The sequence below is a fragment of the Flavobacterium sp. CBA20B-1 genome, assembly GCF_028473145.1.
Taxonomy (GTDB): domain Bacteria; phylum Bacteroidota; class Bacteroidia; order Flavobacteriales; family Flavobacteriaceae; genus Flavobacterium.
This window is the reverse complement of record NZ_CP092370.1, coordinates 403,700-461,370: the sequence shown is the minus strand read 5'-3', so window position 1 is coordinate 461,370 and position 57,671 is coordinate 403,700. Positions and strand designations below refer to the sequence as shown.

Annotated in this window: 63 protein-coding genes (2 of these 63 running past the window's edge); 39 read left to right on the top strand and 24 right to left on the bottom strand. The window is 33.5% G+C overall.

The features are described from left to right. The 3 genes from MG290_RS02360 to MG290_RS02350 all read right to left on the bottom strand — a co-directional run. On the bottom strand, positions 1-488 hold the 5' portion of the coding sequence (locus tag MG290_RS02360; protein ID WP_264562317.1) for a transposase. The gene continues 52 nt to the left of window position 1, outside the view; only the first 488 of its 540 coding nucleotides appear in the window; its start codon is at positions 486-488; the stop codon falls past the left edge of the window. Between the two features lie 86 nt (positions 489-574). Continuing rightward, positions 575-1,729, bottom strand: a complete 1,155-nt coding sequence (locus MG290_RS02355) for a restriction endonuclease (RefSeq protein WP_264562316.1) — start codon at positions 1,727-1,729, stop codon at positions 575-577. A gap of 141 nt (positions 1,730-1,870) precedes the next feature. After that, a complete protein-coding gene (locus MG290_RS02350) occupies positions 1,871-3,706 on the bottom strand; it encodes a DEAD/DEAH box helicase family protein (RefSeq protein ID WP_264562315.1) in 1,836 nt (611 codons plus the stop codon). 195 nt (positions 3,707-3,901) lie between these two features. On the opposite strand from MG290_RS02350, the gene MG290_RS02345 reads away from it, so the two are divergent. Both MG290_RS02345 and rlmD read left to right on the top strand, forming a co-directional pair. Beyond that, positions 3,902-4,867: a thioredoxin family protein gene (locus tag MG290_RS02345; protein ID WP_264562314.1), complete on the top strand. Its 966-nt coding sequence runs from the start codon at positions 3,902-3,904 to the stop codon at positions 4,865-4,867. A 144-nt stretch (positions 4,868-5,011) separates the two neighbouring features. Further along, positions 5,012-6,427, top strand: a complete 1,416-nt coding sequence (gene rlmD / locus MG290_RS02340) for a 23S rRNA (uracil(1939)-C(5))-methyltransferase RlmD (protein WP_264562313.1) — start codon at positions 5,012-5,014, stop codon at positions 6,425-6,427. 27 nt (positions 6,428-6,454) lie between these two features. On the opposite strand, the gene MG290_RS02335 is transcribed toward rlmD, so the two are convergent. From MG290_RS02335 to MG290_RS02295, 9 genes are all read right to left on the bottom strand, one after another. Continuing rightward, positions 6,455-9,121, bottom strand: a complete 2,667-nt coding sequence (locus MG290_RS02335; RefSeq protein WP_264562312.1) for a TonB-dependent receptor — start codon at positions 9,119-9,121, stop codon at positions 6,455-6,457. An 8-nt stretch (positions 9,122-9,129) separates the two neighbouring features. After that, positions 9,130-9,870 (bottom strand): GLPGLI family protein, encoded by a 741-nt coding sequence (locus MG290_RS02330; protein WP_264562311.1) that lies wholly within the window; start codon positions 9,868-9,870, stop codon positions 9,130-9,132. Positions 9,871-9,919: 49 nt separating this feature from the next. Then, positions 9,920-10,201 carry a hypothetical protein gene (locus MG290_RS02325; RefSeq protein ID WP_264562310.1) on the bottom strand — a complete coding sequence of 94 codons (282 nt, stop codon included), beginning with the start codon at positions 10,199-10,201 and terminating at the stop codon, positions 9,920-9,922. A 197-nt stretch (positions 10,202-10,398) separates the two neighbouring features. Beyond that, entirely contained in the window at positions 10,399-11,178 is a 780-nt protein-coding gene (locus MG290_RS02320) for a GLPGLI family protein (protein WP_264562309.1), read from the bottom strand. A gap of 122 nt (positions 11,179-11,300) precedes the next feature. Beyond that, positions 11,301-12,089, bottom strand: a complete 789-nt coding sequence (locus tag MG290_RS02315) for a GLPGLI family protein (RefSeq protein ID WP_264562308.1) — start codon at positions 12,087-12,089, stop codon at positions 11,301-11,303. A 67-nt stretch (positions 12,090-12,156) separates the two neighbouring features. Then, positions 12,157-12,474 carry a hypothetical protein gene (locus tag MG290_RS02310; protein ID WP_264562307.1) on the bottom strand — a complete coding sequence of 106 codons (318 nt, stop codon included), beginning with the start codon at positions 12,472-12,474 and terminating at the stop codon, positions 12,157-12,159. Between the two features lie 85 nt (positions 12,475-12,559). After that, on the bottom strand, positions 12,560-13,303 hold the full coding sequence (locus MG290_RS02305; protein ID WP_264562306.1) for a GLPGLI family protein: 744 nt from the start codon (positions 13,301-13,303) through the stop codon (positions 12,560-12,562). 171 nt (positions 13,304-13,474) lie between these two features. Continuing rightward, positions 13,475-14,242, bottom strand: coding sequence for a GLPGLI family protein (locus MG290_RS02300; protein ID WP_264562305.1), 768 nt, complete (start codon positions 14,240-14,242; stop codon positions 13,475-13,477). A 425-nt stretch (positions 14,243-14,667) separates the two neighbouring features. Then, entirely contained in the window at positions 14,668-15,447 is a 780-nt protein-coding gene (locus MG290_RS02295; protein ID WP_264562304.1) for a GLPGLI family protein, read from the bottom strand. Between the two features lie 225 nt (positions 15,448-15,672). Here MG290_RS02295 and MG290_RS02290 point away from each other — a divergent pair, with 225 nt between their 5' ends. Both MG290_RS02290 and MG290_RS02285 read left to right on the top strand, forming a co-directional pair. Continuing rightward, on the top strand, positions 15,673-16,167 hold the full coding sequence (locus MG290_RS02290; RefSeq protein WP_264562303.1) for a DUF6452 family protein: 495 nt from the start codon (positions 15,673-15,675) through the stop codon (positions 16,165-16,167). Next, positions 16,142-16,834 carry a DUF6048 family protein gene (locus MG290_RS02285; RefSeq protein WP_264562302.1) on the top strand — a complete coding sequence of 231 codons (693 nt, stop codon included), beginning with the start codon at positions 16,142-16,144 and terminating at the stop codon, positions 16,832-16,834. Before MG290_RS02290 ends, MG290_RS02285 begins: the two co-directional genes overlap by 26 nt. A 22-nt stretch (positions 16,835-16,856) precedes the next feature. On the opposite strand, the gene MG290_RS02280 is transcribed toward MG290_RS02285, so the two are convergent. After that, positions 16,857-18,416, bottom strand: coding sequence for a DnaJ domain-containing protein (locus tag MG290_RS02280; RefSeq protein ID WP_272586003.1), 1,560 nt, complete (start codon positions 18,414-18,416; stop codon positions 16,857-16,859). Between the two features lie 102 nt (positions 18,417-18,518). On the opposite strand from MG290_RS02280, the gene nhaA reads away from it, so the two are divergent. The 5 genes from nhaA (at position 18,519) to MG290_RS02255 (ending at position 24,016) form a co-directional block, all read left to right on the top strand. Then, positions 18,519-19,850 carry a Na+/H+ antiporter NhaA gene (gene nhaA / locus MG290_RS02275; RefSeq protein WP_264562300.1) on the top strand — a complete coding sequence of 444 codons (1,332 nt, stop codon included), beginning with the start codon at positions 18,519-18,521 and terminating at the stop codon, positions 19,848-19,850. A gap of 11 nt (positions 19,851-19,861) precedes the next feature. Next, a complete protein-coding gene (locus MG290_RS02270) occupies positions 19,862-21,172 on the top strand; it encodes a DUF389 domain-containing protein (RefSeq protein ID WP_264562299.1) in 1,311 nt (436 codons plus the stop codon). A gap of 11 nt (positions 21,173-21,183) precedes the next feature. After that, on the top strand, positions 21,184-22,923 hold the full coding sequence (locus MG290_RS02265) for a TrkH family potassium uptake protein (RefSeq protein ID WP_264562298.1): 1,740 nt from the start codon (positions 21,184-21,186) through the stop codon (positions 22,921-22,923). Between the two features lie 11 nt (positions 22,924-22,934). Continuing rightward, positions 22,935-23,621 carry a potassium channel family protein gene (locus MG290_RS02260; RefSeq protein ID WP_264562297.1) on the top strand — a complete coding sequence of 229 codons (687 nt, stop codon included), beginning with the start codon at positions 22,935-22,937 and terminating at the stop codon, positions 23,619-23,621. A gap of 131 nt (positions 23,622-23,752) precedes the next feature. Next, positions 23,753-24,016 (top strand): PorT family protein, encoded by a 264-nt coding sequence (locus MG290_RS02255; RefSeq protein ID WP_264563171.1) that lies wholly within the window; start codon positions 23,753-23,755, stop codon positions 24,014-24,016. 211 nt (positions 24,017-24,227) lie between these two features. Here the strand turns inward: MG290_RS02255 and MG290_RS02250 are convergent, their stop codons facing one another. Genes MG290_RS02250 through MG290_RS02235 form a run of 4 tightly spaced genes read right to left on the bottom strand, consistent with a single transcriptional unit; the run spans position 24,228 to position 25,901 of the window. Next, positions 24,228-24,584 carry an MmcQ/YjbR family DNA-binding protein gene (locus tag MG290_RS02250; RefSeq protein WP_264562296.1) on the bottom strand — a complete coding sequence of 119 codons (357 nt, stop codon included), beginning with the start codon at positions 24,582-24,584 and terminating at the stop codon, positions 24,228-24,230. Beyond that, on the bottom strand, positions 24,581-24,946 hold the full coding sequence (locus tag MG290_RS02245) for a hypothetical protein (RefSeq protein ID WP_264562295.1): 366 nt from the start codon (positions 24,944-24,946) through the stop codon (positions 24,581-24,583). Before MG290_RS02245 ends, MG290_RS02250 begins: the two co-directional genes overlap by 4 nt. Before the next feature lie 6 nt (positions 24,947-24,952). Further along, the gene (locus tag MG290_RS02240; protein WP_264562294.1) at positions 24,953-25,237 is read right to left on the bottom strand and encodes a DUF3307 domain-containing protein; all 285 of its coding nucleotides are present in this window, start codon (positions 25,235-25,237) and stop codon (positions 24,953-24,955) included. A gap of 49 nt (positions 25,238-25,286) precedes the next feature. Beyond that, entirely contained in the window at positions 25,287-25,901 is a 615-nt protein-coding gene (locus MG290_RS02235) for a SatD family protein (protein ID WP_264562293.1), read from the bottom strand. A gap of 214 nt (positions 25,902-26,115) precedes the next feature. Here MG290_RS02235 and MG290_RS02230 point away from each other — a divergent pair, with 214 nt between their 5' ends. The 9 genes from MG290_RS02230 to smpB all read left to right on the top strand — a co-directional run bounded on the left by MG290_RS02230 (position 26,116) and on the right by smpB (position 36,573). Continuing rightward, positions 26,116-26,541, top strand: a complete 426-nt coding sequence (locus MG290_RS02230) for an NUDIX domain-containing protein (protein WP_264562292.1) — start codon at positions 26,116-26,118, stop codon at positions 26,539-26,541. A 10-nt stretch (positions 26,542-26,551) separates the two neighbouring features. After that, positions 26,552-26,941 carry a hypothetical protein gene (locus MG290_RS02225; RefSeq protein WP_257498886.1) on the top strand — a complete coding sequence of 130 codons (390 nt, stop codon included), beginning with the start codon at positions 26,552-26,554 and terminating at the stop codon, positions 26,939-26,941. Positions 26,942-26,963: 22 nt separating this feature from the next. Then, entirely contained in the window at positions 26,964-28,028 is a 1,065-nt protein-coding gene (locus MG290_RS02220; protein WP_264562291.1) for a glycosyltransferase family 9 protein, read from the top strand. A 65-nt stretch (positions 28,029-28,093) separates the two neighbouring features. Then, positions 28,094-29,482: an AAA family ATPase gene (locus MG290_RS02215; protein ID WP_264562290.1), complete on the top strand. Its 1,389-nt coding sequence runs from the start codon at positions 28,094-28,096 to the stop codon at positions 29,480-29,482. Positions 29,483-29,579: 97 nt separating this feature from the next. Then, complete coding sequence (gene sucC / locus MG290_RS02210) at positions 29,580-30,773, top strand: ADP-forming succinate--CoA ligase subunit beta (RefSeq protein WP_264562289.1); 1,194 nt, start codon at positions 29,580-29,582, stop codon at positions 30,771-30,773. Between the two features lie 131 nt (positions 30,774-30,904). Continuing rightward, positions 30,905-31,669 (top strand): hypothetical protein, encoded by a 765-nt coding sequence (locus tag MG290_RS02205; RefSeq protein WP_264562288.1) that lies wholly within the window; start codon positions 30,905-30,907, stop codon positions 31,667-31,669. A gap of 142 nt (positions 31,670-31,811) precedes the next feature. Further along, a complete protein-coding gene (locus tag MG290_RS02200; RefSeq protein WP_264562287.1) occupies positions 31,812-34,355 on the top strand; it encodes an ATP-dependent Clp protease ATP-binding subunit in 2,544 nt (847 codons plus the stop codon). 74 nt (positions 34,356-34,429) lie between these two features. Continuing rightward, positions 34,430-36,085, top strand: coding sequence for an ABC1 kinase family protein (locus tag MG290_RS02195; RefSeq protein ID WP_264562286.1), 1,656 nt, complete (start codon positions 34,430-34,432; stop codon positions 36,083-36,085). 35 nt (positions 36,086-36,120) lie between these two features. After that, positions 36,121-36,573, top strand: a complete 453-nt coding sequence (gene smpB / locus MG290_RS02190) for an SsrA-binding protein SmpB (RefSeq protein ID WP_264562285.1) — start codon at positions 36,121-36,123, stop codon at positions 36,571-36,573. Positions 36,574-36,615: 42 nt separating this feature from the next. Here the strand turns inward: smpB and MG290_RS02185 are convergent, their stop codons facing one another. Then, the gene (locus tag MG290_RS02185; protein WP_264562284.1) at positions 36,616-37,152 is read right to left on the bottom strand and encodes a hypothetical protein; all 537 of its coding nucleotides are present in this window, start codon (positions 37,150-37,152) and stop codon (positions 36,616-36,618) included. Positions 37,153-37,226: 74 nt separating this feature from the next. On the opposite strand from MG290_RS02185, the gene MG290_RS02180 reads away from it, so the two are divergent. Both MG290_RS02180 and MG290_RS02175 read left to right on the top strand, forming a co-directional pair. Then, positions 37,227-37,892 carry a hypothetical protein gene (locus tag MG290_RS02180; RefSeq protein ID WP_264562283.1) on the top strand — a complete coding sequence of 222 codons (666 nt, stop codon included), beginning with the start codon at positions 37,227-37,229 and terminating at the stop codon, positions 37,890-37,892. Between the two features lie 12 nt (positions 37,893-37,904). Next, on the top strand, positions 37,905-38,330 hold the full coding sequence (locus MG290_RS02175; RefSeq protein ID WP_264562282.1) for a hypothetical protein: 426 nt from the start codon (positions 37,905-37,907) through the stop codon (positions 38,328-38,330). Between the two features lies 1 nt (position 38,331). Here MG290_RS02175 and MG290_RS02170 read toward each other — a convergent pair whose 3' ends face one another. Next, complete coding sequence (locus tag MG290_RS02170; protein WP_264562281.1) at positions 38,332-38,976, bottom strand: protein-L-isoaspartate(D-aspartate) O-methyltransferase; 645 nt, start codon at positions 38,974-38,976, stop codon at positions 38,332-38,334. Positions 38,977-39,129: 153 nt separating this feature from the next. Here MG290_RS02170 and MG290_RS02165 point away from each other — a divergent pair, with 153 nt between their 5' ends. The 18 genes from MG290_RS02165 (at position 39,130) to MG290_RS02080 (ending at position 52,484) form a co-directional block, all read left to right on the top strand. After that, positions 39,130-40,095, top strand: a complete 966-nt coding sequence (locus tag MG290_RS02165) for a Gfo/Idh/MocA family protein (RefSeq protein WP_264562280.1) — start codon at positions 39,130-39,132, stop codon at positions 40,093-40,095. Between the two features lie 3 nt (positions 40,096-40,098). Next, the gene (locus tag MG290_RS02160; protein WP_264562279.1) at positions 40,099-40,389 is read left to right on the top strand and encodes a hypothetical protein; all 291 of its coding nucleotides are present in this window, start codon (positions 40,099-40,101) and stop codon (positions 40,387-40,389) included. An 85-nt stretch (positions 40,390-40,474) separates the two neighbouring features. Then, positions 40,475-41,362, top strand: coding sequence for a 3-hydroxyacyl-CoA dehydrogenase family protein (locus MG290_RS02155; RefSeq protein WP_264562278.1), 888 nt, complete (start codon positions 40,475-40,477; stop codon positions 41,360-41,362). Positions 41,363-41,602: 240 nt separating this feature from the next. After that, entirely contained in the window at positions 41,603-42,817 is a 1,215-nt protein-coding gene (locus tag MG290_RS02150) for a DUF1015 domain-containing protein (protein WP_264562277.1), read from the top strand. A gap of 46 nt (positions 42,818-42,863) precedes the next feature. Continuing rightward, a complete protein-coding gene (locus MG290_RS02145; RefSeq protein ID WP_264562276.1) occupies positions 42,864-43,244 on the top strand; it encodes a GxxExxY protein in 381 nt (126 codons plus the stop codon). Between the two features lie 37 nt (positions 43,245-43,281). Continuing rightward, positions 43,282-43,941 carry a YggS family pyridoxal phosphate-dependent enzyme gene (locus MG290_RS02140; protein ID WP_264562275.1) on the top strand — a complete coding sequence of 220 codons (660 nt, stop codon included), beginning with the start codon at positions 43,282-43,284 and terminating at the stop codon, positions 43,939-43,941. Positions 43,942-43,957: 16 nt separating this feature from the next. Then, positions 43,958-44,326 (top strand): hypothetical protein, encoded by a 369-nt coding sequence (locus MG290_RS02135; RefSeq protein WP_264562274.1) that lies wholly within the window; start codon positions 43,958-43,960, stop codon positions 44,324-44,326. Positions 44,327-44,455: 129 nt separating this feature from the next. Then, positions 44,456-44,824 carry a four helix bundle protein gene (locus MG290_RS02130; RefSeq protein WP_264562273.1) on the top strand — a complete coding sequence of 123 codons (369 nt, stop codon included), beginning with the start codon at positions 44,456-44,458 and terminating at the stop codon, positions 44,822-44,824. A 269-nt stretch (positions 44,825-45,093) separates the two neighbouring features. Beyond that, on the top strand, positions 45,094-46,413 hold the full coding sequence (locus MG290_RS02125; protein ID WP_264562272.1) for an exonuclease domain-containing protein: 1,320 nt from the start codon (positions 45,094-45,096) through the stop codon (positions 46,411-46,413). A 2-nt stretch (positions 46,414-46,415) separates the two neighbouring features. Further along, entirely contained in the window at positions 46,416-47,264 is an 849-nt protein-coding gene (locus tag MG290_RS02120; protein WP_264562271.1) for an ion transporter, read from the top strand. Beyond that, positions 47,239-48,180, top strand: a complete 942-nt coding sequence (gene miaA / locus MG290_RS02115; RefSeq protein WP_264562270.1) for a tRNA (adenosine(37)-N6)-dimethylallyltransferase MiaA — start codon at positions 47,239-47,241, stop codon at positions 48,178-48,180. The genes MG290_RS02120 and miaA overlap by 26 nt, the downstream gene beginning before the upstream one ends. Next, positions 48,164-48,556, top strand: a complete 393-nt coding sequence (locus MG290_RS02110) for an acyl-ACP thioesterase domain-containing protein (protein WP_272585988.1) — start codon at positions 48,164-48,166, stop codon at positions 48,554-48,556. Before miaA ends, MG290_RS02110 begins: the two co-directional genes overlap by 17 nt. Then, positions 48,519-48,914 (top strand): hypothetical protein, encoded by a 396-nt coding sequence (locus MG290_RS02105; protein ID WP_336297993.1) that lies wholly within the window; start codon positions 48,519-48,521, stop codon positions 48,912-48,914. The genes MG290_RS02110 and MG290_RS02105 overlap by 38 nt, the downstream gene beginning before the upstream one ends. Continuing rightward, positions 48,911-49,318: a hypothetical protein gene (locus MG290_RS02100; protein ID WP_264562268.1), complete on the top strand. Its 408-nt coding sequence runs from the start codon at positions 48,911-48,913 to the stop codon at positions 49,316-49,318. Before MG290_RS02105 ends, MG290_RS02100 begins: the two co-directional genes overlap by 4 nt. Then, positions 49,315-49,920: a hypothetical protein gene (locus MG290_RS02095; protein ID WP_264562267.1), complete on the top strand. Its 606-nt coding sequence runs from the start codon at positions 49,315-49,317 to the stop codon at positions 49,918-49,920. The genes MG290_RS02100 and MG290_RS02095 overlap by 4 nt, the downstream gene beginning before the upstream one ends. Positions 49,921-49,988: 68 nt before the next feature. Continuing rightward, on the top strand, positions 49,989-50,672 hold the full coding sequence (locus MG290_RS02090) for a cell division ATP-binding protein FtsE (protein ID WP_264562266.1): 684 nt from the start codon (positions 49,989-49,991) through the stop codon (positions 50,670-50,672). After that, positions 50,672-51,565, top strand: a complete 894-nt coding sequence (locus tag MG290_RS02085) for a glycosyltransferase family 2 protein (RefSeq protein ID WP_264562265.1) — start codon at positions 50,672-50,674, stop codon at positions 51,563-51,565. The genes MG290_RS02090 and MG290_RS02085 overlap by 1 nt, the downstream gene beginning before the upstream one ends. Beyond that, a complete protein-coding gene (locus tag MG290_RS02080; RefSeq protein WP_264562264.1) occupies positions 51,558-52,484 on the top strand; it encodes a glycosyltransferase family 2 protein in 927 nt (308 codons plus the stop codon). The genes MG290_RS02085 and MG290_RS02080 overlap by 8 nt, the downstream gene beginning before the upstream one ends. Here the strand turns inward: MG290_RS02080 and MG290_RS02075 are convergent. After that, entirely contained in the window at positions 52,476-53,516 is a 1,041-nt protein-coding gene (locus MG290_RS02075; protein WP_264562263.1) for a glycosyltransferase, read from the bottom strand. The two genes, MG290_RS02080 and MG290_RS02075, sit on opposite strands and share 9 nt — an antisense overlap. Positions 53,517-53,556: 40 nt before the next feature. Between MG290_RS02075 and MG290_RS02070 the strand changes: the two genes are divergently transcribed. After that, positions 53,557-54,444, top strand: a complete 888-nt coding sequence (locus MG290_RS02070) for a glycosyltransferase (protein ID WP_264562262.1) — start codon at positions 53,557-53,559, stop codon at positions 54,442-54,444. Here MG290_RS02070 and MG290_RS02065 read toward each other — a convergent pair. From MG290_RS02065 to MG290_RS02050, 4 genes are all read right to left on the bottom strand, one after another. After that, complete coding sequence (locus MG290_RS02065) at positions 54,429-54,821, bottom strand: sugar 3,4-ketoisomerase (protein ID WP_264562261.1); 393 nt, start codon at positions 54,819-54,821, stop codon at positions 54,429-54,431. The genes MG290_RS02070 and MG290_RS02065 overlap by 16 nt on opposite strands. 1 nt (position 54,822) lies before the next feature. Then, a complete protein-coding gene (locus MG290_RS02060) occupies positions 54,823-55,467 on the bottom strand; it encodes a hypothetical protein (RefSeq protein ID WP_264562260.1) in 645 nt (214 codons plus the stop codon). 71 nt (positions 55,468-55,538) lie between these two features. After that, the gene (locus MG290_RS02055; protein ID WP_264562259.1) at positions 55,539-57,011 is read right to left on the bottom strand and encodes a lipid II flippase MurJ; all 1,473 of its coding nucleotides are present in this window, start codon (positions 57,009-57,011) and stop codon (positions 55,539-55,541) included. Beyond that, positions 57,011-57,671, bottom strand: the 3' portion of a protein-coding gene (locus MG290_RS02050; RefSeq protein WP_264562258.1) for a glycosyltransferase family 2 protein. Its footprint extends 323 nt past the window's final position; 661 of the gene's 984 nt are visible here — the last part of the coding sequence; its start codon lies beyond the right edge, outside the window — the gene reads right to left on this strand; its stop codon occupies positions 57,011-57,013. The genes MG290_RS02055 and MG290_RS02050 overlap by 1 nt, the downstream gene beginning before the upstream one ends.

Below are 57,671 nucleotides of genomic sequence, written 5' to 3'. Positions count from 1 at the left end.
TTAATACGTTGGTATTCTGCATCATTGCGAATAATATGGTCGTGAAATCTGGTTTGCCAGCCAAATTCTAATCCTAATCTATTGGCGTGTTTGGTAACGGCAGATTTGTATCCGCCAATAATGGATGATGCGGTATTTTTTCCGGGATTTCGGAATCGTTTTTGGGATTCGGATTGGGGATCGATTGCGGAATCATTATCAATCACCAAATTATTATCACCATTTAAAATCAAAATGCCGTGGATATGATTGGGCATTACCACAAATGCGCCTAATTCTATATTGGTGGTGTGGTTTTTAATTTCGTGCCAAAATACATCTGCCAATAGTCCGCAATGAGATAATGTCATTTTCTTATTTTCAATATGCCCAAAATAATGTTTTCTACCTTTGGTACATATTGTAATAAAATAGGCACCTGCCCAACCGTAATTCCACCAAGTGGCGCGGGCAGAAGGGATTCTGTATTTATTTTGATATTTATCCAAATTAATTGTTTTTATTCATCCTTAGTTTGTTGTTGTTGACAGAGGTATAAGGCGTGCCTTGTATCTACCCAAGGCGTGCCTTGCAACTACCGCAATTGTGCAATATCCAATAATTTACTGTACGTGGTTATCACATCAAATTTTACTTCGCCATTACTAATGCTTTTAAAATGTTCTTTGGCACAATGTATTTTTAGTTTTTCTACGCCCCGTAAATCATTCTCATTTTCAGAACCTTTGGTTTCGGCTATAAAGTAAATGTGTTTTACTTTTTCATTGTCTAAAACGATCGCCCAATCGGGACTGTAATTGGCAACAGGTGTGGCTATGTAAAAGCCTTTGGGCAATTTGGCATAGACGATCACTTCGGTAGCCTGTTCCAGATTTTTGGTAAATTCTTTCTCTATTGTAGAATCGGTTTCCAAATAGTCGTAAATATGTTTTTGAAGCAGTTCTTGGGTACGCAATACATTTTTTCCGTTGGTAAAAACGGTTTTGGCATCAAAATATTCTTCTGTTTTTTGATAGGCAATATTATTGATGATGAGCGAAGCCTTGGTTTCATTGATGAGCCTTGCAGATTTGGCGATAAATTCTTCGGGGTTTTTGCGCAAAAAAGCAAAAGTGTTGGGTTTTATTTTCTTGAGAATTTGTACAATCGTACTTCGCTTTAAGTTGGTTAATGCTTCTATTTCGCCCACGATGTCATAAGCCACATCGTTGTAGAGGTCGGCAGAAAGTTTTTTAGCATCTGTCTTGGTTACATTAATGGCAGTTCCTTCTTTCAAATCTTCTTTAGAAACCTCCTTCATTTCACCCGTCTTGATTTCGTATTTTCTTTCAGAGATATGCAGGTCTGCATCAATGCGTATTCTGCTTTCGTCTATTAAGGTATCTGTATCAAATTTCACTTCATAAACGGTTTTCAGACTGATCTTTTTCCAAAGCTCCTGAAATTCTTTTTTGGCAAAATTTTTATTGATGGTGAGCGGAACGGTTTCGCTGGCATTTTCAGGTTTGATGCCTTCGCCATTGTACACGGTTTGCAACAGTTGACTGATGGCAGTAGCGTAAACGGTTAAGTGTTCGGGAACAGGAACTTCGTTTTTCTCGATCAGTTCTTTTCCTTCGGGGGTAATTTTATCATCATCATCCAGAATATCGTGTTTGTAGAGAAACTTATTGAGTTTTTTAGCATCTTCATCGGTAAGGCGCAAGGTTTCGCCGTGTTCATTGGTCAATATTTTACCCAGAAAGAATTTGGTATCTGCTTTTACAGGACGTTCTTTGAGAGATTTTGCGATTTCGTTTTGCAGGCCTTAGGCAAATTCTTCATAACTTTCAGAGGCAATTACGGTCAATATATTGAGGTCGTGTACCTGTTATCCCACGAGTTCAAAATCCTGGCGGACCCCATTTTTATCCACCGCCAAACGCATTCCACGCCCCACTTCCTGCCGTCTTCTGGTTTGGCTTGCGCTGTCCACATTTTTCAATGCACAGATTTGAAATACATTTGGATTGTCCCAACCTTCCTTCAAAGCCGAATGCGAAAAGATGAAACGCGTGGGTTCTTCAAAACTCAACAAGCGTTCTTTATCTTTCATTATCAAATCATAGGCAGAAACGTCATCCGAATCTTCACTTCCTCTTTTGATAGTCGGGTCTACAGGTTTGCCTTTTTTATCGATGGAAAAATAACCGTTATGCACGCGGTCTGCATCATCACGTTGCAGATAATCTAAATAATTTCCCGGTGCATAGACTTTTGAGGTTTTGTTGATGTCGGTTTCAATCACATAATCGGTATAATCCTGACGGAATAAATCGATAAACTGGTTGATGGCATTTCTGTATTCTTCTTCAAAGATCTGCGCATATTCACCCAAAACTTCTTCGCCCATTTCATCATACTTCCGGTATTTCTCCACAGAATCAATGAAAAATAAAGAAAGTACTTTAATGCCTTTTTCAAACAAGATTTTCTCCTTTTGCAAATGCGAAAGAATGGTTTCCCTGATTTGAATTCTGCGAAAAGCCAATTCGTCTTTATCATTGATGATATCGCCGGGATAAATATCCTGACCATTGACCACAATTTTATTCAAATAACCGTTGACTTCTGTGACCAAACAGTTTTTATAAGCCGGTAAGCCGCCAGAGATTTCAAATAAATCTGTCCCTTGAGCAATTGGTTTTCGTACACGTTTAACACCGTTGCCCGATCTTTCTTCGTATTCTAAAATAGCCATTGGCGGTTTATTGGCACTCAGCCTGATGTATTCCAGATACAAATATCCCGTTGTGCCGGAAGATCCTTTTAAATTAATTCCTTTCACCTGAATTTTCTTTACAAGCTTTTTATTGTAAGCATCCAGCGCATCTAAACGGAAAATTTTGTTGTATTCTTCCAAATGCGTAGCAGAATATCGCAAAGTGAACAGCGGATGAAAATCTTCCATACTTTTCAGCGTAACCGAACCTTCTTTACCCACAGATTGTGGCTCATCTATAATGATAACAGGTCTGGTTTGTGCAATAATATCGATCGGTCGCCGTGATCCAAAATGATCTAATTCCTGATGAATACGTCTTGCATCGGCACCTCTTGCAGCAAAAGCCTGGGTGTTGATCACCATAACGCTGATGCGCCCGTCTGAGGCAAAGGTTTCTATATCTTGCGGACGGGAAGAATTATAAATAAACGGACTTATTTTATGCCCGTAAAGTTCCTGAAAATGATCCTGCGTTAATTCAAAGGTTTTGAAAACCCCTTCTCGTATAGCGATACTCGGAACGATAATGATAAACTTGCTCCAGCCATATTTTTTGTTCAGCTCATACATTGTACGGATGTAGGTGTAGGTTTTACCCGTACCGGTTTCCATCTCAATGGTGAAGTTGTAGCCAATATTTGCACTTGTAACGGTATCAATTTTTTGATTTTCGATGAGGTAATGTTCTCTTTGAACGCGGACGATATTATCAAAAACTTGGGATTCTGTAATTTGTATGGTGCTGTTTCTGTAACCAATCAATTCGTCTACTTCATACCCTAATGTTGCAATGCCTTTAGCTTGCTCACGAGCTTTGCGTAAAATTTCGGCCGTTTTTTCCAGGGTAAATCTATTGGTTTTCAGTGTCTGCCCTTCAAAGCACTTTACAACAGCCTCAACCGCCTGTATTTGAAAATTTTGTTCTTTGAATTGTAATTTCATATTTAAAGGTAGTGGGTCATAATTTTAGAAGGTAAATATACTAAATGTAAAAAAGCAAAAGAAATGAAAACAAAGGAAAATGCGATGTGGAAACCCACAAATTGACATTTTTTTCTGTAAAATTGTAAATTAAAATACGATGTTGCTAGTGAATATTTTATATTTGAAGCTTTTAATTACAACTTAAAAACGCTTATGAAACTATTATTTAGTACACTATTTCTACTTTTATCAACCATTTCTTTAAAAGCGCAAACCGACTGTACACAACTATTAGCGCAGAAAATCAATCTATATGATGATTTAGAAAAAACACAGTTGGAACTTACAACAAACTTTTCTAAGCTTACCGATTGTGGATTAGACGAAACAGACATTCTTTTTTTGGGTCAGCCTCCTTTTTTAGCAACATTGGTTATTGGCTGGTTAAACGAAGATTCTGAAATGGTAACCTATCAAAAGTTATTAGATGAAGTCTTAAAAATGAAAGCAACTTCTGAATATAAAGAATCAGTTGTCTTTTATAATGATTTTATAACCTTACGCAGTAAAAAAATTGATCTTGCTAACTGGGAGGCAGACAGTCAAATTTTATTAAGATTGGTAAAGGATGAACGTGCTGTTGATGCCATTTACCAAGTTATTAAAGAAGATCCTGATCAATTTGAAACTTATGGCGACATGATAGATGAATTTAATAAACTTGCTGATTCTATGATAAATGATGAAGAACCCTTGGCTGAAGAAACTCCTTTTTTTTCTGATGCCCAAATAATTGATTACGATGAGTTGCTTTTAACTGCACAAATTTGGGGTAAACCTTTACTGATTTATTTTACCGCTTATGCGGATGTTAATTCACGAAAAATGGAAGATGCTTTTTTATATGACAATGACATACTAGATTTTTTAAATGCAAATTATTATACCGTAACATTATTTGTGGATGAGAAGAAAGAAGTTCCTAAAAAACACATTACAAAAAATGAAAAAACAGGAAAATTAATGAAAACGTATGGCGCTTTTTATATGAAGATACAAGAAGAGCGTTTTAAAAATCAAAGTCAGCCTTATTTTGCGATTGTATCCACCGACGGAAAAATTTTAAAAACACAAGGGTTTACCTTAAAGAAAAAAGAATTTCAAAAGTTTTTAAAGTAAATGTCACAGACTATTATATTCATTTACTCTGCCAACAAACAAGGTTCAAGAACTGCTGAAGATTATTTTAGTGATTAAATTTTATAAACAATATAAATAACACTACAATTTACGTTTTATACAAACAATTAGTATTTTTGCAGCATGGCACGAAAAAAAACAGATAAAATCGTATTCGAAAACGTAGAAGTACTTGATGCAGGCGCAAAAGGCGTTTCGGTTGCAAAAGCTCCCGATGGTAAAATCATTTTTATTCCGAATGTTGTTCCCGGCGATGTGGTGGATGTTCAAACCTTTAAAAAGCGTAAGGCTTATTACGAAGGTAAAGCCGTGGCTTTTCACAAATTATCTTCACAGCGTGTTGAACCTGTTTGTGAGCATTTTGGAGCTTGTGGTGGCTGTAAATGGCAAAACATGGGTTACGAATTTCAGTTGGGCTACAAACACCAAGAAGTGGAGAATAATTTAAAAAGAATCGGAAAAATTGAACTTCCGCAGTTTGAACCAATTTTAGGTTCGAAAGAACAATTTTTCTACCGCAATAAAATGGAGTTTTCTTTTTCAAATGCACGCTGGTTAACCGATGATGAAATTAAATCGGGCGAAGAGTTGGGTAAGGAAAATGCACTAGGTTTTCATATTCCAAAAATGTGGGATAAAATTCTAGACATTAAAAAATGTTATTTGCAGCAAGATCCTTCCAATGCTATTCGCAACGAAATTCGTGATTTTGCCAATGAAAATGGTCTGGAATTTTTCAATCCACGTGAAAATACCGGTTTGTTGCGCACATTGATGATCAGAACAGCATCAACCGGAGAAATCATGGTTTTGATTCAATTTTTTAAAGAAGATAAAAAGAAACGTGAATTGTTGCTTGATTTCTTAAAAAATCGTTTCCCTGAAATTACATCGCTTCAATATGTGATCAACAGTAAATTAAACGATACCATATACGATCAAAACGTAATTTGCTACCACGGTCGTGATTATATTTTAGAAGAAATGGAAGGATTAAAATTCAGTATTAATGCCAAATCGTTCTATCAAACCAATTCAGATCAAGCATACGAATTATACAGTATTACCAGGGATTTTGCAGGTTTAACAGGCAACGAACTGGTGTATGATTTATATACCGGAACAGGAACCATTGCACAGTTTGTATCGAAAAATGCAAAAAAAGTAATTGGTGTGGAAGCAGTTCCAGAAGCAATTGCCGATGCAAAAGTGAATGCCGAACGCAACAATATTACCAATTGCGATTTTTTTGTGGGCGATATGAAAAATGTGTTTAATGATGCTTTTATAGAGCAACATGGGCAACCTGATGTAATTATTACCGATCCGCCGCGCGATGGTATGCACAAAGATGTGGTGGCTCAAATTTTAAAAATTGCTCCGGAACGTGTGGTTTATGTAAGCTGTAATTCGGCAACGCAAGCCAGAGATTTAGCTTTGATGGACGAAATGTATAAGGTGGTTCGTGTGCGACCTGTGGATATGTTTCCGCAAACACATCACGTGGAAAATGTAGTTTTATTAGAAAAACGATCATAGTGAAAAGCAGCTTTTGAGCTGCTTTTTTTATAAACTGAACCTGTATTTTGCGGTTAGCAACAAAAAACGAGGCATTAAACGATAGCTAGTACTGCTGTAACCAATATCGCTCACATTGAAAGTTGTGAAATTTTGCTTGTTAAACAAATTATTTCCTCGTAAACTCAAGGTGTATTTATCGCCTTTAAATTTATAAGTGGCTTCGAAATCTAGAAAAACATGGTTGCGTTGGTTAGCTGCTAAATTGCCAAAATAGTAATGTTCGGTTACTGCTTTAATATCTAATAATTCCCCAATTTTATAATACACATCTAAAAAGTTGAAAACGTTTGTAAAGCTGTTTTCAAAATCGGGCGATTTTACTTTGAAACGATTCCATTCGCTGCCGATATGAAAATTGAACGGGCTTTTAAAACTGGTGCGCCATTCCATATTGTAGCGCTGATTGGCAAAATTGTTTTTGCGTAGTCCGGAATTGTTTACTTCGTTAAATGATGTGGAATAGGTGTAATTACTTTCAAGTTTTAAGTTGCTTTTTATCTTTCTAAAATAAAAATTACTTGCAAAATTCACTCCAAAAGTATCGCCGCCTTTTATAAAAACACTTTCGCTTAGCGAGCTGTTTTGTTCAATAAAACTGCGATTGGTAAGCACATTGGTTTGCTTGCTGTAATTGAAATTTAACGAAAAACGATAGCGGTTTAAATAGTGGCGAATGCTGTATCCGATATTTGCCATTTGCGAATCGGTAAGGCGGAATTGCCCCAAACCTTTTGAGAAACTTCGTGAGGATGTTAACAAATACGTATCGTTCACATCAACAAACGAAGTATTGTTAAAATTAATCATGTACGATCCGTTGAAATGATGCGTAGGCGTTACATCCCACATGAAATGTACGGAAGGATTCACATAAAAAGGATGCTGTTTTTTATTGGTTTGTATGGTAGAAAAACTATTGAACAATTGATGTGCTTCTGCCCTACCCGAAACTTTAAAGGTGTTCCATTTCCAAGTGTATCCGCTTTTTGCATAGAAATTGCTCAAGGTAAACGAACTATCGGTTTGAAATCCATCGGGGCGAACAATTTCCGAATCATTAAACAATTGAAAAACAGTATTCATGGATTGGTTGTGATGCTCATATCCTACTTGAAATTCAATTAAATCGTTGTTTTTTTGTTTCAGTTTAAAATCGGCTTCAATGCCTGCGAATGTTTTGTTGTTGGTGATGTCGTTGTTCATTGCCGTTGCATCAAACGCAAACAAATCGCCCATTAAATAATCGTTGATGCTGTAAAATTGCGGCAACTTGTTGGTAAAATACCTGGTTTTTAGCAATACAACATTTTTATCGTTCCATTTGTGGGTATAAGTGATTTTTTGATCGAAAAAGGTGTTGTTAGTTTGCAGATTTTCTAAAGTATTTTTGCCATTAAATGTTAAATCGTTGGTATTGTTGGTATTTCCTTGATTATAAACCGAACTAACTTGCAGCATTTGGGTTTTAGAAACATCATAGGTTGCTAAAAGATTCACATAACCACTTTTTAAATGACTTTTAAACAGGTTGTTTTCGGTGTTTTCAAAATACGTTGCACCCACATTGGTAATGCTGTAACTGTTGTTAAAAGCATAGTTTTCATCGAATCCAAGAAAACCAACTGCTTTTATTTTTAACTTTTCGGTTATGGGCACAATTGAACTCAGCGAAACATGTTCGGCATTATTGATGCGGGTGCGGTGGTCTTTTAACTGACCGGCTCTTGCACCATATAAACCCATTAGCTGATACAGCTGTCCGCCATTTCCAATAGATTCTACTTCGTAATTGTTGTAAAACATGCTCTCTAAAGATCCCACACGGTCTTGACCCACATTGTTTAAACCGTAGGTTAAAAAGTTTTTATATTTTTTACTGAAGTTCATCAAGTTGCCCGAAACTTCATAGCGGTTTTCTGTAGCCAAACCATAACCGGCACTGATATCGCCAAACCACAAGTCTTTGTATTCTTCATCAATCGTTAGGTTTAGCGCGACTTTGTTACTTTCTTCAACTCCTTTTAATAATTTATTGTTGCTGTAACGGCGTAAAACCTGCACTTTATCAAGCGGTTTGTTGGGCATATTTTTGGTAAGAATGCTGTACCCACGGTTAAAAAAATCGTCGCCATCTACCATTACTTTTTCAATTTCGGTGTCTTCAAACTTTATTTTACCGTCTTTTTCAACGGTAATGCCCGGAATGTTTTTCAGTAAATCTTCTACTACCACTTCGCGGCCGGTGCTGAACGCTTTAGCGTCGTAGCTAAGGGTGTCGCCCCGCAGCTGTATGGGATTATCGATTTCTATGACCAAATCTTCTAACACTTCATTGCTTTCTTCTAACGTAAACAGTAGGTTGTATTCTTTTTTGTCTTTGGTAATGGTGATGGGTTGTTGTTGCTTTTCAAAGCCCATTTTGTTTACCTCTACCACAAAGCTGCCTTCGTTTTCGGTTTGAATGCTGAAACTGCCTTGTGCGTTGGTAAAACCAAACTGCAAAATATGATCTTCGGTATTTTTTATTAAAACCGATGCATTTGAAATGGGTTCTTTAGCCACAGAAACAACCGTTCCTTTGCAAACAGTTTGTGAGTACAAAGAAACGGTTGTGAGTAGTATTAGCAATAGGGTTATTAGTGTTTTTGGCATTTATAGGTTTACTTTTTTTGTTCTTCTTCCCATTCGTAGATGAGTTCTGGGGTTTTTCTTACAAAATTTACCTCTACTTCTACATTTCTGTCTAAATTATCTAGCACTCCTTCATATTCTTCATTTAAAATCAACTCTTTAAGTGTAATTTGTTTGTATTGATTAGGATATTCGATATTCATATCTAGCTGTTTTTCTATTTTGGTTAAGAAAAAATTATAAATTTTGTTGGTATCAGAAACTTCAAAAATTAGTCCGGGCAATCCCCAAAATTTCCAGGGACCATAGTTCACAGCTATTTTAGGACAATACCAAGCTTCCCATTTTCGTCCTCTAAAATTGGATTGGGCTTTGTAGCATTCATATCCATTAATCACTTTTTTCTCGTTTGTAAGTTGCCATTGAAAGGAAACACTATCGGCAACACTAACAATGGTATTAAGACCATATTTTTTAGTAAAATTTATTGTACCTGAATTATTCGTTAAATAGGAATCTGTGTATGGTGTTCTAACTGTAATATTATTTTCTTCTTGCGTAATTTGATTTAATGCTGTTTGATGTTTTGTTGAACTCATTATTTCTTTATACACAACCGAATTGTATGTTTCATTATACTTCACAACCGATTGTCTTTCAAGGGGATAATCAGTATTATAAACATTTTTATAAATGAAGTATAAATCATTTTGTGTATGACCCGATATTGAAAAAAACAGAAAAAGAAATATTGATATTGTTTTTGTCATGATAAAATTTAATAAAGCTGGACGCAATAGTGCATCCAGCTACAATTTATTATTGAACGAATTTTAATGTAGAAGTTGCTCTACTTGGATCATACTGTCTTTGAATCATTAATGCAAAATTATAACACTGAAAATCTCCTGATCTAGAGTCGTTGAACCAATTTTTATAAGTAATTGATCGTTTATTACCATTTTCGTCAACATAATTCACAACAACAATACATTCTTTAAGACCGTCTGGTTGATCTAAATGTTCAGTTGTTGATTCATTGATGCTTTTTAACTCTTCAATCTTTAACAACTTCATTCGACGCAAAACTGCTTCCGGCAAAAGCTACGCAAGCTAATGCACTTAAAAATACTTTACGCATAATCGTTTATTATTATTTGGTTTTTTTGCTTGCAGTTTTTTAAAGTAGCTGTTGCAATTTTTTCCTACTATCTTCTCTTGCGCAATAATTAGATGATGCAATAATAACAACAACCATAATACAAACCAAATTTTTATGTTAAAATACTATAAATATGCTATTGTTTTTGGGGTTCTTGTTCCCATTCGTAGATTGGTTCTAAGGGATCTCGAAAAAGGATATTTTGAGGCAATTCTCCGCGACTTAAGTCTGCATTTGGAGTTAGATTGTATTTAAATTCAATAAAATCTTTAAACTTAACAAGATCATTTTTTACTACGGGCGTTATTGTAATCGGTTCATTTGAATAGCTGATTTTATTTGCTATAAACTGAATTTTTTTATTTGATGTGCTTGCCTGTAAAATGGTACCTGGTAAACCAGAAAGTTTCCAAGGACCAAAAGATCCTGGTAAATCATACGAAAACCAAGCGTTCCAAACATTACCTCTAAAGTTTGCTATTGCTTTATAGCATTTTAAACTTGCAATATTTTTGGTTTCTGTTGTTATTTTCCATTCTATTTTTTCAAATTCATCTTTTATCCAAGCGTTTTGTGCTTTATAGATCTCATTAAATAGAATTGTTTGTGGCTGGATATTGATACGATAAAAAAAACTCTCAGAAGTGATGGGACTACTAAATGTTTGTTCAAAACCTGCTAAGGAAATCCCTAGAATACTGTCTGTTACATTTTGACTATCCCAATCTTCAGCTTTGCTTATATACTCTACAAAAATTGATTCGTTGTTATTGTAAATTAACTGTGAAGGTATTTTTTTGGGAAAGTTTAAATCATAATATGAGGTATAATCAATAGTAACAAGCTTCTGTGAAAAAGAAGCTTGTGCTGTAAAATACACTAGCATAAAAATGTATGTAATTCTAGTGGCTTTCATAATTCTATTTTGCTACTCATTTTGATTTATCTTTCTACAAAAGTTATGAAATACAGTTTTGCATTTTTTAGTTACTAACTCAATATTAATAAAAAAATAATCTTTATTATGTTAAAAAAACACTAATATTCAATTGGTTGTTCTTCCCATTCGTAAATTGGTTCTATTCCTGATCGTTTTCTTTTTTCCCTGATGATTTCAGTTCCTCTTTCAGTGGCACCACTAGAAAAAGCTGATTCCACAATTTCTTCTCTTTCCAAAACAAATTGTTTTAACGTTTGTTGCACATCATATTTAATGCTTTTAAATTGTTTTAATTTGTCATTGTAAATATTTTCTTTGAGGTTTTCAATTTTTTTAACTGCAAAATTATAACGTTTACTTTCATCATGAATGGAAATGATTAAACCTGGTAAGCCATAAAATTTCCAAGGTCCGAATGAATAAGGAATTGAAGGTGCATACCAAGCTTCCCATTTTCTTCCTCTGAAATCGGTAGTTGCTTTATAACACTCAATATCATTTATCATCTTTTTTTCATTAAGAGTGGTCCACTTTATGGAGAATTCATCTGTGATTTTAGATTTTTTAGATGATATTAAATATTCAAAATATTCTACATCTTTATTATTAATATCAACATTAAATATTTTGTTATCATTAATTAAAGGCTGATAAACTTCAACAACTTCATTTTCATTTTTTACAATTTTTTCACTTAAAGGTCTTCTTGTTTCAAGTAACTCTTCATAAATTGCTTCTGAAGGTAAAGCGTATAAATAACCTTTCATTTCAACAGGTACTTCTGTATCAAAAACTTGAAGATACTCAATTAAAATACCATTAGATTGACCGAAAGAATAACACGCTATAAATAAACAAAAAATAATAGTAAAAGATTTTTTTTTCATTTTATTAGATTTTTAAAAATTAACAACACTAATCTTGAAATGATTAGTGTTGCTTTAAATAGTTTTACTACATTCTAACAATGTTTACGTTTACTATAGCACCTGGGTAAAGTTCACGCATTCTATGGAGTTCTTCTGCAATGAAGTTTATACAAGGTGTACCTCCTTCACTTCCAATTCCTATGAAACCATCTAAAAATTCCCCATCAGGTGTAGTAACTGTAATTCCAAACTGGCAAGGGCTCTCCGAAAATTTGAAATCATCTAAAATACTATTACTTTCTTCTGTAATTGTTAAAATATTTTTTTTAACAACTTCATTTGAAGCAAAACTGCTTTCAGCAAAAGCTACGCAAGCTAATGCACTTAAAAACATTTTTTTCATAATAAATTAAATTAATTTTTTTTATGATTCAATAATAATAATAATAATACAAACAAAATTTTTATGTTAAAACACTATAAATATGCTATTGTTTTTTAGGTTCTTCTTCCCATTCGTAGATGAGTTCTGGGGTTTTTCTTACAAAATTTACCTCTACTTCTACATTTCTGTCTAAATTATCTAGCACACCTTCATATTCTTCATTTAAAATCAACTCTTTAAGTGTAATTTGTTTATATTGATTAGGATATTCGATATTCATATCTAGCTGTTTTTCTATTTTGGTTAAGAAAAAATTATAAATTTTGTTGGTATCAGAAACTTCAAAAATTAGTCCGGGCAATCCCCAAAATTTCCAGGGACCATAGTTCACAGCTATTTTAGGACAATACCAAGCTTCCCATGTTCGTCCTCTAAAATTGGATTGGGCTTTGTAGCATTCATATCCGTTAATCAATTTTTTCTCGTTTGTAAGTTGCCATTGAAAGGAAACACTATCGGCAACACTAACAATGGTATTAAGACCATATTTTTTAGTAAAATTTATTGTGCCTGAATTATTCGTTAAATAGGAATCTGCGTTTGGTGTTCTAACTGTAATATTATTTTCTTCTTGCGTAATTTGATTTAATGCTGTTTGATGTTTTGTGGAACTCATTATCTCATTATACACAACCGAATTGTGTGTTTCATTATACTTCACAACCGATTGCCTTTCAAGTGGATAATCAGTATTATAAACATTTTTATAAATGAAGTATAAATCATTTTGCGTATGACCCGATATTGAAAAAAACAGAAAAAGAAATATTGATATTGTTTTAGTCATGATAAAATTTAATAAAGCTGGACGCAATAGTGCATCCAGCTACAATTTATTATTGAACGAATTTTAATGTAGAAGTTGCTCTACTTACGCAAGCTAAAGCACTAAAAAAAATTCAAATTACAAATTACAAAAACAAAATAAAAAAAAATATGTTAAAACACCATGAATATGCTATTGTTTTAAAGGTTGTTCTTCCCATTCGTAGAGGAGTTCTCTATCTGAATTAGGAAGTTCATCAACTGTCATAGATTCGTTACTAGATCTATCTGGTTGAATTAAACTAAGGAAAGCTTCATAATTTTCTTTTTCTAATTTGATAAAATCCTTTAAGGCCACCTTTTTATTAGTTGAGAAAATTGGTGGTTTAAAATCAGCATAGTTTATCTTCTTAGCAACAAATTGATACGTTTTGGTAGTATCATATGCTTGTAAAATTAAACCCGGCAAACCTGATAATTTCCATGGCCCTGCGCTAACAGGTATGTCTGGAGTAAACCATGCTTCCCAATTTCTCCCTCTAAATTTTGTAGTAGCCTTTAATACTCTATAATTTGCTATATGTTTTTCTTCTTTAGTTATATTCCATTGAATATTAGGAAGCGAATCTGTTATTATGTATTGATTGTTACCTAACATTTGATTATATTCAATGATATTTTTATTTAAGTTTTTAACAAAAACACTTTGCTCATTTCCAACAAAATATTGAACCGTATTTTTACCTTCATTACTCATATCGTTTTCAACATTATATTCTTCGCTTTTTGAGTTATGATTGATGATGTAATAACTGAGCATATCGGTTATTAGCAAATTTGAATTATTGTTAATAGGCAAATGAACATTAAATATTTCTTGATAGCTTACAATTATGTTTTGTGATTGTATTTTCATAAAATTAAATACACAAAACATAACAATCAAAATTTTATACTTCATAAAAATGCATTTTAAATTGGTATTAATACCTGCCATACCTTTTTGGTATAGCAGATATTAGTATTCTTTTTTAAAATTGAGGTGAAGGTTGTAAGATCATGTATCTAAACATTATAGTCATCTTTAGTTGATATCCCCAATCGTCACATTCTTTCGGTGTTTCTGTAATCTTTGTATGTGTTGACCTATGCAATAACTTTCCCGTAGCTTTGTCATAAATTTCAACAACAACTGTACACAAACCTGCATAGTCATCAAAATTTTTGAAAACTTTTACTTCATTAGTTTCAATTTTTGATAAGTTGCAAACAATCTCATTTGAAGCAAAACTGCTTCCAGCAAAAGCTACGCAAGCTAATGCACTAAAAAAATTACAAATTACAAAAACAAAACACAAAAAATTATGTTAAAATACTATAAATATGCTATTGTTTTTGGGGTTCTTGTTCCCATTCGTAAACCCGTTCCAAGCCAAATCTACCTAAAGGTGTATAAGTGATTTTAGTAGTTCGGTCATTACTCATTTCTACCAAGAGAGCATCCATTGCTTCATCTCCCTTTTTAAAATACTGCTGCAAAGTTATTTTTTCTAATCCTTTTGAAGGAAACGGTATTACGACTGTGAGTTGTTCCATTTTTTCTATTTTAAAAACCACACTTTTGTCTGTATCGGTGGCTTCTAGAATAAGACCTGGCAAACCGTACCATTTCCAAGGTCCTGCATTTATAGGAATATCGGGCGTAAACCACGCCTCAAAAGTATTCCCACGGAAGGAAGTGGTGGCTTTGTAACACGTATAATTTTGAATTTTTTTGGTTTCGTTTGTTATGTTCCACATATAATTCAGCTCATCTGTAACCAAGAAATTCCTCTTTTGAACATCTTTAATCATTTCTATTTTATTGGCTATATGATCTACTTTTATATAATCATCTGGAAATTTACTATAATCTGTAGAACCAGTGCCTTTTTTCCATACCGTAGCACCGTTTTCATCTATATAAGTGGTGTCTTTTATCACTTTTACAGGAACAGTAGAGGCTGAAATAATGTGCATTACCGTTGGTTCACCTTGTTTTACATACAAAATAGCGTCTTTTTTAAGATTATCTTCAAAGCGTTTGTAGGTAATTTTATAATCATTGGTTTGCGCTCCCATTATTTGGCAACTTAAGAATAAAATAAGTACATGAAATATGTTCATAAATGAATAGTTTTTGTTAAAAATAAACAAATAATAGATAGATACAAAACGAACTATTAAAATACTATAAAAATGGTATTGATTTACAAAAAAAAACGCATGCGATTCATTTGGTGATACTACATTTTGTATTGTTTATTGATTTTTCAACAAATTAATAAGACCTGTTTCACCTCTGCTTTTTTTACAAAATGATTTTGTATTTTTACCGCATATTAGTACCCTATGAAAAAACTAACATGTGTTGTTCTATGCCTTTTTGCATTTTCAGCTTGCGAAAAAGATGATATTTGTGTGGGCGGCGAGTCGGTTACGCCCAATGTGGTGATTGATTTATTTGATCGGCTTGATTCGCAATTGTTAAAACCAGCTCCCAAAATCAGTATTTTTGTGGAAGGTTATACAGATACAATTGTGTTTAGAAACACTTCTAAAATAGAAATTCCGTTGCAAATAAACACTACTGAAACCGTTTGGAATATTCGTTTGCATCAATTAAATTCGTCAAATGATACCATTTTGAAAAACGATCAATTGCGGTTTACCTATACCCCCGAAGCGTTTTATGTATCAAAAGCTTGTGGCTACAAAACGGTTTTCTACAATTTTAACAGTGTAAAATTACCCAATACTTCCAGTGATGGCTGGATTGAAAATATTTTTAAAGTAACAAACGAAATTTCAAACAACAACAATGCGCACATTCAGATTTACTATTAGTTTGCTTTTGCTGATAACTGCAAAAATTTCGGCTCAACAAAAAGCACCTCAAAAGGTATATCCAGAAGTTTACGGATTGCGTATTGGTACTGATTTGGTGAAGGCTTCTCGGAACATTTGGGATAAAAACTACAAGGGATTTGAAGTGGTTGCTGATTACCGCTACAATAAAAATTGGTATTTGGCTGCCGAAGCGGGTTTTGAAGACCGTTTTCAAGAAGATGAACAACTTTCGTTTACCACCAGCGGTATGTTTTTAAAAATTGGGGCCGAAAAAAACTTTCACAAGAATTGGTTGGATATGAACAACCTTATTTTTGTAGGCGGACGATATGGGTTAAGTTTACACAACCAAACCTTGCACCGCTACCGTGTGAATACCGGTACGGCATATTTTGATGAAGAGCTGCAATATCCAGAATTGAAATCAACCGGACTTTCTGCGCATTGGTTGGAATTGGTGGTTGGAATTAAAACCGAAGTGGCACAAAATGTGTTCATTGGTATGAACGTTCGTTTAAAAGGTTTGCTGTTTCAAAAACAACCCGACGGTTTTGAAAACTTGTATTATCCAGGGTTTGATCAAAAATACAGCGGCAATATTGGCGTGGGCTTTGGTTACACAGTGAGCTATTTGATTCCTTTTAAAAAGAAGATGCCTAAATAATCCATTCTTAATCGTACACTTTTTAAAAAACAGTTACAAGAATACCATACAGATAAAATAGAAGTGCAAATATCATATATCCATTTGCAAAAGATTTTTCTTTTGGTGCTGTTAAATTTTGCCAAACATATAACTGACTTAAAAACAACAAACTCACTAACAGCAACAATGGATTGGAACTTTGCAACACCCCAAAACGCAACTTATCGGTTTGTTGGGTTTCTGAGTTGGTCATGCGAACGTATGCCACTTCTCCACTACGCTCTTGTGCCAAGGCAAACCGATTGTATGCTTTGCGATGAACGATTTGGTAAAATTGGTCTTCGCTCACATTTACAGCATATTTTTCGTTAAAAACTAGATAATAATCAACGTTTATACCACTTTGTTTAGAAGGGCGCGAAGTTTCGGTATAATGATTTGTGAGCTGCATGGGTTGTTCGTTGTAGGTAACAGAAGCTTTGATAAAAACTACTAACCAAAGCAGCACAAAGCTACCCATTGATATTTTTTGAAGCTTTGTTAAATGCTGGTTTATTGTTCCAATTCGCTGCTGTATCCAACCTAAAAAAGTATGTTTTGATGCGGTTGGAAGCATTCCAAATTCATTTACAGCAGGCTCGGTAGGTGTTTTAAAAAGCTGGGCGGCAATATATAAATTATAAAAAGGGACGAATAAATAATATACTTTATTTTTGTATGCCAAGGTGTCGTGTGCCCGTTTATAAAGTTGGGCGAAGGTCAACCAAAAAAGGATTAATCCTAGTAAAAACAAAATTACTTTTAAGGAAGTTAAAATAAAAAACACAAGGCAAATTGCTTGCAAAGTTCCAAGAAAAAGCATTCGATTTTTAAATTCATTGCCGTTTATTCGGGCATTCATTCCAAAAAATGATTCTTTTTTAAAATGAATTTCATCAACCTGCGGAAATTGAGCTTTTATTTTTTCAAAGGCCGCTTGAACAGGATTGCTGTTGTCGTACAAAAGTTTAATTTGGTATTTATACAATGTTCCATCTGTTGCTTCCACGGTCATTAAAATGATAAATTCTTCGGTGAAATGTTCCATTTTAATGTAGTGTGTTCCCGAAAAATGCACATCACCCAACAAACTAATATGCACCCTTCGGCAGTTGGATATGTTCCATTGCAACAGTATATAATCGCCCACTTTAAAATACTTTTTATCAACAGCAAAAAGCAAAATATCGGGTGCAACTGCTTTTTGGTGCACATGGTTGGTTTCTTGAGAGTTTGTGGCAGCTGCATGTTGCACCGTGTGAAGGTATTGATGCAATAGAAACCGCTTATTGGCATCCATTAAAAAATCATATGCTTCGTTTATTTTCAAAAAATAAGTGTGGGCAAACGGATCTTTGTTCACATCGGGATGGTATTTTTTGGAAAGCTTTCGGTAAGCTTTCTTTATAACGGTCTCCTCTGAAAAATTAGGAATTTCTAAAACAACATAATAATTAATCATCAATGCAGCTTCTATGATTTTAATTGCTAAAGAACGTGATTTTTTTAGAAAAAGCAATAAATAGGAAGCAAGAAACAAAGAGTTTATATAGTAGACCACTTGATATTGAACGATTTTACGAAAGATTAACTTATAATTCCTTATTTTTGCACCACATAATTTATTTTTTAATTACCCAATTAATTTAAAAAAGGAAACTAAATGGAGCACAAAAGGAAGACCCCTATAGAAAAAATAGTATCGCCTATTCAAAGTTTTATTAAACAAGAAAAATCTGGGGGAATTGTTTTAGGAATCAGTGTAATTATCGCGTTGTTTTTAGCAAACTCTGTTTTTGCTGACGAATACCATCATATTTTAGAGCATAAATTTGGGTTTCAGTTAGACGGAAACACTTATTTTGAATACAATCTGCATCATTGGATCAACGATGGTTTAATGGCTATTTTCTTTTTTGTGGTTGGTTTAGAATTAAAACGCGAAATTGTGGGTGGCGAATTATCAAATCCCCGAAAAGCATTGTTGCCAATTGCAGCTGCTTTGGGCGGTATGGTGGTTCCGGCGATTATTTATTTATCATTAAACCCATCGGGCGAAGTGCACAGCGGTTGGGGAATACCTATGGCAACCGATATTGCTTTTGCGCTAGGAGTGCTCTATTTACTTGGAAACCGTATTCCGTTAACGTTAAAAGTGTTTTTAACCGCATTGGCAATTGTAGATGATTTAGGAGCTGTATTGGTAATTGCATTTTTCTATACATCCGAAATATCAATGTATTATTTGGTTGTGGGCATACTGATTTTAATGGCCATGTATATTGGAAACAAATTGGGGGTTAGAAGCATTTTGTTTTATGCCATTCTGGGAATTGGTGGCGTGTGGTCAACATTCTTATTATCGGGTGTTCATGCCACAATCGCAGCCGTTTTAGCAGCTTTTACCATTCCGGCAAATGTAAAAATAGATGAAAAAGTATTCAGCTCTAGCATACAATATTTATTGGATAAATTCAAGAGCTTAGACCCCGACAACACCAAACCTACATTAACAAACGAACAGTTGCATGTTTTAGACGAGATTAAAGAAAATACGGTGGCCGCCACGCCGCCTTTGCAACGATTAGAACATGCCATGCACCCAATGGTAACCTTTATCATCATTCCAATTTTTGCGTTGGCAAATGCGGGCGTTTCTTTGGATATTGATTTTGAACATTTATTTAGCACCAATGTAGCTTTGGGTGTGGCACTTGGGTTATTAGTAGGAAAAGTTGTGGGAGTAGTTGGTTTTACCATGCTTTTGGTGAAATTAAAAATTGCATCGTTTCCCGCTGGTATGAATGTGCGAAACTTGTTTGGTTTGGGCTTATTGGCATCCATCGGTTTCACCATGTCATTGTTTGTGACTTCATTGGCTTTTAAACATGAAGAATATATGATTCAAGCCAAAATAGGTATTTTTGTGGCATCGATTATTGGTGGTGTTTTGGGATATATTGTTCTCAATAAACAGGCAAAAAAGAACAACTAAAATAATGTTTAATGAGCAATAAACTGTTAGATTTTATCAATCTGCACTATGGTGAAGAAGATAAAGAAAAAGTTTTAGAAAATGTTACTGCAAACATTTCTTTTAGAGGATCTAATTTATGGATTTTGGCTTGTGCAATCATAATTGCATCAATTGGTTTAAACGTAAATTCAACAGCAGTGGTGATTGGTGCCATGCTTATATCGCCTTTAATGGGTCCTATTTTAGGAGCAGGTTTAGCATTGGGAACATACAACTTTGTGCTGTTAAGAAAATCGATAAAAAATTTATTAATTGCCACAGCTGTAAGTTTATTTGTTTCGGCTTTTTACTTTTATTTGAGTCCGTTTAAAGATGTGCAATCAGAACTATTGGCTCGAACTTCTCCGAATATTTACGATGTATTAATTGCTTTTTTTGGTGGATTAGTAGGTGTGATTGCATTTACCCGAGTTGAAAAAGGTAATCCAATTCCGGGTGTGGCCATTGCAACCGCATTGATGCCGCCTTTGTGTACTGCTGGTTATGGCTTGGCTACTTTTAATTTCTCTTATTTTGCAGGAGCTTTCTATTTGTATACCATCAACTGCTTTTTTATATGTTTGGCTACATTTTTTGTAATTAAATACTTAAAATACCCGGCATCGGCTGCTATCGATCCAAAAAACGAAAAAAGAATTCGCTATGGTATTTCTACTTTAATGATGGTGATGATTATACCAAGTTTTTATTTGGCTTATAATCTGTATCAAGAAAAAAAATTCAATAAAAATATTGACGATTTCATTAATACGGAATTCAACAGCCGTGGCTACACGGTTATCTATAAAAAACTATCGTATAACAGCAATCCGAAAAAAGTGGAATTGGCTTTTTTAAATAAAAAGTTGAGCAAAGAGGATATGGCTTTGTATAACAAAATGTTACAGGAAACAGGGCTTACAAACACCCAAATGATTTTTAGACAAGACGATGCCGATTTAAAAGCTGAAATTTTAAGCGAAGTAAACAAACAAAACGCTACACTTTCTGAAAAAGATGTAACCATTAACAACCTGCGCCAAGAATTAAATAAATACAAAGTAAACGAGCCTGGCTTGGTAAAAGAAATTAATGTGCTTTTCCCTGAATTAAAAGAAGTTTCGTTGGGAAAAATTGAAAAATACTCAGGTACAGATAGTGCCAAAATTGATTGGGTGGTTTTGTATCATTTACAAGATGCTGAAAAAAAACCCGATATCGCTAAGATAAAAAAATGGCTTAACCAGCGATTAAATGTTTCCAACACCTTACTTTTACAGGATGTTGATGAAAATAAATAAAGAACGATTCCATGAAAGATTTTTTATATGCAAAATGGATACAGCAATTTATAGTATTTTTACACTTAGCGGCGCTTGTTAGTCTTATTTTAGATTATGGTTACAGCTTGTATCCGTTTGCAAAAAACAGCATTTTGGTATTGTATATCTTGGTGCTTGTGATTGGGGTGAGCTTTACCATTTTAAAGTATTATTACCACCGTAAAGATATCATTTTATCGGTTTTTATTTTTGATGTACTCAGCGTGCTTTTTGTGGTATATTGCTTACTAAAACAAATTTCGCTAGAAGGTTTTTCAGACACCACACATTGGTTGCGCTTAGCAGTAATTTTAAAACTTGTTCGCGAATTTACCCGCGCAAAAATCAGCTATAAACGCTCTTTGCTTAATCCGGCACAGCTTTTCATTATTAGCTTTATGATGCTAATTTTGTCGGGAGCTTTGTTATTGATGTTGCCAAAAGCTACTACCAACGGCATCAGTTTTATCGATGCATTATTCACCTCTACAAGTGCCGTTTGTGTTACCGGATTAATCGTGGTTGATACCAGCAGTTACTTCACCTTGTTTGGGAAAACGCTTATTTTACTCTTAATTCAGGCTGGCGGTTTGGGAATTTTGACATTTGCCAGCTATTTCAGCTATTTTTTTAAAGGTGGATCAACCTACGAAAATCAATTGGCTTTGAGCGATATGACCAATTCAGAAAAAATAGGCGAAGTTTTTACCACTGTGAAGCGCATTTTAGCCATTACTTTTTTTATTGAAACCATTGGTGCATTACTTATATTTATAAATTTAGATAAAACCATTTTGCCTGCATTGGGCGATCGCATCTATTTTTCTATTTTTCATGCGGTTTCAGCTTTCTGCAACGCTGGTTTTTCAACCTTGCCAAATGGTTTAATGGAAACCGGATATGTATATAATTATTCCTTGCAATTCATCATCATTCTTATTTTTGTTTTCGGTGGATTAGGATTTCCAATTGTTATCAATTCCATTAGATATCTAAAGCATTTAATCATTCGATACATCTTAAGATTCACAGAGAAAAGAAACAACTACCGCCCATGGATTTTAACCCTTAGTAACAAAATTAATTTGCGCACTTCTTTAATTTTAATTGTTCTGGGAACCGCAGTGATTTATATTAAAGAATATTACAATGTATTGCATATGCATACAGGCGTTGGAAAGGTGGTTACGGCTTTGTTCACAGCTACCACACCGCGGACTGCAGGCTTCAACTCCATAGATTTTAGTGAACTGCATTTTTCATCAATCATTATCATTATCTTTCTTATGTGGATTGGTGCATCGCCAGCTTCAACAGGTGGTGGTATAAAAACCAGCACCTTTGCAATTGCCACATTGAATTATTTTAGTTTGGCAAAAGGAAAAACCAAAATAGAAGCTTTCAGACGCGAAATCGCAGATATTTCAGTTCGTAGGGCATTTGCCGTAATGAGTTTATCATTGATTGCGATAGGTTTTAGTATTTTCTTAATTTCACATTTTAATAATGAAATTCCTTTGTTAGACATTGCCTTTGAAAGCTTTTCTGCATATAGCACCACAGGTCTTAGTTTAGGTATCACGGGAAATTTAAGCAGTGAAAGCAAAATGGTTTTAATCACCACTATGTTTGTAGGAAGGGTAAGTATGCTTACCATTTTAATTGCATTTTTCAAGAAAAGCAGGCAAGCAAATTATCATTATCCTTCTGATGAAATATTAATTAATTAAAAGTAGAATAAATGAAATTTATAATAATAGGTTTAGGAAATTTTGGTGGATCTTTAGCCGAAAAATTAACACAGCAAGGAAACGAAGTAATTGGAGTTGATTCAAGAGCAGAAAGAGTTTCTTTATTAAAAGATAAGCTGTCGCACACGATTTGCATGAACGCCACCGACCAAACTTCCATATCGCATTTACCATTAAAAAACACCGATGTGGTGATGGTATGTATTGGTGAAGATGAAGGGGCAAACATTATGGTTACAGCGCTATTTAAAAACTTAGGCGTTAAAAGATTGATAAGCCGCTCCATTAATCCCTTGCATGAAAACGTATTGCAAGCAATTGGCGTAAGCGAAATTGTTCGTCCGGAAGAAGAAACCGCCGAGCGTTGGTCTAAAAAACTATGTTTAAAAGGCGTTGTAGATTCGTTTGAATTAAACAAAAATTTCAGTATTGTGGAAATTGTTGTGCCTCAAAAGTACATTGGAAAAACAATAGCAGACGTGAAATTCACCGAACGCCACAATGTGTTGATACTAACAATTATTCGCGATACACAAGAGAAAACCTTTCTTGGACGAAGCAAAACCGTAGCAAGCGTTCAGGGAATCCCCGAACCCACCACTATCCTATTGCAAAACGATATTATTGTGATTTACGGAGCTAACGAAGATCTACAGAAATTTGCGAAAGAAGCATAGAAATTTTTATCTTAGCATAACACCCGAGCTTATTTACAACCAAATGGGTGCATAAGGTAAAATGGTAGAAAACCAAAAAAGTACATTTAAACAAGATTATCTTTCGCTACCCATTTTTTTAATATGAATTAATTGATCAATTAAAACTTGGTCTTGGTTTGCAGATAAACCAATTGATACAATCTAAATCAAAAGAAGAAATTGTAAGCACCATGCCTTTTACCGAAGAACAAATTACAGAAACTACTGAACAAAAAAACATGGAATTATTCAAAAAAACAAATTATGGTCTTACTGCAGGAGCTTCTTATACTTTTCTTAAAAACTTTTGTTTCGAAGCGCGTTACTATTTTGGTCTGAGCAATATTTATAACGAAGACAAATTACCAAAATAATAAAATGCTGTAACGACGGCTGATGCTAAAAACCACGCATTCCAAATTGGTTTGGCTTATAAGTTTGATCTAAAAAAGATGTAAAACAGTTTACAAATACTTTTTGACTTTTTACTTGTTAAATTTTCAAAACTAATACAAGATTACTAATTTGATTGATACCGTAAAGTTTACATATTTAATTACCGAGATCTCTTAAATTAAACAGAAACTACATCTCCTTCAAAACAGCTTGATCTTTTTTGGTTAATCCTTTAACCACTAAATCGTAAGAGTTTACAATTAATTCTTTTAGCAATTTGGGAGAAACATCGCTGTTAAAATACACGCTGTTCCAATGCTTTTTGCTCATGTGGTAGCCGGGTTTAATACCGTTGTGCTCTGCACGCAGTTCTTCGGCTTGGTCTGGATCGCATTTTAAGTTGCAATATTCAAAGGTTTCAATATCCACCAAACAAAACATTTTGTTCATTACATAAAAAACAAGTGTGGTTTCATCGAACGGAAATTTTTCCGTAACCCCTTTAAACGATAAACAGTATTCGCGAAAATCTTCTATATTGTTCATATTAAATTTATTAAAACATAATTAAAAATCAAGCCTACTAAAATGGCGCAACCAAAGCTTAAAAAAGTGCCTATTAAAACATACTCGGTTAAATGGCGTTCTTTGGCATTGTTTAAATCACCAAATCTAAATATGGATTTTGCGGCCAATAAAAAGCCTATTCCTTCCCAAAAGTTGGCTACTACAAAGCCAAAAATAAACAATCGCTCTAATATTCCAATGTATTTTCCGGCATTGAATAACACTTTTTTGTCATTTTGTTTGTCTTCTTTTCTAATTTTCTTGTGCTCTTGATAAGGCGATAAAATAATTCGGATAAAAATGGCGGTTACTTGGGTTACTAAAATAATTGCTACCAACACCAACCATCATTGCGGATTATTTAAAAAATCAAGCGAAATGCGCAATGTTGAAAAAAGCATCAATGCCGATGTAATCGAAGCAAAATGCAGCAGCTGATCCAATACAAACAAAACAGATGATTTCATTTTATGGCTTAATTGCAATTTCAACCAATCGGTAATTGCATGTAAAACAACCACATAAGCTATTGCCCACCACATTTCATCGTTCCATAAAAAAACAATGAGCAATGCAGTATGTATCACGATATGGCTTAAAAAATAAATGCTTTTCTTTTTGTGTTGCACCATTTTTTTGGTCTGAAAAACAAAATCGCCCAGAAAATGAGCTGCCAGAAATTTAAGTAAAAGTAGCCACATAATGTATCATTGTTTGTTTATAATAATTTATGAATTGTTCAATTTCTTCAAAACCGCCGCGTTTCAAGGCTTCGCTTATCGTGCTTTGTTTTTTGTTCAATTGTGCTGCAATTTGTGTTTGGTTCCAAGTAGGATTTTTAAGTTTTAAATAGATAATTTCGGCCGATTTATCCGACCATTTATCCATAATCAGCAAAGATAAATCGGTCATAACCCTAAAAGTGTCGTTTAGCGATTTATGGGGTGTGTTTATGGTTAAATTTTTCTTGTCTAATGCATCAAAACCTTCGCCCGAAAGCTCAAAAGCAGAACCGTTTGCTTCGGTAATTTTTGTTCCTTCAAACGATTGTTCTCCAATTCCAATGCTTAAACGCACGTCTATCTCCTTTAAATGTTTAACCCATGTTTTTAACAAAATGGCGTGTAATAAAGCATCTTCGGGGGTGGTTTTAAATTGAAAACTGTCGCCTCGGTATATTTCCCAATGAAAGGATGATGCTGCAAGCGTTTCTAAACCTTTCTTAAGGTGATGAAGCCAAATTTTGGGGTCTAAAGTGCGCGATGAAACGATATCGCCTGTTATAATTGCAATCATGTATATGAATGTATTAAAAGTTAAAGATACAAAAAAAATATCGTTTGTTTAACCTATATTTTAAAATATCGCTTATTCAACCGATAATCTTAATTATCGCCTTTAAAACCGATAATTATACTTTCAGATGATTTGTGTCGTTATTTATTGTGAAATCGCTCTAAATTAAAAGCAAAATCATAAAAAATTCATTAAATATGAATAATTTTGAAAGATGGAAGGCAATTTAAAAGGATTCAACATTCGGGTATATGCATTGTGTGTTATAAACAACAAGTTATTAACATTGAAAGAACCTTTTTCGGGTGTAGTGGTCACTAAGCTTCCGGGTGGCGGTTTAGAATTGGGCGAAGGAACGGTAGATTGTCTGAAGCGGGAATTTGCAGAAGAGCTCAATTTGAAAATTGATGTCAATGAACCTTTTTATATCCAGGAAAATTTTGTAGATTCATTAGCAAAAGACCACAAACAATTGTTAACGCTTTATTTTTTTGCAACTATTTTAAATATAGAGCAAATGCAAGTCTTAGATGAAAACATTCAGCAGATAGAATGGGTTGCAATCGATGGAAATAATCCGTTTACATTGCCGGTTGATCAATTGGTTTTTAATAAATTGCAAAAAAAGTATAACTTATAAATTTGTAACTATGCTAAAAGAAATACCTATAATATATGTAGTAGCTTTTTTATTTTTAATGTATCTCACTGCATATTTTGTTCGGTTTAGAAGCAAAAATGTGGATGCATTTAGCAAAATGAAATTATCATTAATACTCTTCGGTATTTATTCGGTGGTTTTATGGTTGTGCGTACCTTCTACCCCAATATTAGAAACTTTTGGCTATCCTGAAACCGTTAACGATATTAAAACAGATGGTCAGATTTTAAAATTATTACAAGATTATAACAAAGCAATTGTTCGCACTGCCGATATTCTTAAGTGGTTTTTATTTGGTTTTATCTGGTTTTTTATGACCAATATTTATTTATACACCACCCATCGCGAAAACGAATTCAACCCAAAAAATAAAGAATAAACCTAATCTATACTGCTATAAAATGAGCTTAAAATCGAAAGCCAATGTGGTTCGCAGAAAGCTAATGCACGCTTTAACCCAAAACATTGGGAAAAAATCGATCGGCGAAATGCAAAAAAAAGCAAACAATTTCCAAGTGCAGCGTGTGTTAATTAGTCGGCCCAATCATCGGTTGGGCAACATGCTTTTAATTACGCCCTTAGTGCAGGAAATTTGCAATACTTTTCCAAACTGCACCATCGATTTATTTGTAAAAGGAAAAATAACGCCCATTATTTTTCAAAATTATCCACAGGTTCAAAACATTATTGAACTTCCCAAAAAACCTTTAAAAGATTTTTCGGAATATTTAAAAGTTTGGTTTTCATTGAAACGCACCAAATATGATTTAGTAATTAATGTGGAAAAAGGTTCGTCATCAGGCAGAATTTCAACCATCATTCCGTCGGCAAACTTTAAATTTTATGGCGATGATTTTGAAGAGTTGAAAAGTGTTTATAACGATATAGCGCATATTGCCAAATATCCTGTTTATAATTTCCGTAGATTTTTAGAAATACTTCATCAAAAACCTTTTAGCGGCGCTGTTCCTGTTTTAGATATAAAACTATCTGCCGATGAACTTGCCCAAGGTCGATTAAAAATAAACGATGTAACAAAAAGTGGAGATAAAAAAACCATTGCTTTTTTTACATTTGCAACAGGCGCTAAATGCTATTCGGTGGAATGGTGGAACGCTTTTTATGAAAAATTCTATCCAAAATATGCAGCAGAATATCATTTAATAGAGATTTTACCTGTAGAAAACATTTCACAATTGGAACGAAAACTCCCCACATTTTACAGTAAAGATATCCGCGAAATTGCATCGGTAATGGCAAATTGCGAATTGATTGTTGCAGCCGATTCAGGCATGATGCATTTAAGCAGTGCGGCATTAACCCCCACAATAGGCTTGTTTTCGGTAACGCGAACCGAAGTATATGCACCATATGGCAACAAAAGCACCTTTGTGAACACCAATAAAGAATCGCACGAAGCTATTCTTCAAAAAATGGATGCGATACTAACACCAAAAAATAGTTAAAACAAATATAAATTCATTTAAAATTTTAACATCAGTTAGTATCTTGGTAATCAAAATAGATGAAAATGAAACTAAAAAATTTATCCAACGAATTAGAAATATCGTTAGAAAGCCTTCAAAACTTTATTTACGATTTCAATATAGATTTAAGTTTTTGTATTGATGAACAATTCAATGTTACTGAAAAATTCAAACAATTTACTTTAAAAAACATCGATTTTCTGAAGAAATATGCCGAAGATCATTCTAAAGAAAAAACATTACCCGAAATAGCAAAAACCATTGGTGTTGATGAACAATTGGTATTGCAATTCTTTGTATCGAACGGCATTCCCGAAGAATTGGCAAAAAACATAAAAACGCATATCTCTAGTTTTTTAATACATATATATATAGGTGGAAAATACCCGTTTATAGACGAAGCATTTCCGGAAACCCAGAATTATGCAGCCAAAAGATTGGTAGGATACACCGATTTATACTTTTACCTAAGCGATATGATGGATCCGTTTATAAACAAAGATCAATCAAAAACGTGGGGTATTTCAAAACCTGTAGGAATGGTGCTTTATGGTCCGCCGGGCAGTGGTAAAATCTTTTGGGCACAACAAATAGCACAAATGATTGGTTATGAATTTGTGCATGTGTACAAAGATTATTTAGCAGGAAATTTAAAAACCAATAAAAATTCGCTTACCCACTTTTTAAATGCTAAATTGCAGCAACCAAAAACCATGCTTTTTATCGATTCGTTAGACGAATTGCTTACCAAAAATGGCGAACAAAGTGTTTTTTCTGAAAATATGGAATTAATCAACTCTATTTTGCGTCATTCTCAGAAAAACATTCATCAAGAGTTGCTGATTGTGGGCTCGGCAGAAATTTTAAATTTATTTAATGATGAGGTTTTGGCACCCGGAAGGTTTGATATGCAAATACCCATTTTTCCACCCAATGCAGACGAGCGCGCCCAACTCATTATTTACCACCTCACCCAAAATTTAATAGACGAATCGCCTTTATTGGCCATTCTTAGAAAACACAATGCTTTGTGCAAATCGTTTTGGGAGCCATTGGCAAACCAAATGAAATTGTTTTCAAATACCATGATTATTGATTTCACTCAGTCATTAAAAAAGCGTTTGTATGCCTTGCACCGCAAAGATGAAACTAAAAATATTGAATTGAGCGATAAAGTGCTCATGGCATCATTCAACGAAGCAAAAGCTAAATTAACAACCGATTATATCAAGCGTTGCGCAATTTTCCTGATTGAAGTAAAACAAAATTTAGGACAAGATTTTCCGCACCGCATATTAGAATTAGAAGCCGATTTAGAATCGTTTCAAGCTAAAAAAGCACCAATCAACAAAATTGGTTTTAAACAAGACGACAGCGAAAAACAAACTATTGCAAACAACAAATCAGCCGATCCAACCGATTTGGCTTTATAAAAACCCAAGTTTTAGCCTAAAAACAACAATATTTCATTTTTTTTAGGCAATGTAAAACAAGTTTTATATTTTTGTAACTCTAAAAAACGTATAATTAATGAATTTACACGAATTTCAAGGTAAACAGATACTTTCTAGTTACGGTGTACGTGTTCAACGCGGTCATGTAGCTAACACAGCTGAAGAAGCAGTAACAGTAGCAAAACAGTTAACAGAAGAAACAGGTACAGGTTGGCATGTTATTAAAGCACAAATTCATGCTGGTGGCCGTGGAAAAGGTGGTGGTGTTAAGTTAGCAAAAAACTTAGACCAAGTAAAAGAAATTGCAGGTCAAATCATTGGCATGGATTTAATTACTCCACAAACACCTCCAACAGGTAAAAGAGTAAACAAAGTATTAATTGCTGAAGATGTTTACTACCCGGGCGATAGCGAAACTTCAGAATTCTATATGTCTGTTTTATTGAACAGAGGTACTGGTAAAAACATGATTATGTATTCTACCGAAGGAGGTATGGATATTGAAGAAGTAGCAGAAAAAACACCTCATTTAATCTTTACTGAAGAAATTGATCCAGCGGTTGGTTTACAATCATTCCAAGCACGTAAAATTGCATTCAACTTAGGTTTATCTGGTGGTGCATTTAAAGAAATGGTGAAATTTGTTGATGCATTGTACAAAGCTTATGTAGGTTGCGATGCTTCAATGTTTGAAATTAACCCAGTTTTAAAATCTTCAGATGACAAAATCATTGCTGTTGATGCAAAAGTTACTTTAGACGATAACGCTTTATACCGCCATGCAGATTATGCAGAAATGCGCGATACTACAGAAGAACGTCCAATCGAGGTGGAAGCTAAAGAAGCAGGTTTAAACTATGTTGATTTAGATGGAACCGTAGGTTGTATGGTAAACGGTGCTGGTTTGGCAATGGCTACAATGGATTTAATTAAGTATGCAGGTTTTGAACCAGCAAACTTCTTAGACGTTGGTGGAACTGCAGATGCAAAACGTGTAGAAATCGCTTTCCGTATTATTTTAAAAGATCCAAACGTAAAAGCAATCTTAATCAATATTTTTGGTGGAATTGTTCGTTGCGACCGTGTAGCTCAAGGTATTGTTGATGCATACAAAAACATGGGCGACGATATTAATGTGCCAATTATTGTACGTTTACAAGGAACAAACGCTGATTTAGCTAAACAAATTATTGATGAATCTGGTATGCCAATTTTATCGGCTATCGAATTCCAAGAAGCATCAGATCGCGTTAAAGAAGCATTATCATAATTTAGATAATTATTATTCTAACCAAATATACAGATAAGTCCGATAGTTGTATCGGGCTTATTTTTTGCTCTAAAAAAATAGCGCTCGTATCAAATCATTTTTTATTTTTGATAAAATTTAGAAAGAAAAAAATGGAAACAACCAATGAAAATTTACAGGAAAGGTACGGTTCCGTGCCGCCAAAAAAATCTAAAAAAGGGCTCTATATCATTTTAGCCATTGTAGCACTGCTTTTTATTTCGGCAGGAATTTTTTGGAAAGCAACAACAAAAAATGAGGAAGAATTGCCCGTTGAAACCGCTACCCCAGCCTACGAACAAATATTTTCTGTAGCCGAATATGATCAAATTCCGGATCATTATAAGCAATTTATCTATGACTTTATGGAACATAACGGTTATTTAGACGGCACTTACTTTTTAACTAAAATTCCAGATCGGGCAAAATCGGTTTATGCGTTTGGCGATTTTACCGATGACGACAATGATGAAGACGATTTAGCGGTTTTGTTTGAAAACAATGATTACACAAGCAGTATGTTGGTAATTTTCAATCATAAAGGGGAAGGCTTGTTCATAAAAAAATATACTGGTGAATTATCAACCATTAATTCTTTCAAAGTAGGTTCAAAAATTTATGAAAACGAAGCAAAATTGACACCTGCTTCTTGTGGTGGATTAATAGTGAAGACCGATTATCGAAAAGATGCGATTGTGTATGACAAAAAATCAAAAAAGTTTAATATACACTATCAATATACCGATGAGGAAATTAAATCAATGAACGAACCTGAGGAATATTATGAAGAAGGCTATGACGAAGTTGCAACTGAGGCCGCAACGGAAGCTGCAGTTGAACCATCAATCATTAACTCTATAAATGAAGATAGCTACTAAGCTGTCTTTTTTCTTTTAACAATTGTAGGAAAATACAAAATAGTTTCATATATTAGTTATAGTCAAATAAAACAAACTGACATATAAATTGTAACGGTACGAAATTTGATATGTTAATTAAAAAAACCCTAAATATTTAAAAATGGACGACAATTTTTCACCAAGAGTAAAGGAAGTAATTACCTTTAGTAGAGATGAAGCTTTACGTTTAGGGCACGATTATATTGGTACAGAGCATATCATGCTTGGTATTTTGCGCGAAAGCCAAGGCGAAGCAATCACGATATTACAAAACTTATCAATTGATTTAGAATTTCTTAGAAACCGCTTTGAAGCGTTGATTCCTGAGAACCCTAATAAAATCATCAACACAGAAAAAAAGAATATTCACTTAACAAAACAAGCTGAAAATGCCTTGAAAAGAGCGTTTTTGGAAAAAAAATTATACAAAACCGATGTGATCAACACAGGACATATTCTTATGTCGATCCTTCGAAATACCGAAGACCCATCCACTATTCTCTTAAACCGCTGTAAAGTAGATTACGACAGTGCTAAGGAAGAATTTGTAGGTTTATTATCTAATTCAGAATCTATGAATGAACAACCACGAAACAGCGCTTTCGACGATGAAGAAAGAGGTGACAGTATGTCAGACGGTTTTAATAATCCAACTGCTCAAAACAAGTCAGGCAAAAAATCTAAAACTCCGGTTTTAGACAATTTTGGTCGTGATTTAACAGAAATGGCTGAACTTGGTAAACTAGATCCGGTGGTTGGTCGCGAGAAAGAAATAGAGCGTGTTTCGCAAATTTTATCGCGCCGCAAAAAGAACAATCCGCTTTTAATCGGAGAACCTGGTGTGGGTAAATCGGCTATTGCAGAAGGTTTGGCGCTGCGTATCACGCAAAAGAAAGTATCGCGTATTTTGTTTAACAAACGCGTGGTAACTTTAGATTTGGCAAGCTTGGTTGCAGGTACAAAATACCGCGGACAGTTTGAAGAGCGTATGAAAGCCGTAATGAATGAATTGGAAAAGAACGATGATATTATTCTTTTTATCGATGAAATTCATACCATTGTTGGTGCCGGCGGTGCAACAGGTTCATTAGATGCATCGAATATGTTTAAACCTGCTTTGGCGCGTGGAGAAATTCAATGTGTAGGTGCAACCACCTTAGATGAATACCGCCAATATATTGAAAAAGACGGCGCTTTGGAACGTCGTTTTCAAAAAGTAATTGTGGAACCTACAACCGAAGAAGAAACAGTTACTATTCTAAACAATATCAAACCTAAATATGAAGATCATCACAATGTGATTTACACACCCGAAGCTATTGAAGCTTGTGTGAAATTAACAAGTAGATATATGAGCGATCGTTTTTTACCAGATAAAGCTATTGATGCATTGGACGAAGCCGGATCGCGGGTACATATAACCAATATTGAGGTTCCCGATGAAATTTTAAGTCTGGAAAAAGACCTAGAAGAAGTGCGCGATAAAAAAACCGATGCTGTGAAACGTCAGAAATACGAAGAAGCTGCAGCTTTGCGCGATGACGAAAAACGTATTGAAAAAGATTTAGCCGTTGCACAAGAACGTTGGGAAGAAGATTCTAAAAACAATAAAATTACTGTTACCGAAGACCATGTGGCCGATGTAGTTTCAATGATGACGGGTATTCCTGTTAACAAAATTGCACAAGCCGAAAGTAAAAAATTGGCAAAATTACCCGATGCGATTAAAGGAAAAGTTATTGGTCAAGACGAAGCAGTTGCAAAAATTGCCAAATCAATCCAAAGAAACCGTGCAGGATTAAAAGATCCTAACAAACCAATTGGTTCGTTTATTTTCCTTGGGCAAACAGGTGTTGGTAAAACACAATTGGCAAAAGTAATTGCTAAAGAAATATTCGATTCTGAAGATGCATTAATCCGTATCGATATGAGCGAATACATGGAAAAATTTGCCATTTCTCGTTTAGTAGGTGCACCTCCGGGTTACGTTGGGTACGAAGAAGGTGGTCAGTTAACCGAAAAGGTGCGCAGAAAACCTTATGCAGTGGTATTATTAGATGAAGTGGAAAAAGCCCATCCAGATGTGTTTAATATGCTGCTTCAGGTTTTAGACGACGGACATTTAACCGACAGTTTGGGTAGAAAGATTGATTTTAGAAATACCATTATCATTATGACCTCGAATGTAGGTGCACGCCAGTTGAAAGATTTTGGAACAGGCGTTGGTTTTGGAACTAAATCCAAACAAGACCAACAAGAAGATTTATCAAAATCGGTCATTGAAAATGCCTTGAAAAAAGCATTTGCACCCGAATTTTTGAATAGGATTGACGATGTAGTGGTATTCAACGCTTTAGAAAAAGAGCATATCCATAAAATCATCAATATCGAAATTGAAAAATTATATTTACGTGTGATGTCTTTAGGTTATCAGTTAGAATTAACACAGGAAGCCTTGGATTTTATCGCCGAAAAAGGTTTCGACAAACAATATGGAGCGCGTCCGTTAAAGCGTGCCATCCAAAAATATGTGGAAGATTTATTGGCTGAAGAAATTATCAACGGAAACATTCACGAAAATGATGTTTTAGTGATGGATAAAATGAAAGATGAAGACCAATTAAAGGTGAGCGTGAAAAACGCGAATTCTTCTTTAAAAAATTAAATCAATCAAAATTTTAAGAAAGTAGTAAGAAAACCTTACTACTTTTTTTATACCTTTTGGTCAACAAAAAAGCTATGAATCAAATCAAAAAAATAAAACGTATTGGCAACGTAATCAGTATTTTATCTAAATATGGATTCGATGATATTATTGCGCGTACCAGTGCAGAAAAATTTCTGCCCAAAGGTTTCCTAAAATCAAAACGCGGCGAAGAAATTTTTAAACTCGGCGTTTACAAGCGTGTGCGTTTGGTGTTGGAAGAATTGGGACCAACGTATGTGAAGCTCGGACAAATGTTCAGCAACCGCGAAGATATTCTTCCGCCAGAAATGATTGCCGAATTATCCGAACTGCAAGATAATGTGCCGCCTGAAGATATGGATATATTCCAAAAATTGGCAGACGAACTTTTAATTGATCCTCAAGAACAATTTGAGTACATCAACCCTACTCCTATTGCATCTGCGTCTATTTCGCAAGTATATGTGGGGCGATTGATTAACGGTGAAAAAGTGGTGATTAAGGTTAAGAGAACCACTATCGAAGAAATAATTCGGTCGGATATCATGATCATGAAAGATTTGGCAAATATTTTAGAAAAAAATTATGATACTGCCCGAAAAATGAGTTTAAAGCAGCTTATTAATTCGTTTGAAAACAATATGTATCGCGAATTATCGCTGACCAATGAACTGCATAATATAGAAAAATTTCGCAAAAATTTCGAAAACCGCACCGAAGTATATGTTCCGCAAACCTATAAAGAACTATCGAACAACAACATGCTTACCATGGAATTTGTCGATGGTTTTAAAGTAAACAATAAAGAAAAAATCATTGAAAACGGCATGCTGCCAAAGGATGTGGCGCAAACAGGCATTGTGTTGTTTATGAAAATGGTTTTAGAAGACGGTTTTTTTCATGCAGATCCGCATCCGGGCAATGTGTTTATAATGAACAACCAAAAATTCTGCTTTATAGATTTTGGTTCTATGGGTCAGATTATGAAAGGCGATATGGCATTGTTAGAAGAAATTATTGAAAGTTTTATGATTCAAGATGCCAAAAAAATCATTCGTCTTACCAAGCGTTTGGCAATTGAATATCATATTGAGGATGAAAAAACGTTGGAACGGGAAATCTACGATATTTTTCACATGCTGGAACACACCGCTTTGAACGAGATTAACGTGAACGATATTGTGGCAAAAGTAAAATCGATTATGGCAAATAATCATGTGTTGATGCCAGAATTTATCTATTTGCTGATGCGCGGAATTTCAATCATTGAAGGAATTGGCAAGCAGTTAGACCCCGAGCTAAACGTTATGGAAAGCATGCGTCCGTATGCAAATGAGTTGGCTTTAAAAAAATACGGTCCCAAACAAATTGCCCAAAAATCAATAAAACATTTAAAAATTTTGGCAGCAAATATGCAAAACCTGCCCGATGATTTAACCGTTTTATTAGAGAAAATAAAAGACGATAAATTAAAAATCAATTTTGAAGTGGAGGGCTTAGAAGATGTTCGACAAACTCTGCAAAATGCATCGAATCGATTAACGTATGCCATAATTATTGCGGCTTTGTCAATTGGCTCGTCTATTTTAATGATGGCTCATATTCCGCCGTTGTTCTATGGAAATTCGTTTTTAGGCTTATTAGGATTTTTAATTTCCGGTATTTTAGGCATCGTTATTATTTATTCTATCTGGAAAAAAGACAAATAGTTTTACAAAACACCAACTTTTAGTACATTTGCACTATGCAGAAAAATATCAACATATTAAACAAACGTGCCAAATTTGAGTTTGAGTTTATTGAAAAATATACGGCAGGAATTGTTTTGGCAGGAACCGAAATAAAGTCCATTCGTTTGGGGAAAGCTTCTATTACCGACAGTTTTTGTGAGTTTCAAAACGGTGAATTGTTTATGATTAATTCGCATGTGGAAGAATATTCGTTTGGAACACATTACAACCACAAAGCAAAAAGCGAACGCAAACTGCTTTTAAACAAAAAAGAATTAAAATCGTTAAATAAAAGTGTGCAAAACAAAGGTTTAACCATTGTGCCACTGCGTTTGTTTACCAACGAAAAAGGCTTGGCAAAAGTTGAAATTGCTTTGGCAAAAGGTAAAAAACTATACGATAAACGCGAAACCATTAAAGACCGCGAAAATAAAATTAGTTTAGACCGTTTAAAGAAAGCTTATTAGGAAATTGATATGATTTTTTGTTTGATTAAATAGTTAATAGAGTTAAAAATTTTCAAACAATTGATTTTTTATTCCTTTATAATCTCTTTCAAATAAATCATTATCGGTGTGAAAAGAAACATTCAAAGTAGAATCTTTGGAAAATAAATGAACATAATCACCTGCATTGCTACCAACTTTCTCTGTTATTTTTCCTTTCATAATAAGAAGAAATAAATCTGAAAGGTATTTTTTATCTTTTTGGGTTAAAAGAATAGGTGATTTCTCATGAAATCTCATTGAATCTCTCCAAATTCTATTTGATTCACAATCCATATCAAACCAATAATATTTTAAATATATACTATCTTTATGTGTTTGGTAAATTTTATAATATTCTTGAGGTCCACCCCATTCACCACACTTATCTAACATTATGTAACATGTTAAAGTGTCATTAAATCTCATTTGTTCAAAAAAAGCATTTTCATCGATAAAGAAACGATCTGGATATATGGGAATATCAGTTATTACTGATTCTTCTTTTTTACAAGACAAAACAGAAATAGACAATAGAAAAAGACAGAAACTTATTCTCATATTTTTTTCTCAAATATATAAAAGCTCATTAAGATATTAATAAGTTTTCTTTATTTTTGATTAAAACGTAACTTATGAAAAGTAACTTTCTTTCATTTTTATTATTTATATGTTGTATTTCTTGTGAAAAGAAACAGAATATATCTGATAAAGAAAAACTTGATTCAGTAAATATTTCATTTCAAGAAAAAATAATTTCATATGATCCTTATGATTTCGACACTCTTTTAAGTGATGGATATTATTTATCATATAAAATTTATGAGGATACAATTGAAAATCAAAAGCTTCAGAGTTTAACTCTTAAAAGAGACACATTTAAAATCAAAGAATTAAATGTGATTGATTATCCTTTACTACACAAAAATCTCGGCTATATTGGTGCCGATTTTGGAAAGTCTTTTCTTTTTGTACAATCATTTGGTTCAGGTAATCCACATCAAATAGAACTAATTGAAAAGAAAACCGGAAAGTCATTAACAAAAGGTATCTTTGTTGATTGTCATGAAGACGAAAAAGTGTTACTTTATATAACTAGTGAGAATCAAAATAATGAAAAATTAATTTTATTAGATATAAAAAATAACCAGAAAAAAAATATAACTGATTTTAATAATTTAAACTGTAGCCATATTGGTAGATTAAGGAATTGTGTTGAAATTGATACAGTAACAAATCAGAAAATAATATTAAAAACGAATTCAGAAAGCGATAGTATTATTAGATATTATAATCGTTAGGCAATTATATTTATGGATGATCAAAAAATTCAAGAATTGATAAATCAATTCGATTCTGAAAAATTAAAGGAAAATGCTTATTTCGGAATTTTTGAATACGGTGGTGGTAATGATGAAAGTTATATCAAAGCTAATAAAGAAGGCTTACTTCTTTATTCAATGTACATGTTGATTGCTTCAAAAAACATTAACACTATTACAGATAGTTCAAAAGATAAAACAATACCTTTTGAACATTTTGTAGATTGGATTGATGAAGATTCATCAACAATAATTGGATATATTGAGAAATTTCAAGGCAAACGTAAGGGAGTTATAGAACCCACAAAATCTAATTTTTATGAAAAACTTATTCCAATTGGTTGTTTTTTACTTTTTATAATATTTGGGGTTTGCTTCTTTGTTGGTTTGGCTGAAATAATCAGTTGGTTCTCGTAACCTACCTATTCTTATCCTCCAACATCGGCACAAACTTAAAATCGCCAAATTCGTGTTGTTCAAAGTGCGTTTCCGATGTTCTTATCAATAAGGTCATTACTTGCTTTTCATCGCCTACGGGAATAACCAACCTGCCTCCTATTTTTAACTGTGCCATTAACGGTTGTGGAATAAAAGGTGCTCCGGCTGTAACAATAATGCCATCAAACGGTGCATCTTTAGGCAAGCCTTTGTATCCGTCGCCAAATGAAACAACTCGTGGTCGGTAGCCTAATTTTGGTAATAAAACCGATGTTTTTCTGTACAATTCATTTTGGCGTTCAATCGTAAAAACTTTTGCACCCATTTTGCACAAAACGGCGGTTTGATAGCCCGATCCTGTACCAATTTCTAAAATTTTATCATCGGGTTTCACATGCAATAACTGCGACTGAAAGGCAACGGTGTATGGTTGCGAAATAGTTTGCCCCGCACCAATTGGAAAAGCAGTATCTTGATAAGCAAAATCATGAAAGCCCGACTCTAAAAACAAATGCCTTGGAATGGTGTTCATTGCCGTGAGTACATTTTGGTCGTAAATGCCTTTTTCAGCTAATAGCTTTATTAGTTGATTTCGTAAACCTTGATGTTTTGCAGTGTCTTTCACGTTTTAAAAAAGTTTCTTAAACATTCAAAATTACACATATTTTCAAAGTTAATGCAAGCTTTTATACAGAATATTTTTAACGCCATCGTAACTTTCAGCTAATAAAACACTTCGGTTTTCAAATATATTTTAACTTTGCAAAAAACATTCAGTATGTTAAAAATTGGCGTATTAGGCGCAGGTCATTTAGGAAAAATTCATTTGCGATTGTTAAATCAATCTTCAAAATACGAATTGGTAGGATTTTATGATCCTTTTAAAGAAAATGCGGCAAAAGTAGCGGCAGAATTTGGTTACAAAGCTTTTAATTCGATTACCGATTTAATTGCAGCGGTTGATGTGGTAGATATTGTTACGCCTACCCTTTCGCATTACGATTGTGCTGTGGAAGCAATTAAAGCAGGTAAACATATTTTTTTGGAAAAACCCATCTCGAATACGGTGGAAGAAGCCGAACATATTATTGAACTAGCAAAAGAATATAATGTAAAAGGACAAGTGGGGCATGTGGAACGATTTAATCCGGCATTTATGGCTGTGAAAGATAAAATTCAAAACCCAATGTTTATCGAAACCCACCGTTTGGCAGAATTCAATCCGCGTGGTACCGATGTTCCTGTGGTTTTGGATTTAATGATTCATGATATCGATGCCATTTTAAGCGTGGTAAAATCACCTGTTAAAAACATTCATGCAACGGGAACTGCCGTAATTAGCGATTCACCCGATATTGCCAATGCCCGAATTGAGTTTGAAAACGGTTGTGTTGCAAACATTACATCGAGCCGAATTTCAATGAAAAACATGCGTAAAGCTCGATTTTTTCAAAAAGACGCGTATATTTCTGTTGATTATTTAGATAAAATATGCGAAGTGGTAAAAATGAAAGATGCACCTGAAGTTCCAGGCGATTTTGATTTAATTCTTCAAAATGCAGAAGGAGTTAAAAAGCAGATTTATTTCGATAATCCTTCTGTTCCAAGCAATAACGCTATTTTAGATGAATTGGAAACTTTTGCCGATGCCATTAACACTAACACCACGCCAATTGTAACCCTAGAAGATGGAACAGAAGCATTAAGAATTGCACATCGAATCATTAATTGTTTCGGTAAATAAATAATGGATATTCCAAAAATTAAATTAGTAATGTTGCCTGAAACTGAAGAAGCTCAAGCAGCTATTGGTTATGAATGGAATGATACAGTAGGAAAAAGACATTTCATAGGTGGAAAGCCAAAAGATTTACAGGATTCAGATTATCCTATTTGTAAACAATGTGACAAAAAAATGACATTTTATGCTCAAATAGATTCTATTGGAGATAAATTTGACATTGCAGATTGCATGGTTATTCACAATTTTATCTGCTTTGATTGTTTTACTGTTCATGCAGAACTATCTCAAATCTAAATTCTAACATACATCGAATCATTAATTGTTTCGGTAAATAAATTAAATAAAGTATATTCGCATAAATTCGTATTAAAACATAAAAATGAAAAATATAGCTGTAATTGGTGCAGGAACAATGGGTAACGGAATTGCTCATACATTTGCACAAAAAGGATTTAAAGTTTGTTTAATTGATATTTCGGACAAAACAATTGAGCGCGGAATGAACACCATTGTGTCTAATTTAGACCGCATGATTGCAAAAGGATCAATTACCGAAGCAGACAAAAAAGCTACTATTGAAAATATTATTACCTATACCGATGTTAAAGACGGCGTTGTAAATGTAGATTTAGTTGTGGAAGCGGCTACAGAAAACATCAGCCTAAAATTGAACATCTTTAAAGAATTGAGCGAAGTTTGCAGAGAAGATGTTATTTTGGCATCAAACACTTCTTCTATTTCCATCACACAAATTGCAGCGGTTGTTAAAAATCCGGAACGCGTAATTGGTATGCACTTCATGAATCCGGTGCCTATCATGAAATTGGTAGAAATTATCCGTGGATACAACACCAGCGATGAAGTTACCAAAAAAATAATGGATTTATCACTGGCTTTAGGAAAAACACCAACCGAAGTAAACGATTATCCAGGATTTGTAGCCAACCGTATCTTAATGCCTATGATTAACGAATCTATCGAAACATTATACAACGGCGTTGCAGGTGTTCAAGAAATTGATACGGTTATGAAATTGGGAATGGCTCACCCAATGGGACCCTTACAATTAGCCGATTTTATTGGGTTAGATGTTTGTTTATCTATTTTAAATGTAATGTACGATGGCTTTAAAAACCCTAAATATGCTCCGTGTCCGCTATTGGTAAACATGGTAATGGCAGGAAAATTAGGCGTGAAATCGGGTGAAGGTTTTTACGATTATTCTGAAAGCAAAAAAGCAGAGAAAGTTGCAAAAATGTTTTCATAATCATATAGAAAATTAATTTTTAAAGACGATTGAACGCGGTTCAATTGTCTTTTCTGTTTTTTTAATCTATCTTGTAATGATTTCAAAACCTTGTCAAGCTGAATTGGTCTCTAAACGAAGTCGAAGTGCAGCTTCTCATTATTTTTGGTATGAGATTCTTACTCAAGCTTGCGACTGAACGAAGTTAAACAAGTTCGGAATGACAAAAAACTCCAATTATATTAATTTGATTTTAAATAAATGGCAGATATAATTCCTTTTAAAGCAGTTCGCCCGGCGGCAGATAAAGTTTCGTTGGTCACTACGCGTCCTTATGATGATTATTCGGCAGCCGAACTGGCTTCGTGGCTCGATTTTAATCCGTTTTCGTTTCTTCACATTGTTAACTTGGCGTTTATCAATCAAGAAAAGATCGATCCGATACGCCGTTATAAAATGGTTGCAACAAAGTATCAGGATTTTAAGCGAGACGGCATTTTAATTAAAGACGAAAAACCGGCAATGTATCTGTATCAAATCAAAACCAAAAAAAATAATTTTGTAGGTATTTTAGCAGGAACATCACTTCAAGATTATAAGGAAAACATCATTAAAAAACACGAAAATACGTTGCAATACCGCGTTGAAAATCTGAAAGATTATTTCAACGAAACCCGTTTCAATACCGAACCGGTTTTAATGATGTATCCAAATTGTGAAGAACTAGAGCAATGGATAGGCGAAAAAATGAATCAACCTGCCTTGTATGATTTTTCTACAACAAACCGTGAGCGACATATTATTTGGAAAATAGATGCGGAAGGTGACTTAGATTTTATTCAGCAAAGTTTCCAAAAAATGCCCAATTTGTATATTGCAGATGGTCATCATCGTTCGGCAACATCAAATTTATTGTTGAACGAAAAAGGGGTTGATGCAAGTGATAATATGAATTATTTTATGAGCTATTTAATTTGTGAAAAATTGATACAAATTAATGAATACAACCGCTTGGTTCATGATTTAAACGGTATGGAAACTGCCGAATTTTTATCTGTTTTGGAAAATGATTTTAAGGTTGAAAAAGTACATGAATTTTGGAAACCTAACAAAAAATATACGTTTGGAATGTATCTAGAAGGCACATTTTATTCGCTTGCATTAAAAGAACTTCCTGAAAACGAACGCATTATCGATACATTAGACGCTCAAATATTATACAAAAAAATATTAAACCCTTTGTTGAACATAAAAGATCTAAGAACCGATAGCAGAATTAGTTACATTCCAGGAAATAAAAATATCATTGAGTTGGTAAATAAGGTAGATAATGGGGAATTTAAAATTGGTTTTATTTTATATCCATCAACAATAAGCGAAATAAAAACTCTTGCAGATAACGATTTAACCATGCCGCCAAAAAGTACTTACATAGAACCAAAATTAAGAAATGGATTAATAATTTACGAATTGTAAATTAACCACAAAAGGCACAAAGATTTCACACAAAGGAAATAAAACTATGATTGAAAATGAATTATCTAATAAAGTTATTGGTTTTGCCATTGAAGTTCATAAAGCCTTAGGTCCTGGATTGTTAGAAAGCGCCTACAAAGAGTGTTTATTCTATAAAATAAAACAAGAAGGTATAAGGGTTGAAAAAGAAAAAGCAATGCCTTTAGTTTTTGAAAATGTGCGTCTTGAATGCGGGTATAGAATGGATTTATTGGTTGAAAATAAATTTGTTATTGAAATTAAAAGTGTTGATGCACTAAACGATGTACATTTAGCACAAACACTAACTTATATGAAATTAGGAAATTTCAAACTTGGATTATTAATAAACTTTAATGTTGTATTATTAAAGCATGGTTTAAAAAGAGTAATAAACGGCTCTTTGTAAACTTTGTGTAAAAACTTAAAAACTTTGTGGTAAAAAAATGAATATAGCTGAAAACTTACAAAATATAAAAGATACTTTACCAGAACATGTTCATTTGGTAGCTGTTTCAAAAACAAAACCTGTTGCCGATTTGATGGAAGCCTATAATGCAGGTCAGCGGATTTTTGGCGAAAACAAAATTCAGGAAATGACCGAAAAATGGCAACAAATGCCAAAAGACATCCAATGGCACATGATTGGCCACGTGCAAACCAACAAGGTAAAATACATGGCACCTTACGTAAGCTTAATTCACGGCGTGGACAGTTTAAAACTGTTGAAAGAGATCAACAAACAAGCAAAAAAATGGCGAAGAACCATCCACTGTTTATTACAAGTATATATAGCCACCGAAGAATCAAAATTTGGTTTGGCACACGATGAATTGTTGCAATTGATTCATTCAGAAGAATTTAAATCGTTAGAACACATCAAAGTAATCGGTTTAATGGGAATGGCATCTTTTACAGAAAATCAGGATAAAATTCGTTCAGAATTTCAATCATTAAAAGATATTTTCGATTATTTACAACCTTACCAATTACCCAATTGTCATTTCCAGCAACTTTCTATGGGAATGAGCGGCGACTATGAGATTGCTATTGAATGCGGAAGTACGATTGTTCGCATTGGAAGCAGTATTTTTGGGGAAAGATAATTCAAATATTCACCAGATGAAAAAAATTAAAAATTTTGTTTTAAGTATTTTACTTACTGTAATATTCCTTTTTGCTTTAAAACAATTGATTCCAGTTTTAAAGCTTGATGGATACTCCGGACTTCTACTGAATACACTTCTTGTTGAAGAAACAAAATTTTCAGAAAATTATTCTCATAAAAAATTTTTGAAAATTAAAAAAGGAATGACAAAAGAAGAAGTTTTAAAAATAATTGATAATCCAATTGTTGAATGGAATCCACAAAATGATATCGATGCCTTACAATACTCTGAATCACCTTCTAGTACTCATTATAGATTAAGACAAGTTTATTTAAAAGATAATAAAGTAGCTGAACGTATTTCATTTTTTTATGTAGATTAAAGAATTTGTTAGAAAAAAAATCATTTTTAATACCACTAACATTTTTCGTATTTTAGCCTTTAAGAAACCAGTCGTATTTTCGTAAACGATAATAGTAATTGCAGGTTCAAAATATTATTCTTTAAAAAGATGGAAATAAAAAGCGTTTTTGAAAATAAAATTTTCAACTTTGAAGATCGTTTGGTTCGATTTGCTGGGGAATGTATTTTTTTTACTCGAAATTTAGATAAAAGTTACGAGAACGAGTATTATAAAAATCAATTAATCCGTTCATCTGGAAGTGCTGCTTTAAATTTTGGTGAAGCCCAAGGAACAAATACTGGCAAAGATTTTATTTTTAAGGTTAGTTTATCTGTAAAAGAATTAAAAGAATCTAGAAATTCTTTAAAAATTTTAAATTATATACAAGAAGGCGATAAAAATGTTCGAAATTTGCTTTTAAACGAAGTTGAAGAGTTAATAGCAATTGCTTCGAAAATGATAATTAATAAAAAATAGTTTTTCAATAAAAATACAATAGCAAATACAATAGCAAATACAATAGCAAATACAATAACAATAGCAATAACAATAGCAAATACAATAACAAATACAATAACAAATACAATAGCAAATACAATAGCAAATACAATAGCAAATACAATAGCAAATACAATAGCAATAGCAATAGCAAATTTCAATTTTAAAAATTGTACTTAATATTATCATTAATTGTATTTGTTATTGAAATTGATTTTTGACATTGAAATTGACATTGACATTCAAGAATGTACGCAATTATAGATATAGAAACCACCGGCGGACAATTTAATAAAGAGGGCATTACCGAAATTGCCATTTATAAGTTTGACGGTGTTGAAATTATAGATCAGTTCATAAGCCTGGTTAACCCCGAGATTCCCATTCAGCCGTTTGTTGTGAAACTTACCGGTATAAATAATGCCATGTTGCGCCAGGCACCAAAGTTTTTTGAGGTTGCCAAACGCATCATTGAGATAACCGAAGGTTGTATCATTGTGGCACACAACGCATCTTTTGATTATCGGGTTCTAAAATTAGAATTTGATCGATTGGGCTATAATTTTCAGAAACCTACGTTGTGTACCGTAGAAATGTCAAAAATTTTGTTGCCCGATGCACAAGCGTATAGCTTGGGTAAATTGGTTCGCTCGTTGGGAATTCCTATTGCTGATCGTCACAGAGCAAGCGGTGATGCAATGGCTACGTTGAAATTGTTCAAGTTATTGCTTGATAAAGATTTGGACAAACAAATTGTGAAACAACAAATTAAAAACGAGCAACATCAAGGTATTTCACCAAAATTGTTCGATATTTTACAAAATATTCCTTCCACTGTAGGTATTTTTTATGTGCACAACGATAAAGGAAATATTATTTATATCGGCAAAAGCAACAATATCCGTAAAAAGCTCAATCAAATTTTTACTGCCGATTCTAAAATTGCCAAACGCATTCAAAAAGAAGTTTACACCGTTACATTTGAAGAAACAGGCAACGAATTAATCGCTTTACTGAAAGAACGGGAAGAGCTGTTGCACAACAAACCGGTATTAAATATCACACAACGAAAATCGCCTTATTTGTGGGCAGTGTATCAAGAAAAATTAGACAGTGGTTACGAAACATTGAAAATTCAAAAATCAAACGGTCGTAAGAAAGCCATACAATCGTTCAAAACCCAAAAAAATGCCGTACAATTTATCAACGATTTGTATCAAGAAAACGAAATTGTAGAACAGGTTCAAAACGCCCTTTCAGCTTCCGAACAAATCAACTATCCCACTGATATGCACAATACGCTATTTAACGATTTATTGAGTAAAAATGAATTGCTGTGGAATAAAAAAATCATTATTTTAAAAGGAAGAACTATAAACGAAAAAAGTGTAGTGGTTATTGAGAATGGTATTTTTAAAGGCTATTGTTTTTTTGATTTAAATTATCAAGTATTGAATACCGATGTGTTGCAAAAAAAATTAATTCAACTGGTTTACACCAAAGATGTCTTAAACATTATAAAACATTATCTTTACACAAAAAAAGATTATAAACTGCTATCGTTCTAGGAATGAAACAAGTAAAAAGCAAATACGAAATTCTTCGTCAGAAAATCTACATTATTATCTATGGCACAAGCACATTAGCAGGAAAAACATTTGATTTATTGCTGTTGGTGATCATTTTGCTTAGTGTGGTATTGATTATGATGGCAAGTATCATTAGATATGATGAGCTTTACCACGATTTTTTTGTAATAAGTGAATGGATCATCACCATATTTTTTTCTATCGAATACATATTGCGCATCATTAGTAACAAAAAACCACTCAATTACATTTTTAGTTTCTATGGATTTGTTGACTTAATATCACTTTTGCCCATGTATTTAAGTTTTTTTATACCCGGATCCGAAGCGCTAACTGTAATTCGCTCGTTAAGATTACTGCGATTGTTTGCAATTTTAGATTTAATTCCATTCTTAAATCAATCTTCGCATATTAAAGAATCGTTGCGTGCCAGCATGAGTAAAATCATTGTTTTTGTGTATTTTATTTTTGTTATGTCTATAATTTTAGGAACAATAATGTACATTGTAGAAGGCCGCCACAATGGTTTTACCAATATTCCAAACAGCATTTATTGGTGTATTGTAACCATGACAACGGTTGGCTATGGCGATATTGCCCCTATCACGCCTGTTGGTAAAGCAATTGCATCGTTCATCATGATTATGGGTTATGGAATCATTGCAGTGCCAACTGGAATTGTAACCGCTGAATTGGCAAAAAATAGAAAAGGTAAAAAAGATCAGAAAAATTGTCCGCGTTGCAAAATGTATATTTATAACGAATATGCTAATTTTTGCTACAATTGCGGCGAAAAATTTATAGATGGAGCAGTTAAAATCAACAACTAACTACTTAATTGTAATCATTGGTGCCACTGCAATTGGCAAAACCGCGTTATCCATAAAACTGGCAAATCATTTTAATTGTGCTATTGTATCGTGTGATAGCCGACAGTTTTTTAAAGAAATGACCATTGGTACTGCCGTTCCTACCAAAGAAGAATTAGCACAAGCACCGCACTATTTCATTCAAAATAAATCAATTACCGAAGATTACAATGTGGGCGATTACGAAAAAGAAGCTTTGGCATTGTTAGATGAATTATTCATCCAAAACCATATACAAATTGTGGTGGGAGGTTCTGGTTTGTATGTCGATGCCATATTAAAAGGATTTGATGATTTTCCGGAAGTTTCCAATGAAATAAAAGCCGAAATCGACCAAAATTACAATACGCATGGTTTTGAATATTTACAGAAAACCTTGCAGCAATTAGATCCCGATTATTTCCATTTTTTAAACGAAAACAATCCGCAAACGTTGCAAAACCAACAGCGCATGAAACGTTTTATCGGGGTATCAATCGCAGCACAAGCACCTTACTCTTCGTTTTTAAATCAACCTAAAAAAGCAAGAAATTTTGTTCCTATTGTGATTGGTTTAGAAGCCCCGCGAGAAATAATGTACCAACGTATCAACCAACGCGTTGATGCAATGATGCAAAATGGGTTGCTACACGAAGTGGCTGGTTTAAAGGAATACCAACAATTAAACGCTTTGCAAACGGTTGGTTATCGGGAATTATTTGATTATCTTGATGAAAAAATTTCTTTGAATGATGCAATTGAAGAAATTAAGAAAAATACCCGCCGATTTGCCAAAAGACAACTAACTTGGTTTAAACGAAACGAAGATGCAAAATGGTTTTCGTATCAAGAATCTGTGCAACATATTATAAAACACATACATGCAATTACCCAATAAATTTTCATCGATTTTCAAAGGAACTTGTCACGTTACCATTGATAAATGCTCGGTAAATTCCAAAATCAGGTTTACCGATTTAATGAACATTTTGCAAGCACTTGCTGGCAAACATTCCGATTTGGGCGGCATGAGTTATTTTGATATGCAGAAAAACCATCAAGCGTGGGTGCTGAGCAGTATGCGTATCGAAGTGGAAAATTTACCACAATGGCACGAAACAATTGAAATGGAAACTTGGATTGAAACATTAGCCGGTATCAAATCGATCCGCGATTTTGAAGTGTTTCTTAACGAAAAAAAAATTATAGGTATCAACAGTTTGTGGGTGTGTGTGAATACCGAAAAAACGCAGACCCGAAGCCATTTTAATTGATCATTCGCATTTAGAGAAATTTCCCAACAAAAAACCAACAAAGCAATCTTTTGCAAAAATAGATCTTTCAAAATCTGCCCAATTAATCGCAGAACACACAGTGGTTTATTCCGATTTAGATGCTTTAAATCACGTGAACAATGTAAAATATATCGAATGGTGTTTGGATTGTTTGTCTATTGAAATTCATCAGCATGCAAAAATTAAATCAATTGACCTGAATTACTTAAAAGAATTAACATTTAATCAAAAAGCTGCTATTTATTGTTGCAAAACCGAAAAAGAATTTTATTTTTATATCCACGAAAATGCAACTATATGTTTTGCAATGCGTTTAGAATTAAATGAAAACTTATGAAAAAAATAGCTCTACTTTTTTTAGCCACAACTTTTATAGGTTGTACCACAGATATTTACGACGGCGATACTCGAATTATTGTTGAAGGAAAACTGATTTATAACAATGCACCTTTACAGGGCGTAGAAGTCAATGTATATCCTGTGTACAATCAACCTACAAATGGATCAATAACGGCTCTGTATCCCAGCGAAATAAATATAAACAGCAAGTGGATCAGTGTTTCAAAAACCAAAACCGATGCTTCTGGAACCATCAGTTTTTCCATTCCTCGAAATGAAGAAACAAATGTATATGTAATCAGAATTACGCATAATAATGACTACCGTTATTTTGGATATATATCCAATTACAATACGAATAATTACTATGTGAATTTAGGTACTTTAAATTATTCGTTATGAAAAAAATGGTTTCTTTATACTGCTTATTGATTTCGTTTTCAGGTTTTTCTCAGAACGAAAAAAATTCGAGTATTGATTTTTTCGACACTTTTCAAATGACGTTGGGCTTTTCAAATCTAGCACCCAATAATAGTATGATGGGCGATGCACACAAGTTTGCATTTCCGTCGCTTCAAGGACGTTTGGCAATCATCAGCTACCATCGATTTACGGTTGGGGCGCATTTAGGCTTTCAAAGAATGATGGTTAAAAACAACAACTATTTTGGATATTTTGAAAAAACCACCGTATTCACACCCGGTTTGTATGCAAGTTTTTATCAACCTATAAACGAACAAAGTATATTAGAACCTTATATTTCGTATGACAAATCACAATATACGAGCAATGGTTTTGGCAAAGAGCTGAATTCAGAAAGCGATGGTTTAGGTTTAGGAGTAGATTACTTGCATAAAATTGGAACCAATTCCTATTTTACATTTGGCATGAAATATTCCTTACATAAAATGCAAACCGAAACAACTCCAAATTGGGAGAAATACATGAATAACTATCAATTTTTAACAGCCAAAATTGGAATTACTTTTTCTAAAAAAAGATGATAAAGTACATATTTTCCGATGGAATTTTTATTAACCCGTAACTTTTGATATTTTTACAAAAAAAATCTATGTCAACATCTATATTAAAACTACAAAACGCAGCCATTTTTCAAGAAGAAGAACCTATTTTAACCGATGTGAATATCGATATTCAAAAAGGCGAATTTATTTACCTGATTGGTAAAACAGGTTCGGGAAAAAGTAGTTTAATGAAAACCCTTTATGCCGATTTACACTTGAAACAAGGAGAAGGTGTGATTGTTGATTACGATTTGCGTTCATTAAAACAAAGCGATATTCCTTTTTTAAGACGCAAATTGGGTATTGTTTTCCAAGATTTTAAATTGTTGCCAGACCGCAATGTGCACCAAAACCTTTTGTTTGTGTTGAAAGCAACCGGCTGGACTAATGAAAATGATATGAATGCACGAATCGAAGATGTTTTAGACCGTGTGGGAATGTTGCAACATTTAAAAAAGATGCCGCATCAAATTTCGGGTGGCGAGCAGCAACGTGTGGCAATTGCGCGTGCACTTCTAAATGACCCTGAATTGATTTTAGCCGATGAACCAACAGGAAATTTAGACCCGCAAACAAGTGTGGAAGTAATGGAAGTACTGCAAAAAATTAATGAAAACGGTAGAACTATTTTAATGGCTACGCACGATTATGCATTGCTGTTAAAATATCCGGCAAAAACATTAAAATGCGACGAAGGTAAAGTTTTCGAGGTTGTTCAAAAAACCATTTAATGCTATCTGTACTCATACCTACTTTTAATTTCAATACGGTTTCGCTTGTTAAAGAAATTTATAAGCAGTGTGTGGAAGCGCAGATTACCTTTGAAATACTTGTTTTAGATGATGCTTCGTCTTTATATCTGACTGAAAATGAAGAAATAAACCGTTTTACTTATTGTTCGTATCGTGTTTTAAATCAAAATATTGGAAGAAGCAGCATTCGCAATTTATTGGCGCAAAATGCTGCTTTTGCTTATTTACTTTTTCTTGATGCCGATGTGTTGCCGGTGCATCAAAATTTTATTGAATCCTATGTAAATGAGATTTCAAACGAGAGGCATCTTGTGGTTGGTGGCATTTGTTACGAACACGCAAAACCTCCTAAAAAGGAATATTTGCGTTGGTGTTACGGTCATAAAAGAGAAACAAAAAGTGCTGTAGATCGACAGAAAAATCCATACCACCATTTTTCTTCAGCCAATTTTTTAGTGCAAAAAAAACTGTTTTTAAGTATCCAATTTAATGAAACTATTAAAAATTATGGGCACGAAGACACGCTTTTTGCTTTTGATTTTATGAAACATGCGCACCAAATTACCCACATTAACAATCAAGTTTATCATTTAGGCTTAGAAAGCAACGAAGTTTTCATTGAAAAGAGTTTAATTAGTGTAGAAAGTGCATGGTTTTTAAAAAAAAATGGATTAATTGATGATTCGTTCATAAAAATATTGGCATTTTACAGCAAATTGCAAAAGTTTAAAGTAATGAATTGGTTGATTTATTTTGTAGGAAAAAAAGCCGAGCCGTTTATCCGTAAAAATTTGATAAGCACGCAACCGTCATTAAAATTACTCGATTTTTATAAATTGTATCATTTGATAAAACTAAATCGAAATGCCTAGATTTTCCATCATCATTCCGTTGTACAATAAAGAAAAGTATATTCAAAACACTTTAAAAAGCGTTTTGAATCAAACCTTTCAAGATTTTGAAATCATTATTGTAAACGATGGTTCCACAGACCAAAGTGTTGCATTGGTGAATGAAATAAACGACGCGCGCATTCAACTTATTCACCAAGAAAATCAAGGTGTTTCGGTAGCTAGAAATATCGGTATGGAAAATGCACATGCCAATTATATTTGTTTTTTGGATGCAGATGATTTTTGGTATCCGCATTTTTTGCAAACTTTTAATGATTTAATTGAAAAATACAGCGATTACGAAGTTTTTTCGGCCGCTTTTGAGGTAGAAACCAAGTGGAACACGTTTGCTTCGCTTTATTCAATTGATGCTTCTAAAACAGATTTGGTGGTAAATTTCTTCGATGCCAGTAAAAAAGAATGTGTAATTTGGACCTCTTGTGCCGTGTTTAAAAAATCGGTTTTTGAACACGTAGGAAATTTTGACACCACTATAAAAATTGCACAAGATACCGATTTGTGGATTCGGATTGGTATGCACTACCCTATTGTTTTTACATGGAATATTTTGGCTATTTATAAGCACGATGCAGAAAGTTTATCAAAAAAAACAGAAGATTTAACCTATCGATTGAATTTTAAAAAGTTTGAAGAAGCAGAGAAAAGCAATCAAAAATTAAAAGCCTATCTTGATTTGAACCGTTATTTTGCTGCACTTCACAGCAAATTGAACGGAAACTACCAAAATTACAAATCGTTGGTTCAACAAATTCAATTGCGAAATTTACCCTTGCGAAAGCGTATGCTGTTAAAAACACCGGCATTTATTCTACAAAAACTGGTGAAATTGCAACAATTATTAGTAAAATGGGGCATTAGTAAGTCGATTTTAAAATAAATCTCTTAGTAACATATCCCACTGCTTTATGGCATTTTCTTTAGAAAATTTTTCATTAAAGAACTGGGTATTCTTCAATAATTCATTGTAGAGTTCTTCGTTGTGAAACATTTTTTGAAGCGATTCTGCGAAAATATCAAGCTGTTTTTCCACAATCAATCCGTTTTGCTGATGCTTCACTAATTCATAAACAGAATTGTTGAATGGTGTAGTAATTACAGGCGTTGCATGGTGCAAGGCTTCCATTAAAACCAGCGGAAAACCTTCAAAATGACTTGCCAAAACCACTACTTTTGCATTTTGATAAAAAGGAGCAATATCGTTGGTGGCTACATGTACCACAATTTTTTGTTCTAAGTTATGATTTGCTGCAAACTGCTTGATTAGTGCGGCATCTTTACCACTGCCCACAAAGTGAAACTGTACGTTTTGTACATGCAATTCCGATAAATGATAAGCTTCTAACAAAAAAGTAAGGTCTTTTATATCATTTTCAAACCTACCTACAAAAAGGATGTCTTTTTTATCTTGGTTTTGATGAACCGCCAAATCATCAAAATAATGATACAATACTTGATGCTTAGCTGTAACTTCTTTTGAAACCAATTGATCAATATATTTTGAAACGCTCACAAAAGCAGTTGTATGCTTATAAGCAAATTGGTTCAACACCTTCCATCTATAAAAATAAAAATCAAAATGTGCACTGTGGATAAACTGTATTTTTGGAGTTTTTCGCAATAAAAAATCATACACTTTTTGCTTTAAAATGTTTGATTTTGTACGATGATCCATAACCACATCAATTGCGTTTTCTTTGATAAATTGGCTTATAAACAAAGGTTTTTTATAAGAAGAATAATTATTTAAACTAATCGTTTCAATATCTTTAAACTTGTATGCTTCATTAATCGCAATAATGAAAACCTTATGATTCATTTCTTTTAACAAATTTGCAGAAGCACGCACATAGTTTTGAATGCCGCCCAGCGTTAAATCTGTTACAATGATTAAGGTTTTTAATGTGTTCAATTGAATTCTTAATTTATATATTTGTAGAATAAACTTTTATATGTCGATACCCCTTGTTTCTGTAATTTGTATCTGTTTTAACCACGAAGCTTTTGTGCAACAAGCATTGCTTTCGGTGTTGAATCAAACTTATAAAAATATTGAAATAATTGTAATTAACAATGGAAGTTCAGACAATTCTGAAAAAGAAATTCAGGAAGTTGTTCAAAATCATCCCAAAATAAAGTATATAAAACGCAGCGAAACAATCAGCAATACCCAAGCTTTTAATTTTGGAGTTAAAAAATCTGCCGGAAATTTTTTAATTGATTTATCTGCCGATGACTGTTTGTTGCCAAAATGTGTAGAAAAACAAGTCGCTTTTTTTATGGAACAACCCGAAGAAGTGGGAATTGTTTATGGAAACGCCTATCACATTGATGAGAATGGGAACCGCACAAAACCTTTTTTTGAAGTAGATGATGAAAATAAAGTAATTGATAAAGCACTTTTTAAAACCGATTATCTTAGAATTTTAGGCGGTGGCAACATCATGTGTTCCGTAGCTTCTATGATTACTCGAAAACATTTTATGCTTTTAAATGGCTACAACGAAGAATTGTTTTTTGAAGATTTGGATTATTGGTTGCGCCTCTCAAAAAAGTATAGAATTGCTTTTTTAGATGCCTTTTTGGTAGAAAAAAGATATTTAAAACAATCATTAGGCAATCAATTTTATAAAAACGATGAATTTTCACGTAAAATTAATCAATCGTTGCGAAAGATTTTTAAAGAATCTTTGACCAGAAACACCAGCAAAGCAGAACACAAAGCTTTGCTAAAACGCATTCATTACAGCATGGAGCAATCTTTTAAAAACAAACGCTGGATTGATTTGCTGAAATTCTGTATTATTGAATTGAAATGCCGATTTTATCTGCTTAAATAACTCTTGAATTCATTAAAATCGCGGATGTAATCGTTTTCATCAAAAGCATCAGACGAAACAACCAAGCAAACTGCGCCCGCCGAGAAATTTCGCAATTCACGCCATGTATTCACGGGTACATACAAGCCTTCGTTGGGTTTAAATAAGTGATATACTTTTTCTTCCCATCCGTTGTTTAACACCACTTGAAAACTTCCCGCCACAGCAATAATAAATTCTTGTTGATTTTTATGAGCATGCCCGCCACGCTCTGCACCACTCGGCACATCGTATAAAAAATATACCCTATTGATTGCAAACGGAATGGTATTTCCCTCGATAACTGATAAATTGCCTCGCGGATCTTTTATTTTTGGCAGTGTAATTATTTTGCTCATTTTATAGTTTTATGGTTAAATATTTTTCAAGTGCTTCTTTTTCACTTTCCCAATCGCGCACAATATGTTCTTTAATTAGTTTTGCCGGAATACCTCCAATCAGCACGTTTTTTCCAAACGAACGGTAATCTTTATTCAGCAAAGAGTTTGTTCCAACTAAGCAATTATCTTCTGTGTGTGTGTTGCCTTTTATGGTTGATCGAGCTCCTATAAAATTGTAAGAACCAATGGTAATTTCTTTATCAACTGACAATTTTTCATGGGTAGTGCTATTTTTTATCGCATGAAAATTGGTATCGGTAATTAAACAATCGCTTCCAAATTGCACCCAATCGCCAATGGTAATACATTTATAGCAAATAATCTCTGTTCTGCTGGCAAATGAATTGATGTGTCCTAATTTTAAAAGGGCATTTGATTTAATGTATAATTTTGTATCAATACCAAACTGAACCTTTCCATGAACTTGCAAAACCCCATTTAGAACCGCCTCGCCTACTGCTCTTTTTCGTTTAAAAATTTCATAGGATTGTCCGAATCCAATCAACCCAAATTGAGGTTTTCCTATTAGTTGAATTTTTCCTTCAAATTGTAAAATTTTAAAGCCACGATACACCACCACAGGAAACAACAAAGCATCTTTCAAAGCAAAGGCTTTTAAGTTTATTCTTAAAGTTTGAAACCAGTTAATGCTGAAAAAGTGTATCAATCTGCTAATCAAAATAATGCTTTTATTTTATTCAAAATTTTAGAATCTAGTAAATATTCATCTAACCTTTTAATACTGTAAATTAACGAAATTATCACAAACAACAAGGCAATAATATCAAAATATTGTCGGTTTAATGTATAAAAACAAACAATAATAAGAGCTGTGGCGCAAACTGCAAACAGCAAAAAAAACTGATTGGCTTTTGTTAAACTAAACGCATATTTTTTTCGGATGTAGAAGTAACAATAAACAGCTCCTAAAAAATAATTGACAAGCAACGCCAAACCAATACCAAAAAGTTGCATTTTATGGTACAACCAAATAGTGAGTATCACATTTAAAAAATCGCTTACTGCATTTATATAAAAATACTGTTTCCAGTTTTTATTCGATAAAAATAAATAGCCGGTGGAATAGTTAAATCCTTTAAAAATAATGGCTGCAAGTCCAAAAATAAGAATTTGATAAACCGGTTTGAATGCTGCCGAAAACAAAATCCCTATTATAAATTCTCCTAATAGATAGAGCACTAATATTGCAGGAAGAATAAGTAATAAACAAATTTCAAATTGATTGTTTATCAATAAATTAAAATCACCCTCTTCTTCAATAACTTGAGTGAGTTTTGGAAAAAAAAATTTGCTGATTGCTATAAAAATAATTCCTAAATAGGACACCAAAATAATCAATCCGGCATTGTAGTAGCTTAAAACCGTTAAATCTATTTCTTTTAAATACAAACGAATGATATATAGGGAAAGAAATCCTAAAACTACATTCACAGACAATAATCCACCCGATTGCATCAATTTCTTAAACTGCGCTTTAATTTCTTTATTGGTAACTGTGACCGAAACGCGTTGCACACCGCTTAATTTGTAGTATAGCAAATATGTTATAAACGCGTTAACAACCATGGCAATTACAATTCCGTTGACTTTAAAATAGTAATATGCTACCAAAATAATAAGCGTGTTCACAATATTTACAAGGATATTGATTCGAATGAGTTTTTTAAAGTTTTGGGTACCTTCCAAAAAAATAATTTTACTTTGAGTGCCACTTGTGCAAACGAAATAGATGCTTAAAAGAACAAACCAAAAATAGTATTGATACGAATCAAACGTTAAAAAACTTAAATAATAGGCACCTAAAATGGAGATAGCAGCCGCCAAAATACCACTGAACAAGCAAAATAGATGTATGATTTTTAATGTTTTATGAAACGCTAAACTGTTTTTATCTTTAAAACCGGCAACTTCCCTGATTCCTGTAAAATTTATTCCAAAATTGGTAATAGAACTTATGAGTTGCGTGGTATTTTCTATCAAGCCTACCAAACCAAAATTAGCCGTACCAAGAAAATAACTCGCACCAATATTTGCCACTACTTTTAACAGCATACGGATAACCTCTACAATACCAAACAAGCTTGTAGCTTTAAATAGGGATTTATAATGTGTGTTGCTATTTTTCATTAAATTTCACAACCAATAGCTGTATAAGATTTTTTGAATACTCTATACCAATTCTGCCAATTTACGATCAATGCTTCATCTGCTAGGTTGTTTTCAATCCAAGCGGAGGGCAAATCTGAAGAAAAGGCATCTATATCATACGTTTTTTCATGGTACCACGCCTCATTTAAAATACGATTTACTAAAAAAATATCTACCGTTTCACCCAAATTTTCTTTAGACATGAGTGTTGCTGTGGTTTTATATGTTGCTTTTAAAATTTCTTGCTTTGAGTGTCCTACATTAAACGAAATACCACTATTCAGAAGTTGAGCAATTTGATTCAACTCATCAACAGCGCTTTGATTTTGTTGCCAACAAACCTTGTAATATCTCTTAGAAAAAACAGCTCCGGCCACAGAATATAATTGATAGTACTTTAAAAGCTCGTTATCAAAAGATACCAATCTTCGAGTAATGCTTCCTAATTTTAAAAAATTGGTTCTAAAGATTGCATCAAATAAAAACACATTTTTAGTAAAAACAGTTGGTTGAACCAAGTTAAAATAGTTGTTTTCCGCAACTGTATTTTCAGAGATTAAAAGGCTGTTTTTTAACCATCTAAACTTAATCATATCTGTTTTTGAATCATACACATTTTTAGTGAATTCTTTGTAATTT

Coding starts and splice junctions, on each gene's coding strand:
- MG290_RS02350 (WP_264562315.1), bottom strand. CDS start 3,706: ATGAAATTACAATTCAAAGAACAAAATTTTCAAATACAGGCGGTTGAG.
- MG290_RS02345 (WP_264562314.1), top strand. CDS start 3,902: ATGAAACTATTATTTAGTACACTATTTCTACTTTTATCAACCATTTCT.
- rlmD (WP_264562313.1), top strand. CDS start 5,012: ATGGCACGAAAAAAAACAGATAAAATCGTATTCGAAAACGTAGAAGTA.
- MG290_RS02335 (WP_264562312.1), bottom strand. CDS start 9,121: ATGCCAAAAACACTAATAACCCTATTGCTAATACTACTCACAACCGTT.
- MG290_RS02330 (WP_264562311.1), bottom strand. CDS start 9,870: ATGACAAAAACAATATCAATATTTCTTTTTCTGTTTTTTTCAATATCG.
- MG290_RS02320 (WP_264562309.1), bottom strand. CDS start 11,178: ATGAAAGCCACTAGAATTACATACATTTTTATGCTAGTGTATTTTACA.
- MG290_RS02315 (WP_264562308.1), bottom strand. CDS start 12,089: ATGAAAAAAAAATCTTTTACTATTATTTTTTGTTTATTTATAGCGTGT.
- MG290_RS02310 (WP_264562307.1), bottom strand. CDS start 12,474: ATGAAAAAAATGTTTTTAAGTGCATTAGCTTGCGTAGCTTTTGCTGAA.
- MG290_RS02305 (WP_264562306.1), bottom strand. CDS start 13,303: ATGACTAAAACAATATCAATATTTCTTTTTCTGTTTTTTTCAATATCG.
- MG290_RS02300 (WP_264562305.1), bottom strand. CDS start 14,242: ATGAAGTATAAAATTTTGATTGTTATGTTTTGTGTATTTAATTTTATG.
- MG290_RS02295 (WP_264562304.1), bottom strand. CDS start 15,447: ATGAACATATTTCATGTACTTATTTTATTCTTAAGTTGCCAAATAATG.
- MG290_RS02290 (WP_264562303.1), top strand. CDS start 15,673: ATGAAAAAACTAACATGTGTTGTTCTATGCCTTTTTGCATTTTCAGCT.
- MG290_RS02285 (WP_264562302.1), top strand. CDS start 16,142: ATGCGCACATTCAGATTTACTATTAGTTTGCTTTTGCTGATAACTGCA.
- nhaA (WP_264562300.1), top strand. CDS start 18,519: ATGGAGCACAAAAGGAAGACCCCTATAGAAAAAATAGTATCGCCTATT.
- MG290_RS02270 (WP_264562299.1), top strand. CDS start 19,862: ATGAGCAATAAACTGTTAGATTTTATCAATCTGCACTATGGTGAAGAA.
- MG290_RS02265 (WP_264562298.1), top strand. CDS start 21,184: ATGAAAGATTTTTTATATGCAAAATGGATACAGCAATTTATAGTATTT.
- MG290_RS02260 (WP_264562297.1), top strand. CDS start 22,935: ATGAAATTTATAATAATAGGTTTAGGAAATTTTGGTGGATCTTTAGCC.
- MG290_RS02250 (WP_264562296.1), bottom strand. CDS start 24,584: ATGAACAATATAGAAGATTTTCGCGAATACTGTTTATCGTTTAAAGGG.
- MG290_RS02240 (WP_264562294.1), bottom strand. CDS start 25,237: ATGGTGCAACACAAAAAGAAAAGCATTTATTTTTTAAGCCATATCGTG.
- MG290_RS02235 (WP_264562293.1), bottom strand. CDS start 25,901: ATGATTGCAATTATAACAGGCGATATCGTTTCATCGCGCACTTTAGAC.
- MG290_RS02230 (WP_264562292.1), top strand. CDS start 26,116: ATGGAAGGCAATTTAAAAGGATTCAACATTCGGGTATATGCATTGTGT.
- MG290_RS02225 (WP_257498886.1), top strand. CDS start 26,552: ATGCTAAAAGAAATACCTATAATATATGTAGTAGCTTTTTTATTTTTA.
- MG290_RS02220 (WP_264562291.1), top strand. CDS start 26,964: ATGAGCTTAAAATCGAAAGCCAATGTGGTTCGCAGAAAGCTAATGCAC.
- MG290_RS02215 (WP_264562290.1), top strand. CDS start 28,094: ATGAAACTAAAAAATTTATCCAACGAATTAGAAATATCGTTAGAAAGC.
- sucC (WP_264562289.1), top strand. CDS start 29,580: ATGAATTTACACGAATTTCAAGGTAAACAGATACTTTCTAGTTACGGT.
- MG290_RS02205 (WP_264562288.1), top strand. CDS start 30,905: ATGGAAACAACCAATGAAAATTTACAGGAAAGGTACGGTTCCGTGCCG.
- MG290_RS02200 (WP_264562287.1), top strand. CDS start 31,812: ATGGACGACAATTTTTCACCAAGAGTAAAGGAAGTAATTACCTTTAGT.
- MG290_RS02195 (WP_264562286.1), top strand. CDS start 34,430: ATGAATCAAATCAAAAAAATAAAACGTATTGGCAACGTAATCAGTATT.
- smpB (WP_264562285.1), top strand. CDS start 36,121: ATGCAGAAAAATATCAACATATTAAACAAACGTGCCAAATTTGAGTTT.
- MG290_RS02185 (WP_264562284.1), bottom strand. CDS start 37,152: ATGAGAATAAGTTTCTGTCTTTTTCTATTGTCTATTTCTGTTTTGTCT.
- MG290_RS02180 (WP_264562283.1), top strand. CDS start 37,227: ATGAAAAGTAACTTTCTTTCATTTTTATTATTTATATGTTGTATTTCT.
- MG290_RS02175 (WP_264562282.1), top strand. CDS start 37,905: ATGGATGATCAAAAAATTCAAGAATTGATAAATCAATTCGATTCTGAA.
- MG290_RS02165 (WP_264562280.1), top strand. CDS start 39,130: ATGTTAAAAATTGGCGTATTAGGCGCAGGTCATTTAGGAAAAATTCAT.
- MG290_RS02160 (WP_264562279.1), top strand. CDS start 40,099: ATGGATATTCCAAAAATTAAATTAGTAATGTTGCCTGAAACTGAAGAA.
- MG290_RS02155 (WP_264562278.1), top strand. CDS start 40,475: ATGAAAAATATAGCTGTAATTGGTGCAGGAACAATGGGTAACGGAATT.
- MG290_RS02150 (WP_264562277.1), top strand. CDS start 41,603: ATGGCAGATATAATTCCTTTTAAAGCAGTTCGCCCGGCGGCAGATAAA.
- MG290_RS02145 (WP_264562276.1), top strand. CDS start 42,864: ATGATTGAAAATGAATTATCTAATAAAGTTATTGGTTTTGCCATTGAA.
- MG290_RS02140 (WP_264562275.1), top strand. CDS start 43,282: ATGAATATAGCTGAAAACTTACAAAATATAAAAGATACTTTACCAGAA.
- MG290_RS02135 (WP_264562274.1), top strand. CDS start 43,958: ATGAAAAAAATTAAAAATTTTGTTTTAAGTATTTTACTTACTGTAATA.
- MG290_RS02130 (WP_264562273.1), top strand. CDS start 44,456: ATGGAAATAAAAAGCGTTTTTGAAAATAAAATTTTCAACTTTGAAGAT.
- MG290_RS02125 (WP_264562272.1), top strand. CDS start 45,094: ATGTACGCAATTATAGATATAGAAACCACCGGCGGACAATTTAATAAA.
- MG290_RS02120 (WP_264562271.1), top strand. CDS start 46,416: ATGAAACAAGTAAAAAGCAAATACGAAATTCTTCGTCAGAAAATCTAC.
- miaA (WP_264562270.1), top strand. CDS start 47,239: ATGGAGCAGTTAAAATCAACAACTAACTACTTAATTGTAATCATTGGT.
- MG290_RS02110 (WP_272585988.1), top strand. CDS start 48,164: ATGCAATTACCCAATAAATTTTCATCGATTTTCAAAGGAACTTGTCAC.
- MG290_RS02100 (WP_264562268.1), top strand. CDS start 48,911: ATGAAAAAAATAGCTCTACTTTTTTTAGCCACAACTTTTATAGGTTGT.
- MG290_RS02095 (WP_264562267.1), top strand. CDS start 49,315: ATGAAAAAAATGGTTTCTTTATACTGCTTATTGATTTCGTTTTCAGGT.
- MG290_RS02090 (WP_264562266.1), top strand. CDS start 49,989: ATGTCAACATCTATATTAAAACTACAAAACGCAGCCATTTTTCAAGAA.
- MG290_RS02085 (WP_264562265.1), top strand. CDS start 50,672: ATGCTATCTGTACTCATACCTACTTTTAATTTCAATACGGTTTCGCTT.
- MG290_RS02080 (WP_264562264.1), top strand. CDS start 51,558: ATGCCTAGATTTTCCATCATCATTCCGTTGTACAATAAAGAAAAGTAT.
- MG290_RS02070 (WP_264562262.1), top strand. CDS start 53,557: ATGTCGATACCCCTTGTTTCTGTAATTTGTATCTGTTTTAACCACGAA.
- MG290_RS02065 (WP_264562261.1), bottom strand. CDS start 54,821: ATGAGCAAAATAATTACACTGCCAAAAATAAAAGATCCGCGAGGCAAT.
- MG290_RS02055 (WP_264562259.1), bottom strand. CDS start 57,011: ATGAAAAATAGCAACACACATTATAAATCCCTATTTAAAGCTACAAGC.